The 42205-nt window shown below is 58.6% G+C and carries 37 protein-coding genes; 17 read left to right on the top strand and 20 right to left on the bottom strand.

Translation table 11 applies throughout. From position 1 onward, the window contains the following. Window positions 1-270: 270 nt before the first annotated feature. From B9Q17_RS15170 to B9Q17_RS15190, 5 genes are all read right to left on the bottom strand, one after another. Window positions 271-1449: a thiolase family protein gene (locus B9Q17_RS15170; RefSeq protein WP_094625844.1), complete on the bottom strand. Its 1179-nt coding sequence runs from the start codon at window positions 1447-1449 to the stop codon at window positions 271-273. Window positions 1450-1953: 504 nt separating this feature from the next. Then, window positions 1954-3102: an acyl-CoA dehydrogenase family protein gene (locus B9Q17_RS15175; RefSeq protein ID WP_022989428.1), complete on the bottom strand. Its 1149-nt coding sequence runs from the start codon at window positions 3100-3102 to the stop codon at window positions 1954-1956. A gap of 32 nt (window positions 3103-3134) precedes the next feature. After that, complete coding sequence (locus B9Q17_RS15180; RefSeq protein WP_094625845.1) at window positions 3135-3896, bottom strand: 3-hydroxyacyl-CoA dehydrogenase; 762 nt, start codon at window positions 3894-3896, stop codon at window positions 3135-3137. 104 nt (window positions 3897-4000) lie between these two features. Continuing rightward, on the bottom strand, window positions 4001-5188 hold the full coding sequence (gene bktB, locus B9Q17_RS15185; protein ID WP_094625846.1) for a beta-ketothiolase BktB: 1188 nt from the start codon (window positions 5186-5188) through the stop codon (window positions 4001-4003). 32 nt (window positions 5189-5220) lie between these two features. Continuing rightward, on the bottom strand, window positions 5221-6363 hold the full coding sequence (locus tag B9Q17_RS15190) for an acyl-CoA dehydrogenase family protein (RefSeq protein WP_094625847.1): 1143 nt from the start codon (window positions 6361-6363) through the stop codon (window positions 5221-5223). 91 nt (window positions 6364-6454) lie between these two features. Here B9Q17_RS15190 and B9Q17_RS15195 point away from each other — a divergent pair, with 91 nt between their 5' ends. The 7 genes from B9Q17_RS15195 (at window position 6455) to B9Q17_RS15225 (ending at window position 15069) form a co-directional block, all read left to right on the top strand. Further along, complete coding sequence (locus B9Q17_RS15195) at window positions 6455-7495, top strand: AraC family transcriptional regulator (protein ID WP_208618793.1); 1041 nt, start codon at window positions 6455-6457, stop codon at window positions 7493-7495. Between the two features lie 483 nt (window positions 7496-7978). After that, window positions 7979-8374, top strand: coding sequence for a MerR family transcriptional regulator (locus B9Q17_RS15200; protein ID WP_094625849.1), 396 nt, complete (start codon window positions 7979-7981; stop codon window positions 8372-8374). Between the two features lie 47 nt (window positions 8375-8421). Beyond that, entirely contained in the window at window positions 8422-9588 is a 1167-nt protein-coding gene (locus B9Q17_RS15205; RefSeq protein ID WP_094625850.1) for an isovaleryl-CoA dehydrogenase, read from the top strand. 162 nt (window positions 9589-9750) lie between these two features. Beyond that, complete coding sequence (locus B9Q17_RS15210; protein ID WP_094625851.1) at window positions 9751-11358, top strand: carboxyl transferase domain-containing protein; 1608 nt, start codon at window positions 9751-9753, stop codon at window positions 11356-11358. A 14-nt stretch (window positions 11359-11372) separates the two neighbouring features. Next, window positions 11373-12182, top strand: coding sequence for an enoyl-CoA hydratase-related protein (locus B9Q17_RS15215; RefSeq protein ID WP_094625852.1), 810 nt, complete (start codon window positions 11373-11375; stop codon window positions 12180-12182). Next, window positions 12182-14170, top strand: a complete 1989-nt coding sequence (locus B9Q17_RS15220) for an acetyl/propionyl/methylcrotonyl-CoA carboxylase subunit alpha (RefSeq protein ID WP_094625853.1) — start codon at window positions 12182-12184, stop codon at window positions 14168-14170. Before B9Q17_RS15215 ends, B9Q17_RS15220 begins: the two co-directional genes overlap by 1 nt. Beyond that, a complete protein-coding gene (locus tag B9Q17_RS15225; RefSeq protein WP_094625854.1) occupies window positions 14170-15069 on the top strand; it encodes a hydroxymethylglutaryl-CoA lyase in 900 nt (299 codons plus the stop codon). Before B9Q17_RS15220 ends, B9Q17_RS15225 begins: the two co-directional genes overlap by 1 nt. Before the next feature lie 37 nt (window positions 15070-15106). Here B9Q17_RS15225 and B9Q17_RS15230 read toward each other — a convergent pair whose 3' ends face one another. Continuing rightward, window positions 15107-15970, bottom strand: a complete 864-nt coding sequence (locus B9Q17_RS15230) for a PA4780 family RIO1-like protein kinase (RefSeq protein WP_094625855.1) — start codon at window positions 15968-15970, stop codon at window positions 15107-15109. A 116-nt stretch (window positions 15971-16086) separates the two neighbouring features. Between B9Q17_RS15230 and B9Q17_RS15235 the strand changes: the two genes are divergently transcribed. Continuing rightward, a complete protein-coding gene (locus tag B9Q17_RS15235) occupies window positions 16087-16827 on the top strand; it encodes an SGNH/GDSL hydrolase family protein (protein ID WP_094625856.1) in 741 nt (246 codons plus the stop codon). On the opposite strand, the gene B9Q17_RS15240 is transcribed toward B9Q17_RS15235, so the two are convergent. Genes B9Q17_RS15240 through B9Q17_RS15265 form a run of 6 tightly spaced genes read right to left on the bottom strand, consistent with a single transcriptional unit; the run spans window position 16799 to window position 22767 of the window. Then, on the bottom strand, window positions 16799-17224 hold the full coding sequence (locus B9Q17_RS15240; protein WP_094625857.1) for a PaaI family thioesterase: 426 nt from the start codon (window positions 17222-17224) through the stop codon (window positions 16799-16801). The two genes, B9Q17_RS15235 and B9Q17_RS15240, sit on opposite strands and share 29 nt — an antisense overlap. A gap of 11 nt (window positions 17225-17235) precedes the next feature. Beyond that, complete coding sequence (gene mmsB, locus B9Q17_RS15245; protein ID WP_094625858.1) at window positions 17236-18123, bottom strand: 3-hydroxyisobutyrate dehydrogenase; 888 nt, start codon at window positions 18121-18123, stop codon at window positions 17236-17238. Window positions 18124-18163: 40 nt separating this feature from the next. Continuing rightward, window positions 18164-19249, bottom strand: a complete 1086-nt coding sequence (locus B9Q17_RS15250) for an enoyl-CoA hydratase/isomerase family protein (protein ID WP_094625859.1) — start codon at window positions 19247-19249, stop codon at window positions 18164-18166. 13 nt (window positions 19250-19262) lie between these two features. Beyond that, on the bottom strand, window positions 19263-20042 hold the full coding sequence (locus tag B9Q17_RS15255; protein WP_094625860.1) for an enoyl-CoA hydratase: 780 nt from the start codon (window positions 20040-20042) through the stop codon (window positions 19263-19265). Between the two features lie 43 nt (window positions 20043-20085). After that, on the bottom strand, window positions 20086-21252 hold the full coding sequence (locus B9Q17_RS15260) for an acyl-CoA dehydrogenase family protein (protein WP_094625861.1): 1167 nt from the start codon (window positions 21250-21252) through the stop codon (window positions 20086-20088). Window positions 21253-21273: 21 nt separating this feature from the next. Beyond that, the gene (locus B9Q17_RS15265) at window positions 21274-22767 is read right to left on the bottom strand and encodes a CoA-acylating methylmalonate-semialdehyde dehydrogenase (protein ID WP_058341040.1); all 1494 of its coding nucleotides are present in this window, start codon (window positions 22765-22767) and stop codon (window positions 21274-21276) included. Window positions 22768-22894: 127 nt separating this feature from the next. On the opposite strand from B9Q17_RS15265, the gene B9Q17_RS15270 reads away from it, so the two are divergent. The 3 genes from B9Q17_RS15270 (at window position 22895) to B9Q17_RS15280 (ending at window position 25445) form a co-directional block, all read left to right on the top strand. Further along, entirely contained in the window at window positions 22895-23815 is a 921-nt protein-coding gene (locus tag B9Q17_RS15270; RefSeq protein WP_094625862.1) for an AraC family transcriptional regulator, read from the top strand. A gap of 102 nt (window positions 23816-23917) precedes the next feature. After that, entirely contained in the window at window positions 23918-24898 is a 981-nt protein-coding gene (locus tag B9Q17_RS15275; protein WP_094625863.1) for an XdhC family protein, read from the top strand. A 106-nt stretch (window positions 24899-25004) separates the two neighbouring features. Then, complete coding sequence (locus B9Q17_RS15280) at window positions 25005-25445, top strand: DUF7282 domain-containing protein (protein ID WP_094625864.1); 441 nt, start codon at window positions 25005-25007, stop codon at window positions 25443-25445. Between the two features lie 103 nt (window positions 25446-25548). Here the strand turns inward: B9Q17_RS15280 and B9Q17_RS15285 are convergent, their stop codons facing one another. Then, window positions 25549-26502 carry a hypothetical protein gene (locus B9Q17_RS15285; RefSeq protein WP_154707648.1) on the bottom strand — a complete coding sequence of 318 codons (954 nt, stop codon included), beginning with the start codon at window positions 26500-26502 and terminating at the stop codon, window positions 25549-25551. 255 nt (window positions 26503-26757) lie between these two features. Here B9Q17_RS15285 and B9Q17_RS15290 point away from each other — a divergent pair, with 255 nt between their 5' ends. From B9Q17_RS15290 to B9Q17_RS15305, 4 genes are read left to right on the top strand one after another with little or no spacing between them, the layout of a single operon-like run. Beyond that, window positions 26758-27864, top strand: coding sequence for a polyamine ABC transporter substrate-binding protein (locus B9Q17_RS15290; protein ID WP_094625866.1), 1107 nt, complete (start codon window positions 26758-26760; stop codon window positions 27862-27864). An 8-nt stretch (window positions 27865-27872) separates the two neighbouring features. Beyond that, on the top strand, window positions 27873-28985 hold the full coding sequence (gene potA, locus B9Q17_RS15295) for a polyamine ABC transporter ATP-binding protein (RefSeq protein ID WP_425268631.1): 1113 nt from the start codon (window positions 27873-27875) through the stop codon (window positions 28983-28985). A gap of 4 nt (window positions 28986-28989) precedes the next feature. Beyond that, window positions 28990-29919, top strand: coding sequence for an ABC transporter permease subunit (locus tag B9Q17_RS15300; protein WP_094625868.1), 930 nt, complete (start codon window positions 28990-28992; stop codon window positions 29917-29919). After that, window positions 29912-30733 carry an ABC transporter permease subunit gene (locus tag B9Q17_RS15305; RefSeq protein WP_094625869.1) on the top strand — a complete coding sequence of 274 codons (822 nt, stop codon included), beginning with the start codon at window positions 29912-29914 and terminating at the stop codon, window positions 30731-30733. Before B9Q17_RS15300 ends, B9Q17_RS15305 begins: the two co-directional genes overlap by 8 nt. 68 nt (window positions 30734-30801) lie before the next feature. Here B9Q17_RS15305 and B9Q17_RS15310 read toward each other — a convergent pair whose 3' ends face one another. From B9Q17_RS15310 to B9Q17_RS15320, 3 genes are all read right to left on the bottom strand, one after another. Beyond that, the gene (locus B9Q17_RS15310) at window positions 30802-31845 is read right to left on the bottom strand and encodes a proline racemase family protein (protein WP_094625870.1); all 1044 of its coding nucleotides are present in this window, start codon (window positions 31843-31845) and stop codon (window positions 30802-30804) included. Beyond that, on the bottom strand, window positions 31842-32993 hold the full coding sequence (locus tag B9Q17_RS15315; protein ID WP_094625871.1) for an alcohol dehydrogenase catalytic domain-containing protein: 1152 nt from the start codon (window positions 32991-32993) through the stop codon (window positions 31842-31844). Before B9Q17_RS15315 ends, B9Q17_RS15310 begins: the two co-directional genes overlap by 4 nt. Window positions 32994-33265: 272 nt before the next feature. Continuing rightward, on the bottom strand, window positions 33266-34369 hold the full coding sequence (locus B9Q17_RS15320) for an AI-2E family transporter (protein WP_094625872.1): 1104 nt from the start codon (window positions 34367-34369) through the stop codon (window positions 33266-33268). A gap of 174 nt (window positions 34370-34543) precedes the next feature. Here B9Q17_RS15320 and B9Q17_RS15325 point away from each other — a divergent pair, with 174 nt between their 5' ends. After that, window positions 34544-34915: a thiol-disulfide oxidoreductase DCC family protein gene (locus tag B9Q17_RS15325; protein ID WP_094625873.1), complete on the top strand. Its 372-nt coding sequence runs from the start codon at window positions 34544-34546 to the stop codon at window positions 34913-34915. 24 nt (window positions 34916-34939) lie between these two features. Here the strand turns inward: B9Q17_RS15325 and B9Q17_RS15330 are convergent, their stop codons facing one another. Further along, window positions 34940-35638, bottom strand: coding sequence for a DUF3592 domain-containing protein (locus B9Q17_RS15330; RefSeq protein WP_094625874.1), 699 nt, complete (start codon window positions 35636-35638; stop codon window positions 34940-34942). Between the two features lie 69 nt (window positions 35639-35707). On the opposite strand from B9Q17_RS15330, the gene B9Q17_RS15335 reads away from it, so the two are divergent. Then, the gene (locus tag B9Q17_RS15335; protein ID WP_244177410.1) at window positions 35708-36793 is read left to right on the top strand and encodes a formylglycine-generating enzyme family protein; all 1086 of its coding nucleotides are present in this window, start codon (window positions 35708-35710) and stop codon (window positions 36791-36793) included. On the opposite strand, the gene B9Q17_RS15340 is transcribed toward B9Q17_RS15335, so the two are convergent. The 3 genes from B9Q17_RS15340 to B9Q17_RS15350 form a co-directional block, all read right to left on the bottom strand. Then, window positions 36781-39291 carry a LysM peptidoglycan-binding domain-containing protein gene (locus B9Q17_RS15340; protein WP_094625875.1) on the bottom strand — a complete coding sequence of 837 codons (2511 nt, stop codon included), beginning with the start codon at window positions 39289-39291 and terminating at the stop codon, window positions 36781-36783. The two genes, B9Q17_RS15335 and B9Q17_RS15340, sit on opposite strands and share 13 nt — an antisense overlap. Continuing rightward, entirely contained in the window at window positions 39275-40144 is an 870-nt protein-coding gene (locus tag B9Q17_RS15345) for a DUF4123 domain-containing protein (RefSeq protein ID WP_167373035.1), read from the bottom strand. The genes B9Q17_RS15340 and B9Q17_RS15345 overlap by 17 nt, the downstream gene beginning before the upstream one ends. Continuing rightward, on the bottom strand, window positions 40113-42205 hold a 2093-nt coding region (locus tag B9Q17_RS15350), incomplete at its 5' end, for a type VI secretion system Vgr family protein (RefSeq protein WP_094625877.1). The genes B9Q17_RS15345 and B9Q17_RS15350, both read right to left, overlap by 32 nt.

Consider the following 42205-nt stretch of genomic DNA (forward strand, 5'->3'; position numbering starts at 1 on the left):
AAAGGCAAAGGCAAAGGCAAAGAGATTGTGTGGGTTAGCAGCCTGTCTCAAGATTAAGCATTGGTTCTTCACGGAAAAGTCTTTTCAACCGAGAACCCGCCAATGCCCGTCGGCGCGGGGTGGCTGTTGGATTTTTTGCCGGAAAAAGGTGTCTGAGCGAAGCGAGTTGTTTTTCCAAAAAAAATCCAACAGCCACCCCGCAAGCCCGCCCGCACAGCCGGAAGGCTGGGAGCCTCTGGGAGCCCAAGCCGAGCCCCCGGGAACTCAGACTTAAATGAGCTCCACAGCCACGGCAGTCGCCTCACCACCGCCAATGCAGAGGGACGCCACACCGCGTTTCAGGCCGCGCTGCTTCAGGGCATTGATCAGGGTGACGATGATACGGGAGCCGGAAGAGCCGATGGGGTGGCCCAGAGCGCAGGCGCCGCCGTGGACGTTGACCTTTTCAGCCGGCAACTTGAGTTCGTTGATCGCCGCCAGGGTAACCACTGCGAAGGCTTCGTTGATTTCGAACAGGTCGACATCATCCAGAGTCCAGCCGGCTTTTTTCAGTACCTTTTCGATAGAACCGATCGGGGCCAGGGTGAACTCCGCTGGCAAGCGGGCGTGGGTGGCGTGGGCTACGATTCGCGCCTGCGGGGTCAGGCCACGGTTCTGAGCTTCCTCAGCGGTGGTCAGGACCAGGGCCGAGGCGCCGTCGCTGATGGAGCTGGAGTTGGCAGCGGTTACGGAACCGTCTTTGGCGAACGCTGGTTTCAGCTGGGGGATTTTCTCCGGCTTGGCGTTGCCCGGTTGTTCGTCGATGTCGACTTGGGTATCTCCACCGCGGCCGGAGACCGTCACCGGTACGATTTCATCCCGGAACCAGCCATTCTCGATCGCCGCCAGGGCTTTTTGCAGGGAGCCAATGGCGAATTCGTCCATGGTTTCACGGGTGATGTTGAACTCATCAGCCGTACGCTGTGCGAAAACGCCCATCAGACCGCCTTCGTAGGCGTCTTCCAGGCCATCCAGGAACATGCTGTCCATCACCTGACCATGACCCATGCGCATGCCTGCGCGGGCTTTAGGCAGCAGGTACGGCGCCTGGCTCATGTTTTCCATACCACCGGCGATCATGATGCTGTTGGTGCCCGCTTTGATCTGGTCATGGGCCATGATAATGGCCTGCATGCCGGAGCCGCACATTTTGTTGATGGTGGTACACCCGGAGCTATCCGGGATCCCGGCCGCACGAGACGCCTGCCGAGCCGGCGCCTGTCCCAGACCAGCAGGCAGCACACAGCCCATGATGACTTCCTGAACGTCCGCCGGCTGCAGCCCTGCACGTTCAATGGCAGCCTTAATGGAAACCGCCCCCAGTTCAGGCGAGCGAACAGAGCTCAGCGAGCCCATCATTCCACCCATCGGAGTTCGGGCGGAGCCTGCAATGACAATGTCGTTGCTCATGTATTTCGTTCTCCTTCAACAGAATCTAATTCGTGTTCTTATGTTGCCGATCGGTCTTGTTTCGGTTTGTGGGCCGCTGGTTTGGGCTCCCAGCCTTCCGTTTGTGGGGGCAGGTACGCGGGGTGTGGGGTATTTTTCTTCGGGAAAAAACAACTCGCTTCGCTCAGACATCTTTTTCCCTGTCAGAAAAATACCCCACACCCCCCTACCGACGTACAGCACAGGGATGCTGAATGTAAAAAGCAAAAAGCAAAAAGCAACGAGAGCAACCTGAAGCACCATTGAACGTTGCATCAAACTGGTCACTACCCAAACGCTACAGCTGCTCTTATCAAGCGAAAACCCGCCAATGCCCGTCGGCGCGGGGTGGTTGTCGGATTTTTTGCCGGAAAAAGATGTCTGAGCGAAGCGAGTTGTTTTTCCAAAAAAAATCCGACAGCCACCCCGCAAGCCCGCCCGCAAAACGGTAAGGCTAGGAGCCCAAGCCAGACCAAAGCACCAAAGTCAGCGCCCCAGCACCGAACGGGCAATGATCTCCTTCATAACCTCGGAAGTGCCGCCATAAATCCGCTGAACCCGCGCATCGATGAAATTGCGGGAAATCGGATACTCGGTGGTGTAGCCGTAACCACCGAACAGCTGCAAACAGCCATCAGCCACGCGACACTGCATCTCAGTGGCACTGTACTTGGCCATGGACGCTGTCGGCGCATCCAGCTTGCCGTCTTCGTATTCGCGGATGCACTGGTCGACGAATGCCTTGTTAATGCGGTAGTCGGTTTCCATGCGGGCGATTTCGAAGCGGGTGTTCTGCAGCTGGCTCAGTTTCTGGCCGAACAGTTCCCGCTCTTGCGTGTACTGGATGGTCATGTCCAGTGAGCCACGGGCGGCGGCAACACCCAAGGCGCCGATGACCAGTCGTTCCCGGGGCAGCTCGCGCATCAGGTACACAAAGCCCTGCCCCTCTTCACCCAGCAACGCCGAGGCGGGGATGCGCATGTCGGAGAAGAACAGTTCAGAGGTGTCGCCGGAATGCTGGCCGATTTTGTCCAGGTTGCGGCCTTTGCTGAAGCCCGGCAACGAGGTGTCGACCAGGAACAGGCTGATGCCCTTGGCGCCGGCATTGGGGTCGGTCTTGGCGGCGACGATCACCATGTCGGCGTGCTGGCCGTTGGTGATGAAGGTTTTGGAGCCGTTCAGGATGTAGTCGTCACCGTCTTTCACTGCGCTGGTGCGGATGGCCTGCAGGTCGCTGCCTGCTCCCGGTTCGGTCATAGCTATTGCGCCGACGGCTTCGCCGGAGACCATTTTCGGCAGCCATTGCTGCTTCTGCGCGTCGTTACCGATGTGGCTGAGATACGGCGCTACGATGTCGGAATGCACCATCACGTTGGTGGACAACGCACCGAATCCCATCCGGGCCAGTTCTTCGCCCACCACAACCGAATACTGAAACGGCGCACCGCAGCCGCCGCAGTCTTCCGTTACGTCCACACACAGCATGCCGGCTGCGCCCAGGGTGTTCCAGAGTTCCCGGGGTACGATGCCGCTCTTTTCCCAGGCTTCATAATGGGGCGCCACTTCGGTTTCGAGGGCCTTGATGACGGCATCCCGGAACAGTGCCAGTTCTTCCTGATCAACGGTGTTGGTCATTTCGCTCACCTTTTATCCTTGTTATCCGTGCCTTACCGGGGCGCCATGCGCAGGGCGCTGTCGAGCCGGATGACTTCGCCGTTCAGAACGGGGTTGCGTACCATCTGGTCGACCATCATACCGAATTCTTCCGGCTTACCGAGGCGCTTGGGGAACGGCAAGGTGGCGGCCAGGCTGTCCTGAACTTCCTGGGGCATGCCAGCCATCATCGGGGTCATGAACAGGCCCGGAGCAATGGTGTTCACCCGGATCCCTTCGCGAGCCAGTTCCCGGGCCGATTGCAGGGTCAGTGCTACCACACCGCCTTTCGAGGCACTGTAAGCGGCCTGGCCAATCTGGCCTTCGTAGGCGGCAACCGATGCGGTGTTGATGATCACGCCCCGTTCGCCGTCGGCGTTGGGTTCGCGCTGGGCCATGTCTGCTGCCGCCAGCCGCAGGATGTTGAAGGTGCCGATGAGGTTTACCTGGATCACCTTGCTGAAACTGTCCAGCGGCATCACGCCTTCACGGCCCAGGATCTTTGATGCCGGGGCAATGCCGGCACAGTTCACCGCAATACCACAGGGGCCATGGGCTTCCCGGGCGGCTTTCAGTGCAGCTTCCGCGCTTTCTTCCGAGGCCACGTTGCATTCGATGAAAATCCCGCCCAGCTCGGCTGCCACCTGTTCGCCACGCTCTTTGTTCAGGTCCAGGATAGCCACTTTGCAGCCTGCGGCAGCCAGCGCCCGAGCGGCGCCTTCACCCAGGCCGGAGGCACCGCCGGTGACGATGGCGGGAGTGTTTTTGAAATCCATAACTTGTGTCCTGTTATTGGTATTAGCGCGGCCGAAAACTGGCCGCGCATAGTTTACGTTTACGTAAACTTAATCCAGATACCCTAGCTGAAACAACACCCGTTTCAGCCGAGGCGCTCAACAATTAGTGCAATACCCTGCCCGCCACCGATACACATGGTGATCAGGCCGTAACGGCCACCGGTACGCTCCAGTTCCGCCAGGGCTTTGATAATCAGGATGGAGCCGGTCGCACCCACCGGGTGGCCCAGAGCGACCGCGCCGCCGTTCGGGTTCACCTTGTCTTCCGGCAGGCCAAGCTCGCGGCTGACGGCCATGGCCTGGGCGGCGAAGGCTTCGTTGGATTCGATCACATCCAGGTCTGCCACAGACAAACCGGTGTTCTTCAGAACCTGGCGAACCGCCGGAATCGGGCCCACGCCCATCACTTCCGGATCTACGCCGGCAAAGGCATAGCCTACCAATCGGGCGCGGGCTTTCAGGCCACGCTTTTCGGCTTCTGCGGCACTGGTCAGTACCATGGCTGCGGCACCGTCGTTAAGGCCGGAGGCATTGCCCGGGGTCACAATGCCGTCTTTCTGGAACGCAGGTTTCAGGCCTGCCAGGCTTTCTACCGTGGTGCCCGGGCGTACGTGCTCGTCTTTATCGAACACGACTTCCTTGCGACCCTGTTTGACGGTAACCGGCACGATCTGGCCATCGAAATAACCTTTCTCGATGGCATTCGCGGCCCGGCGGTGGCTTTCAGCAGAAAACGCGTCCAGTTCTTCCCGGTTCAGGCCCTGATTGGCGGCAATACGCTCGGCGGTCATACCCATGTGACCACTGCCAAACGGATCGCTCAGAATGCCCAGGGTCAGGTCGACCGCGCGGCCATCGCCCATACGCAAGCCCTTGCGTACATTCGGCAGCAGGTAAGCGCCCTGGCTCATGGATTCCGCACCACCGGCCAGCGCCATGCGGCTGTCGCCCATGGCGATCAGCTGGGCAGCACTGATCACCGACTGCACGGCGGAACCACAAAGGCGATTCACGTTGAACGCCGCAGAGCTCTTGGGCATACCCACGTTCAGGGCAATGTGCCGGGCCAGGTAGGCATCCTCGGGGCCGGTTGTGATGATGTGCCCGAAGACCGAGTGGTCGATATCTTCGGCAGGAACACCGGCACGGCTGATGGCTTCTTTGGCCGCTGCTGTGCCCAGCTGTGCGGGGGTCAGTGAGCTCAGCGTGCCGCCGAAGCTGCCGATGGCGGTGCGCACACCGTCCAGAATGACTACGTCTGTCAGTTTCATGGTTCTCTCCTGTAAGGCAGTAATTGAAAGGCTTATTTGCCCAGCACCGAGCGGGCAATCACCTCTTTCATAATTTCCGAGGTGCCAGCGTAAATGGTCTGTACCCTGGCATCTACAAAGAATCGGGAAATCGGGTATTCCAGAGTGTAACCGTAGCCGCCGAACAACTGCAGGCACTCGTGGGCAATGTCACACTGCATTTCGGTGAGCATCAGTTTCAAAATGGCTGCGTCGGTGGCCGTCATGGCGCCTTGATGATACTTGCTGATGCACTGATTCAGGTAAGCACGGGCCATATCAATACGAGCCCGGGCTTCCGCCAGCTTGAACCGGGTGTTCTGGAAATCGGCAATGCGCTGGCCGAAGGCCTGGCGCTGCTGCACGTAATCCAGCGTCAGCGCCAATGCACCTTCGGAGGCACCGATCGCCTGGGCACCCACACCCAGCCGCTCCCGGGGCAGCTCCTGCATCAGGTAGGCGAAGCCTTTGCCTTCTTCCCCGAGCAGTGCCTCCTCAGGCACGATCAGGTCCGAGAAAAACAACTCTGCGGTGTCACTGGCGTGCTGGCCGATCTTCTTGATGCCCTTGCCCCGGCTAAAGCCCGGCAGGCTGGTATCCACCAGGAACAACGACACACCCTTGGCGCCGGCTTTCGGATCAGTCTTGGCGCAGACAATCACCATATCGGCATGCAAGCCGTTGGTGATAAACACCTTGGCGCCGTTAATGCGCCAGCCGCCCTCGGTGCGCTCCGCCGTGGTGCGCATAGCAGCAAGATCACTGCCGGCACCCGGCTCGGTCATGGCGATGGCACCCAGCACCTCGCCGGAGATCATCGCCGGTAACCAGGCCTGTTTCTGCTGTTCATTCCCCAGATGCAGGATGTACGGCATCACAATGTTGGCATGGATGTTGTACCCGGAGGCGAGGCCGCCAAAGCCCATGCGGGCGATTTCTTCGATCGCCAGCTGGCTCACCTCGAAGCTGGCAGCCGCACCGCCATACTCTTCGGGCATATCAATGCCGAGCATGCCGGCCTGACCCAGGGTGTGCCACAACTGTCGGGGAATTTCTCCAGCCTCTTCCCACTGCTCATAAAAAGGTGTGACTTCCTGCTCCAGAGCCCGGACAATCATGGCCTGGAATAATTCGGTTTCTGCCTGTTCTGCTGACATGGGCGCCCCGCGTTTAAATTCAGTGAATAAAATGGAACACTATTAGACTCCGTATGCCTCCGGGCTAGAATGACCCTTCTTGCCGAATTAATTGACCTGTTACGCGGCTGCGCTGACCACTATGGCCAAGGCTCACATTGCCAACCACTACCTTCAAGCGACCCTTCGTGGCGCGGAACGCCAGGGCCACGACGGCCCCACACTGCTTGAACAGGCAGGCATCCCTGCCGACTGGCTGAACACGCCGGAACAGCTGATCACCGAACAACAACTGACCCAACTGGTGAAATCGGTCTGGCGCGCAACCCGGGACGAATTCCTCGGCTTGTCATCGGAACCCTGCAATAACGGCACTTTTGCACTGATGTGCGACTACTGCCTGGGCTCGGCCACGCTCGGTGCCGTGCTTCGAAAAAGCGCGCACTTCTACCGGGTGATCTGCCGCAACCTGGATATCGCCCTTGAAGAGCAAGGCAGGCAGGTGTTCTTCCGGCTGCACCTGAAAGACGCCCAAAACGACACCGACCACCTGCTGCAGGAGTTCCTGATTCTGATGTGGGAGCGATTGTCCTGCTGGCTGGTAGACCAACAGATCCCCTTCGCCCGCACCCAGTTCAGCTACCCGGCTCCGGCCCACGAAGCCGAGTACCGGGCCATGTACCCGGGCGAACTGAAATTCGAGCAGCCGGTGTGCGGCTTTCTGTTCCATGAAAAATACCTGCAGCTGCCCATCGTGCGCAGCGAGGAAGAGCTCCGGCAATTCCTGCAGGCGGCTCCGGCCTACATCCTGCACCGCCCCAGCCAGGACGAAAGCCTGCGCGCCCGCATCCACGCCCTGCTCGCCCGCTACAATTACCCGGACATGCCGGGGCTCGACGCCCTGGGCCGGGAGCTGCACATGACACCCCGCAACATCGGCCGAAAACTGCAGGACGAAGGCACCTCCCTGCGCAAGATCAAAGAAACCCTGCGGCGGGAACACGCCACCCGCCTGATGACCAGCGAAAGTCTGAGCATCAGCGAAATCGCCGAACTGGTGGGCTTCTCCGAAACCGCCGCCTTCTCCCGGGCCTTCAAACGCTGGACCGGCTTATCGCCGGCCCGATGGCGTGGCAGCCAGGTTAACGGGTAGTGTGGGCCTGGCTTGGGCTCCTAGCCTGCTGGGTGCGGGGGCAGGTACGCGGGGTATGGGGTATTTTTCTTCGGGGAAAAACAACTCGCTGCGCTCAGACATCTTTTTCCCTGTCAGAAAAATACCCCATACCCCCCTACCGACGGGCAACACGGGGATAGGAGAGTTTAAAGACACAGGCAAAAGCAAAGATTGTGGAGGTTAGCAGCCGGTCAAGAGGTTAAGCTTTGGATTTTCCCAGACACGTCTTTTCAAACGAGAACCCGCCAATGCCCGTCGGCGCGGTGTGGTCTTTTCATTTTTCGCCAGAAAAAGATGTCTGAGCGCAGCGAGTTCTTTTTCAAGGAAAATGAAAAGGCCACCCCGCAAGCCCGCCCGCATAACCGGAAGTCTGGGAGCCCAAACCAGCTATAATCCGCACTTTACGTTAACGTCAACTTCAATTAACCTGAGCAGAAATAACACAACCGTTCCGGGCCGCACATGAGCGACAAGAAAACCTTCAGCATCAGCGAACTCGCCAAGGAGTTTGACGTAACCACCCGAAGCATTCGCTTCTACGAAGACGAAGGCCTGCTGCACCCTACCCGCAACGGCCAGACCCGGATTTTCAGCAGCAAAGACCGGGTGCGCCTGAAGCTGACGTTGCGTGGCAAACGCATGGGATTTTCCCTGGCGGAGACCCGGGAACTGTTCTCCCTGTGGGACGAAACCGCCACCGGCAGCGAGAAACAGTTACTCATGGCCCTGGAGGTGGTTGAACGCCGGCGCGCCCAGCTGGAGCAGCAGAAACACGACATCGCCATGATGGAAATCGAACTCGACAACCACGAAGCCCGCTGCCGGGAAGCCCTGGCAGAGCTGCGGCAAGCCAGTTAGGCAAAACACCAAAGACGAACACGCAACAAGAACAAAAGGTAAGCACCATGAAATCCCAATACAGCGAACTCAACTTCGGCCTCGGCGAAACCCTCGACAGCCTGCGTGAACAGGTCAACCGCTTCGCCGCCGATGAAATCGCCCCCCGGGCCGAGGAAATCGACCGCACCAACGAGTTCCCCATGGACCTGTGGCGCAAACTGGGCGACATGGGCCTGCTGGGCATCACCGTGAGCGAACAATACGGCGGCGCCGGCATGGGCTACCTGGCCCACGTAGTGGCCATGGAAGAAATCAGCCGGGCCTCCGCCAGCGTTGGCCTGTCCTACGGTGCCCACTCCAACCTGTGCGTCAACCAGATCAACCGCAACGGCACCGAAGAACAAAAACAGAAATACCTGCCCAAACTCATCACCGGCGAACACATCGGCGCCCTGGCCATGTCTGAGCCCAACGCCGGCTCAGACGTCATCTCCATGAAACTCCACGCCCGCGACGAAGGCGACCACTACGTCCTCAACGGCAACAAAATGTGGATCACCAACGGGCCAGACGCCAACACCTACGTCATCTACGCGAAAACTGACCCGAAAGGCGGCTCCAAAGGCGTCACCGCCTTCATCGTAGAACGCGACTACCCCGGCTTCAGCCGCCACCAGAAACTCGACAAACTCGGCATGCGCGGCTCCAACACCTGCGAACTGGTGTTCGAAGACTGCAAAGTCCCCAAAGAAAACGTCCTCGGCGGAGTTGGCAACGGCGCCAAAGTCCTCATGAGCGGCCTCGACTACGAACGCATCGTCCTCTCCGGCGGCCCCCTCGGCCTCATGCAAGCCGCCATGGACGTAGTCGTGCCCTACATCCGCGAACGCAAACAATTCGGCCAGGCCATCGGCGAATTCGAACTGGTACAGGGCAAAGTAGCCGACATGTACACCTTCATGAACACCGCCAAATCCTACGTCTACATGGTCGCCCAATCCGCCGACCGCGGTGAAACCACCCGCAAAGACGCCGCCGGCGCCATCCTGTATTCAGCCGAAATGGCCACCAAACTCGCCCTCGACGCCATCCAGCTCCTCGGCGGCAACGGCTACATCAACGACTACCCCACCGGCCGCCTGCTGCGGGACGCGAAGTTGTATGAAATCGGGGCTGGAACGTCTGAAGTCCGGCGGATGTTGATTGGCAGAGAACTGTTCCTGAACAAGTAAGCGTTGCGCGGAATCCACTGACCAAGTCAAACGAGGTCCTGCGGGTAGAGCGATTCAAAAATTTCGTAGGCCATGGATGGCCGGAGAGAAGCGCACAGGGACGTGCTTGTAGCGGTTTTTGAGTCGCTCTACCCGCAGGGCCGATGCACGGACGAATATCCAATGACGATACTCCAGAGCAAAATTAACCCGAGGTCCGACGAATTCCAGGCCAACCACCACTCCATGGCCGCCGCCGTAACCGACCTAAGGGAAAAAGTCGAAACCATCCACCAGGGCGGCGGCCCCGAATACCAGAAGCGCCACACCGAACGCGGCAAACTCCTGCCCCGCGAACGCATCAACAAACTACTCGATGAAGGCTCCCCCTTCCTCGAAATCGGCCAGTTCGCCGCCTACAACGTCTACGGCGAAGACGTCCACGCCGCAGGCGTAATCGCCGGCATCGGCCGGGTCAGCGGCACCGAATGCATGATCATCGCCAACGACGCCACCGTTAAAGGCGGCAGCTACTACCCGCTGACCGTCAAAAAACACCTGCGCGCCCAGGAAATCGCCGAAACCAACCGCCTGCCCTGCATCTACCTGGTGGATTCCGGCGGCGCCAACCTGCCAAGGCAGGACGAAGTCTTCCCGGACCGCGACCACTTCGGCCGCATCTTCTACAACCAGGCCAGAATGTCTGCCGACGACATCCCCCAGATCGCCGTCGTTATGGGCCTATGCACCGCCGGCGGTGCCTACGTACCCGCCATGGCCGACGAATCCATCATCGTGCGCAACCAGGGCACCATCTTCCTGGCCGGCCCGCCACTGGTCAAAGCCGCCACCGGCGAAGTGGTCAGCGCCGAAGACCTGGGCGGCGCAGACGTACACTGCAAAACCTCCGGCGTGGCCGACCACTACGCCGAGAACGACGCCCACGCCCTGGACATCGCCCGGCGCTGCATCGCCAACCTCAACCGCCGCAAACCCGTGCCGGTCGAACTGCGCGAACCCAGAGCACCGCTGTACAACCCGGAAGAAATCTACGGCATCGTCGGCACCGACTTGCGCAAACAGTTCGACGTACGCGACGTGATCGCCCGCATCGTCGACGGCTCCGAATTTGACGAATTCAAGCGCTACTACGGCTCCACCCTGGTGACCGGCTTCGCCCATATCCACGGCTACCCCGTGGGCATCATCGCCAACAACGGCATCCTGTTCAGCGAATCCGCCCAGAAAGGCGCGCACTTTATTGAACTGTGCTGCCAGCGCAACATCCCGCTGCTGTTCCTGCAGAACATCACCGGCTTTATGGTGGGCCAGAAATACGAAGCCGAAGGCATCGCCAAGCACGGCGCCAAGATGGTCATGGCCGTGGCCTGCGCCAACGTGCCCAAGATCACCGTACTGATTGGCGGCAGTTACGGGGCCGGCAACTACGGCATGTGCGGCCGAGCCTACAGCCCGGACTTCCTGTGGATGTGGCCCAATGCCCGCATCTCGGTAATGGGCGGCGAACAGGCCGCCAACGTACTTGCCACCGTCAAACGTGAAGGCATGGAGCGCAAAGGCCAGGACTGGAGCGCCGAAGAAGAAGCCGAATTCAAGCAACCCATCGCCGATAAATACGAGCAACAGGGCCACCCCTACTTCGCCAGCGCCCGCCTGTGGGACGACGGCGTGATCGACCCGGCCCAGACCCGGGAAGTGGTTGCCCTGAGCCTGTCTGCCACCCTGAACCGACCCGCCAGGCCGACGCGCTTTGGCGTGTTCCGCATGTAACCGGAGAGAACGCCATGACCAAACAGACCTCTGCCGTTCTGCTCAATTACCTGGAAGGTGGTGTGTCCGAAATCGTGCTGAACCGGCCAGACAAGCGCAACGCCTTTGACGACGTGATCATCCAGCAGCTGATCAAGGCACTGGAAATCACCGAACGAGATGACCAAACCCGCATCGTAATCCTGCGCTCCGAAGGCAAACACTTCTCCGCCGGTGCCGACCTTGGCTGGATGCGCCGCATGGCAGACAACGACCATGCCGAAAACCTGAACGACTCCCGGGAACTGGCCAGGCTGATGAGCACCCTCAACCACCTGTCCAAGCCGGTGATCGGCCTGGTTCAGGGCGCAGCCTACGGTGGTGCTGTCGGCCTGGCAGCCTGCTGCGACATCGTACTGGCCACTGCAAACGCCAGCTTCTGCCTGAGCGAAGTGAAACTCGGCCTGGTTCCCGCCGTTATCAGCCCCTACGTGGTGCGGGCAATCGGTGAGCGACAGGCCCGGCGCTATTTCATCTCCGCCGAAGTCTTCAACTCGCAACAGGCCAGCGAATACGGGCTGGTGCACATCGTCTGTGACGACGAAGCCGCCATGCACGCCCGCTGCAACGAGCTGCTGCAACAACTGGCCGCCAATGGCCCGCAAGCCATGAGTGCCGCCAAGGACCTGGTGTTTGCCGTCAGCCACAAGCCTATCGGTGCCGATGTCATCGAAGACACAGCCCAACGCATCGCCGACATCCGTGTGGGTGAGGAAGGCCAGGAAGGGCTCAGCGCTTTCCTGAACAAACGAAAGGCCAGCTGGGTTCCGGGAGACAACACATAATGTTCAATAAAATCCTGATTGCTAACCGGGGCGAAATCGCCTGCCGGATTATCCAGACCGCCCACCGCATGGGTATCCGCTGCGTGGCAGTCTACTCAGACGCTGACGCCAACGCTCGTCATGTTGCCATGGCAGACGAGGCCTTCAACATCGGCCCGGCCGCCAGCGCTGACAGCTACCTGAAAGCCGACACCATTATCGACATTGCCAGGCAGAGTGGCGCCCAGGCCATTCACCCCGGCTACGGCTTCCTGTCTGAAAACACCGGCTTCGCCGAAGCCTGCGAAGCCAACGGCATTGTGTTCATCGGCCCGCCCTCTTCGGCCATCGCCGCCATGGGCTCCAAATCCGCCGCCAAGGCGATTATGGAGGAAGCCGGCGTACCCCTGGTGCCGGGCTACCACGGTAAAGACCAGTCGCCGGAGCTGCTGCGGGCCGAGGCCGAGAAATGCGGCTTCCCGCTGTTGCTGAAGGCCGTTGCCGGTGGTGGTGGTAAAGGCATGCGGGTGGTAGAAAACATGGCCGACTTCGACGACGCACTGGCCGCCGCCCAGCGGGAAGCCAGGAACGCTTTCGGCAACCCGGACATGCTGATCGAGCGCTACCTGACCCAGCCGCGCCACGTGGAAATTCAGGTGTTCTGCGACCAGCAAGGCAACGGCATCTACCTGGCCGAGCGGGATTGCTCGGTGCAGCGTCGCCACCAGAAAGTACTGGAAGAAGCGCCCGCACCGGGCCTGAGCGATGCAACCCGCAAAGCCATGGGCGAGGCAGCCGTTAAAGCCGCGCAAGCCATCAACTACGTGGGCGCCGGCACCGTGGAGTTCCTGTACGACGTAGACGGCTCGTTCTTCTTCATGGAAATGAACACCCGCCTGCAGGTGGAACACCCGGTTACCGAAATGGTCACCGGGCAAGACCTGGTGGAATGGCAGCTGAAAGTGGCCTGGGGTGAGCCGTTACCGCTGGTCCAGGAACAGGTGAAAACCCGCGGCCACGCCCTGGAAGCGCGCATCTACGCCGAAGACCCGGACCAGGACTTCCTGCCTGCCACCGGCACCCTGCGTTACCTGCGCACCCCGGAAGAATCCGCCCACGTTCGAGTGGATACCGGCGTTACCGAAGGGGACGAGATCAGCATCCACTACGACCCGATGATCGCCAAGCTCATCGTGTGGGACGAAACCCGCGAACAGGCCATCAACCGCATGGTGCAGGCCCTGGAGCAGTACCGCATTGCCGGGGTAAAAACCAATATCCGCTTCCTGCACGCCCTGGCCGATGCCGAACCCTTACGCCAGGCCGAGCTGACCACCGGTTTTATTGACGACCACCGCGAGCTGCTGTTTCCCGCTTCCGGACCGGATACGGACAAGGTTCTTGTGTTAGCCGCCGGCTTTGTCCTGGAGCAGCGCAAATCCCGGGAAGCCGTCAGCACAGACCCCTGGTCGCCCTTCGGCCGGCAGAACAGCTGGCGTTTGAATTCCGACTACGCAGAACCCCTGGCCCTGCAGATTGGCGAGGAGGTGGTCGAACTAAGGGTTCTTGAGCAGGATCACGGCTATCAGATAACCCTCGGCGACAACCGCTATACTCTGCAGGCCAGCCTGCAGGACGATTACCTGCAAGCAGTCATCAACGGCCACCGCCTGTGCGTGTACGGCAACCTGCACCACGACGAACTGGTGTTGTTCCACGAAGGCAACAGCATCACCTGCAAGCTCTACCGTGAACGCTGGGAAACCGAAGACCTGGCCGGCGACGGCAGCCTCTCTGCCCCCATGAACGGTGCCATTGTGGCGGTGCAGGTACAGGCCGGCGATAAGGTCACCGCCGGCCAGACCCTCGTAATCATGGAAGCCATGAAAATGGAGCACGCCATCAAAGCCCCGGCCGATGGCACCGTCAGCGAGGTGTTTTTTGCCCAGGGTGACCAGGTATCCGAAGGGGCGGAGTTGATCGCCATCGAGATTGAGGAGACCGCGTAATGGCCTTTCCAAAACGTGTTCGACTGGTGGAAATGAGCCCCCGGGACGGTCTGCAGAACGAACCCGGCCCAGTGATTGCTACCAGCATCAAAACCGGGCTGATCGACCGGCTGGCCGACTGCGGCCTTACCCACATCGAAGCCGCCAGCTTTGTCTCCCCCAAATGGGTGCCACAAATGGGCGATGCCGCCGAGGTCATGGCCGGCATCACCCGAAAGGCCGGCGTGCGCTACTCTGCCCTCACCCCCAACCTCAAAGGCTTCGAAAATGCCCTGGCGGCCGGAGCCGACGAAGTTGCGGTGTTCGGCGCCGCCTCCGAAAGCTTCACCCAAAAGAACATCAACTGCAGCATCGCCGAAAGCCTGGACCGCTTCGCTCCCGTGGTGGAAGCGGCCCGAAAGCACGGCATTCCGGTGCGCGGCTACGTGTCGACGGTGATGGGTTGTCCCTACGAGGGCGACATTGAACCCCGGCAGGTCGCCAGCGTCGCCAAGGCCCTGTACGACATGGGCTGCCATGAGATTTCCCTGGGTGACACCATCGGCGTGGGCACGCCGCTGAAAGCCAAACGCATGCTGGAGGCCGTGGCCGCCCATATCCCCATGGATAAACTGGCGGCCCACTTCCACGACACCTACGGCCAGGCCCTGGCCAATCTGTATGCGGTACTGGAGGAAGGCATCAGCGTAATCGATGCCTCGGTGGCGGGCCTGGGCGGTTGTCCTTATGCGAAGGGCGCCTCCGGCAATGTGGCCACCGAAGACGTGCTCTATCTGTCAAATGGCCTGGGGATCGAAACCGGTGTCGACCTGGAGAAACTGGTGGCGACCGGCGGCTGGATTTGCGGCCAGCTCAACCGCCACAACGGCTCCAAAGTGGGACAGGCCATGAGTGGCTGAACTGGAAGGGCCCCGCCCACGGGGGCCTGACACAGGGTTAAAGGTCTGATCCTTCATCCGCCTCGCGCAAGCGCTCTTTGCGCTCGAGGTCTTCCTGAATCACTGCTTTGATCTCTTCCAGCACGGCATCAACATCAGAGCTGCCGCTGTCATCTTCAAATTCACCCGTCAGCACAGAGTCGGGGGTCAGTTCCCCCTCTTCGAACAGCGCCCACATCTCCCCGGCGAACCGGGTGTCCAGGATCTCAGGTGCATACTGGCCATAATAGCGGCGCATGTTATTCACATCGCGGTCGAACATTTCCTGCGCACTGTTGTTGGACGCAGCATTTACCGCCTGCGGCAAATCAATGATCACCGGGCCGTAATCGTCAACCAGCACGTTAAACTCAGACAAATCACCGTGCACGATCCCTTCGCACAGCATGAGCCTTACGTAGTGCATCATCAGCGTGTGGTCTTCAATGGCCTGCTCTGCTGACATGGACACATCAGCCAGTCGTGGTGCGACATCGCCGGTATCGTCTGTCACCAGTTCCATCAGCAACACGCCGTCAAAGCAACCGTAGGTTTCAGGCACGCGTACACCGGCTTTCGCCAGCGTGGACAGCGCATTGATTTCGGCATTCTGCCAGACTTCTTCCTGCTGCTTGCGGCCGTAGTTAGAACGCTTTTCCATGGCGCGGGCCTGGCGCCCGCTGCGAACCTTGCGACCTTCCTGATATCGCGCCGCTTTTTTAAAGCTGCGCTTTACCGCATCTTTGTACACTTTGGCGCAGCGAATCGAATCACCACACCGTACAATATAAATATCGGCCTCTTTCCCGCTCATGAGTCGGCTGATGACTTCATCAATAATGCCATCATCGGCGAGGGGCTTTAGGCGTTCAGGGATTTTCAAAGAGTTCCTGCCAAAATTGGTCGTAGAGAAGCCGCCATTGTACCGTTGGTAGAGTCTGGCGGCTAATGTCGCCCATACCAGGATTATTCCGCTCCACTAAACCCGGGATCTATGCAATGCATCTTCCATTCTGGCTGACCACGGCTGTGCTCTTTCCGGTGTTGCTGTATCAGGGTAAGCGCACCCGTCAAACCACGCCACGGCTGCCCGAGGCCTCCGGATCTCCGTGCGGGCAGTATGGTGAGGGCGAGCCCGCCCGGCGCGTTCTGGTGATTGGCGAATCCACCGCAGCCGGCGTGGGCGCCCAGACCCACGATCAGGGCCTGGCCAGCCAGCTGGCACGGGAGCTCTATGAGGGAACCGGGCAAACCATCGCCTGGCATACCTTCGGGGTGAACGGTATTCGTTTGAATGCCCTGAACCGGGCACTGGAACAAACAGACTTACCGGAAGCCGATGTAGTTATCCTGAGCATGGGGGTCAACGACACCACCGGTTTTACGACCCGGAAACGATTCCGCCGGCAACTGCTTGAACTGAGGGAGTTGCTCGAAGCACGGTATCCGGCACCCCTGATGCTGCTGAGCGTACCTCCCATGCACCTTTTCACCGCCCTGCCGGCGCCCTTGCGCTACGTGATGGGATGGCGGGCCAGGCTTCTCGACAACATCTACCGGCAACTGGCCAGCGAAGTACCGCAGCACTTCCGCTACGCCCGCTACCCAGTGATTGAAGATACCGGGCTGTTGGCCAGCGACGGCTACCACCCCGGCATCAAAGGCTACCGGTACATTGCCGAAGCCCTGGCGCCGGAGCTAAGCCGGGGCATCAGGGCCGATGTTTCTCCGGAGGAATAGAGTACGTCATGGTGGCATGGGCCACCGGCTCCTCCATACCTGTGGAATAGATCGACACCTCACCCACCGCCATCGTGCGCCCTACCTTCAGCAAGGTGGCGCGGGCCCACACCGCAGCGTGGGCGGCGGGCTTGCGCATGAAGTTGATGTTGAAGTTGGTGGTTACCGCCAGGGGTACCAGGCCGATTTTGCCCAGCAGAGCGGCGTACATGGCCACGTCTGCCAGCCCCATCATAACCGGGCCAGACACGGTTCCACCGGGGCGCAAGTGGCCGTCGTCCACCTCCAGCTTCATCTCGGCCCAGCCATCACCCAGCTCCTGCAGGGTGCCGTAGGCGGTACCCTGGGGAAAGTGATCTTCAAGGAAAGCCTTCAGCTCCCCGAATGTTACTTGCATGGCTCTACTACTCAGTCCGGTTTGTAAAGCCTCAGGATACTCGAAAAGTCCAGCTCACCGTTACCCTGCCCGGCATGCAGCTGGAACAGGTTGCGGGCCAGGGAGCCCATGGGGATGGAGGCCTGGTTGGCGACCGCGTTATCAAACGCCAGCCCCAGGTCCTTGGTCATCAGGTTCACCAGGAAACCGCCCTGGTAATCCCGGGATGCCGGCACCCCTTCCATTACCCCCGGCCACGGGTTGTACACGTTCAGGGCCCAGTTGCCGCCGGAGCTCTGCTTCATGATTTCCGACAGTACCGCAGGGTCCAGGCCGTTCTTCACACCCAGCGCCAGGGCTTCACTGGTGCCCGCCATCAGGATGGCCAGCATCATGTTGTTGCAGATTTTGGCGACCTGGCCCGCACCGTGTGGGCCAGCGTGGAAGATGTTCTTGCCCATGGCTTCCAGAACCGGCCGTGCCTTGTTGTAGGTGGCCACTTCGCCACCGCAAATGAAGGTCAACGTACCGGCCTTCGCGCCACCCACGCCGCCGGATACCGGCGCGTCGATAAAGGCCAGGTCTTTTGCCGCTGCGGCTTCTGCCACCGCCCGGGAGGTTTCCGGGGCAATGGTGGAGGAGTCAATCACCAGGGTACCTGCCGGCAGGGCTGCCAGCAGGCCGTCTTCGCCCAGGTACACCGCTTCCACATGCTTGCCCGCCGGCAGCATGGTGATCACGCATTCGGCGCCCTGGGTTGCAGCTTTCGCTGAATCCGCAGTGCTCGCCCCTTCGGCCACCAACGCTTCAACCGCCGGTTTGGACAGGTCGAAAACCGTGACCTCATGCCCCGCCTTCAGCAGGTTGGAGGCCATGGGCCCGCCCATGTTGCCCAGACCAATAAAGGTTACCTTCGCCATCTTGCTTCTCCTTGTTTTTGTTGCAGTGCGCCGGGATTTATCAGTGCCCGGGCGCCTGGCTGAAAAATTCTTCAATCCACTCATTGTCCAGTTCCGCCAGCGACGCATAACGCCAGCGGGGCTGCATGTCTTTGTCGATCAGCAATGCCCGGATGCCTTCGGCAAACTCGCCCTTCTTCAGGCAGTTCACCGACATCACCAGCTCGTTATCCAACACCTGTTTCAGGCTGTCGCGCTGGCTGCGCTGCAGATGTTTCCAGGTCAGGGCCAGCGAGGTGGGTGAGGCACTGGCCAATCCCTTCACAGCTTTGCGCAGCCAACCCTCTCGGCCGCCCAGGTCCTTAAGCTGCGCTACCACCTGCTCAAGGGAATCGCCATCGGTGGCCTGCTGGATATCATCAAAGTGATCGCGAACCGCAGACGCCGGCAGCGCCTCCCGGCTTTGCTGTTCATACTGGCGCAGTACCGAGCTGACAACACTATTTGCGCTGGAACCCTGCCAGTTGGCGGAGGCCAGGGCATCAATCACCTGCCCTTTGAGTTCGTGGCTGACGAACCGGTCTGCCATGCCCACAAACAGCGCATCGGCTGGGTTCATGCGGGTGCCGGTCAGCCCCAGAAACATTCCGGTACGCCCGGGCATGCGGTTCAGGAACCAGCCGGCGCCGATATCCGGGTACAGGCCGATGCTCACTTCCGGCATGGCCAGTTTCGAGTGCTCGGTAACTACCCGGTGGGAAGCGCCCGCCATCAGGCCGATGCCGCCGCCCATTACAATGCCATTGCCCCAGCACACAACCGGTTTGGGGAAAGTATGGATCAGGTAGTCCAGCTCGTATTCTTCGGTGAAGAACCGTTCACCTTCAGCCAGCTTTCCGGGCTCGGTCATGCTACGGTACAGGGACACGATATCGCCACCGGCGCAGAAGGCCTTGTCGCCCTCAGCTTCCAGCCAGACCGCGCATACGCTGTCATCGTCGGCCCAGCGTTGCAGCTGCGGCTTGAGCAGGCGGATCATGTCCATAGACAGCGAATTCAGGTTACGCGGGCTGTTCAGCCTGGCGACCGCAATCCGGCCACCGCCGTTTGTGGTCCACTCTTCAAATACCATCGGTTGATCGCTCATAGCAGCCCCGGGCTTATCGGTTTTTCCATTCCGGCTTGCGCTTCTCGAGGAACGCATTCACGCCTTCTTTCTGGTCTTCGGTGTGGAACAGCTCCACAAACAGTTCCCGCTCCATGCGCCAGCCATCGGTATGGCTACGGCCATCACGGGCGCTCATCACCAGCTGCTTGCAGCGGGAAATGGAAGACGGGCTCTGCTTGCAGGCGCCTTCGGCCAGTTTCAGGGCGGCTGCCAGGCCCTGTCCGGACGGCACCACTTCTTCCACCAGGCCAATCTGCAGGGCCTTGTTGGCATCTACCCGCTCGCCGCACAGAATCATGCGCTTGGCCCAGCCCTCGCCTACCAGCCAGGGCAGGTTCTGGGTGCCACCGGCGCAGGGCAGCAGGCCAACACCGGCTTCCGGCAGCGCCATCTGGGCGTGCTCTTCGGCAATGCGGATATCGCAAGACAACGCACACTCCAGGCCACCGCCCATGGCGTAGCCGTTAATGGCGGCAATCGACACACCACGGAAGGCAGTCAGCGTGGCAAAGGCCTGACCGAACTTCTGGGCCATCTCGTTGGCTCGGGCACGGTCGCCGTCGGCAAAGGTTTTCAGGTCCGCCCCGGCAGAGAAGAATTTCTCACCCTGGCCGGTGACCACCAGCGCGAAGATGTTGCGGTCTGCGTTGAGGTCTTCAATGGTGGCCTCCAGAGCCGCCAGAGAGTCTGCCGTCCAGGTATTGGCCGGCGGGTTAGCGATGGTCAGGATCGCAATGTGATCGCGCTTTTCCAGTTGAATCAGTTCGCTCATGGTAAATTCCTTTGGTTGTTCCGGTGCTGATGATTACGGCCGGTTACTGGATGGCTTCGGCAACGCCGTCTTCCAGCATGCGGCGGGCAATAATCAGGCGCATGATTTCGTTGGTGCCTTCGAGAATCTGGTGTACCCGAAGATCCCGAACGTAGCGCTCCAGCGGGTATTCCCGAATGTAGCCATAACCGCCGTGAAGCTGCAGGGCTTCGTTTACTACCTCGAAACAGGCATCGGTGGCGAAGCGCTTGGCCATGGCACAATGCAACGTGGCTTCCGGGTCGCCGGCATCCAGCTTGAAGGCGCCCAAACGCACCATCTGCCGGGCCGCCACCAGGTTGGTGGCCATATCCGCCAGTTTGAACTGCAGCGCCTGGAAGGCTGCCAGTGGCTTGCCGAACTGCTGGCGCTCGTGCAGGTAATTGCGGGCCCGCAGCAGCGCCGCCTGGGCGCCGCCAAGGGAGCAGGTGGCGATGTTCAGGCGGCCGCCGTCCAGGCCCTTCATGGCAATGGCGAAGCCATCGCCCTCATTACCGATTCGGTTACTGGCCGGAATACGCACATCTTCCAGGGTGACCAGCCGCGTAGGCTGGCTGTGCCAACCCATCTTTTCCTCGTTCTTGCCGTAGGAAACACCCTCGGCATTGGCAGGGATCACAAAGGTGGAAATCCCCTTGGCGCCACTGTCGGCATCGCCGGTACGGGCCATCAACACAAGAACATCGGTGGCGCCGGCGCCGGAGATAAACATCTTGCTGCCGTTGATCACATAGCTGTCTCCATCCCGAACCGCCCTGGTACGCAGGCTGGCGGCATCGGAGCCGGCCCCGGGTTCGGTCAGGCAGTAGGAGGCCAGCCATTCACCGCTGGCCAGCCTGGGCACAAACTCCCGCTTCAGGTCGTCCGAGGCAAAGCTGGCTACCATCCAGGTGGCCATGTTGTGAATCGTGATAAAGGCCGCCGTGGATGGGCAGGCCATGGCCAGCTCTTCCACGATCACCGAGGTGTCCATGCGGGACAGGCCCATGCCGCCCAGGGCTTCCGGGGTATAAATCCCCATAAAGCCCATCTCGCCGGCTTCTTTCATCACCTCCACCGGGAAGGTGTGGTCTACATCCCACTGGCCGGCATAGGGTGCCATGGCTTTCTCGGCAAAGGCCCGGGCCGCATCCCGGAACGCCAGCTGGTCTTCGGTCAGGTTGAAATCCATCGTTCAGCTCCCTGCTCGGCGTTACCGGAGTTGGATGGAGAAGTTGGCTTCGGTAGACGTTGCTTCACTGTTAAACCAGCGGGAGGTGACGGTCTTGGTTTCGGTGTAGAAACGCACTGCCTGCTTGCCGTAAGCGTGCTGGTCACCGTAGAAAGAACCCTTCCAGCCAGTGAAAGAGAAGAACGGCAGGGGCACCGGAATGGGAATATTCACACCCACCTGGCCAACTTCGATCTCGTGCTGGAACCGACGGGCGGCGCCACCATGGTTGGTGAAGATAGAGGTGCCGTTGCCATAAGGACTGTTGTTGATCAGCTCGATGGCTTCGCCAAGGTCGTTCGCGTTCATGCAGGTGAGCACCGGGCCGAAGATTTCTTCTTTATAGATGTCCATTTCCGGCGTGACTTCGCTGAACAGGGTGGGCCCTACCCAGTTACCGTCCGGCAGGCCATCCACGGTGCAGCCGCGACCATCCAGCATCAGCTTCGCGCCCTGGGCCTCGCCGGTGGCAATCAGGGCTTCAACCCGCTCCTTGGCCCTCGGGCTAATCACCGGGCCATAGCTGGCACCGGAGTCGTTCCAGGCACCCGGGCGTACCTTCGCCATGGCTTCCTTGAGTTCCGGAATCCACTCTTGCGCCGCTCCGACAAACACCGCCACGGAGATAGCCATGCAACGCTGGCCGGCGGCACCCACAGAGGCACCCACCAGGGCATTGATCACCTGCTGCTTGTCGGCATCCGGCATGATGACCATGTGGTTCTTGGCGCCGGCAAAGCTCTGCACGCGCTTCATGTTACGGGTGCCGGTTTCGTAGATGTAGCGGCCGACCGGTACTGAACCGACAAAGGAAATTGCCTTGATGGCGGGATCGTTCAGCAGGGTGTCCACCTGCTCCTTGGCACCGTGTACTACCTGCAGAACGCCCTTGGGCGCACCGGCTTCTTCGAACAGTTCTGCCAGGCGCATCGGGGTCAGCGGGTCCTGCTCGGACGGTTTCAGTACAAAGGTGTTACCGCAGGCGATGGCCATGGGGAACATCCACAGGGGAATCATGGCCGGGAAGTTGAACGGGGTAATACCGGCGCAAACGCCCAACGGCTGGATCCACGAGTGGGTATCCACTTCCCGCGCGACGTTTTCAACGGTCTCGCCCATCATCATGGACGCCACGTTGGCGGCATGCTCTACCACTTCGATACCGCGCCAGACATCGCCCTTGGCGTCGTCAAAGGTTTTACCGGTTTCCTGGGACAGGATTTCGGCAATCTCGTCGTGGTGTTCTTTCAGCAGTGCCTGGTAACGCAGCATGACCCGGGCACGCTCGGATACCGGGGTTTCTTTCCAGCTTTTGAACACTTCGCCGGCGTTGTCGATGGCCTTGCGCATTTCGTCCGCCGTGGCGCAGGGCACCTGGGCGATGACTTCGTTAGTGGCCGGGTTGGTCACGTCGATCCAGTTCTGGGTCTGGCTCTGAACAAATTCACCAGCAATAAACTGAGGTACTTTTTTCATGAGGATGGTCCCTGTTTGTTGTTGTCCGGGAGTGCCGTGGCCCGCTGAATAACGAAACGGACCTGGCGATGATTTTCCAAAAGACTAGCACGCTCCTTGCCGCCTTATGATTGACTAAGTTTCGCCCATGATGGATTATTTTTCGATGACCAGTCATCAAAGCACCAAGCCATCCGCGCAAACCTCCCAGTGGCCTGTTCCTGCAGACAGCGTTCGCTATGTGGTTCCGGAGCCCATCGTCCGCCAACTGGCGCACCACCCACTGACCCGGGAGCTGTACCCGCTGGCCTTCGGCCATTACCGGCGGGCGGCGGGCCATCACATGCATCGGGAACACCATCGTGACAATCTTTTGATCTATTGCACCGATGGCAAAGCTTTTCTGAACGTGGCGGGCGAACCTTACACCGTCAGCGCCGGCGACCTGTTGCTGCTGCCTGCCGGCGCCAGCCACCGCTACACGGCGGACCCGGACAATCCATGGACCATTCACTGGGTGCACTACACCGGCCCGCTGGCCGCAGAGTTTGGTGACTACATGGGATTTGATGACAACACCCGAGTGCTCCATCTGGGGCGCCAGCCCCGCCTGCTGGTAGACTTCAACGGCCTGCTGTCGGTTCGCCAGACCGGCTTCCGCACCAAGGGGCTGATCCACGCCAGCAATCGCCTTCGACAGCTGCTGAGTGCCGTCCCCATGAACGTGGATGAAACCAGCCAGGCCCGGCAAGCCGAGCTGGACACCCTTCACAACTACATGCGCGAACACCTGGAAGAGCGACTGACCTTGCAGCAACTGGCCGAACTCAGCGGGCTATCACCGGCCCATTTCGCCACCCGTTACCGGGAACAGACCGGCACCTCACCGATTCAGCATTTCCTGCACCTGAAGGTGGAGCGGGCCTGCGAACTGCTGGACACCACCAGCCACACCTTCGCTGACATCAGCCGGCAACTGGGTTACGACGATGCCTATTACTTCTCCCGGCTGTTCAAAAAGGTAATGGGCAAATCCCCCAGCGACTACCGGCATACCGCCAGGCACTGACCCATTGGCGCAGATAGCCTGGCTCCCTGGCCCGACTGCAATTGGCAAGGCGACAAAATTCCGGTATCACACAGGACTCACTTATTCATTCAGGAGGCGCAGATGCAGCCACTGGACATTCAGGTAGTTGACCAGGCCATCAGCTGGTGCGATGGCGGTCAGGATTTCTGGCTGTGTACGGTACTCAGTACCTTCGGCTCCTCTCCCCGGGCGCCGGGCTCCTGGCTAGTAGCACAGGCCAGTGGTGACCATTGCGGCTCGTTGTCAGGCGGCTGTGTGGAAGAGGACTTTCTCGAACGCCTGCAGGAAGGCGAATTTCAGGGCCGCATCAACCGAATCCGCTACGGTGCCGCCGATGGCCTGGACAACCCCAGAGTCAGCCTGCCCTGCGGCGGTGTGCTGGATGTTCTGATTGAACACTGGCCCGCCTCAGCCAGTACCCGGGAGCACTTCCTGGCACTTCGGGCCGCCTTGAGCGGCCAGGACCATGTGGCTCGAAAGGTTTGCCTGAAAACCGGCGAAGCCAGTGTCGAGCCAGACCGGGAAACGGGCCAGAAAGTGATGGAAGACGAAACAACCGCCACCCTGAAACTGCGGGTGGGGCCGGTATCCCGGTTGCTCATTGCCGGCTTGTCGCCGGTGGCCACCGCCTGCGCCAGCTTTGCCCATAGCCTGGGTTTCGAGGTGATCGTATGTGACCCGCGCCAGGAAGAAGCCTGCAACTTCAACATACCCGGCGTTACCCTGCACCAGGAGCTGCCCTCTGTGTGGATCGCCCGCGAAGGCTGCCACGGAGCAACCGCGGTAGTTGCCCTCACCCACGACCCGAAGATTGACGACACCGCCCTGATGGAAGCGGTGAAAACCGACGCTTTCTACATCGGCGTGATGGGTTCTTTGCGCACCTCGGAAAAACGCCGGGAGCGTTTACTGCGCATTGGCGGGCTGAACGAGCAGCAGGTTGAGCAAATCCGCATGCCCATCGGCCTGAATATCGGCAGCAAGACGCCGGCGGAGATTGCCCTGTCTGTGATGGCGGATATTGTTCGGGTCCGCCAGGGCATTGCGAAGGATAACCTCTGATATTTTTTCAGTATATCCTAATCTATCCCAAACAAATCTCCGTACAACTGATCACCCTGCCCAACTTATACCCGGGCGGGGGCCAATCAACTGTATGGAGAGAACCATGAACAAGCACAACAAAACCCGCTCCCTGTTCACCGCAGCCCTGCTGGCCGGCAGCCTGAGTGCCGGAACCGCCCTGGCTGACCACCACGGCAACAACAAAGTGGGCGTATGGGGCGACGACCAGTCTGTGTCTGAAGGCACGGTAACCGCCAAGAAAGTCATGACAGAAAAGAACGGCTGGCTGGTAGTGCACCGCACCGATGAAGCCATGAAACCGGGCCCGGTGGTGGGCTATGCGCCCCTGAAGAAAGGTAAGAACATGGACGTAGCCGCCATTCTGACCGAAGAAGTGGCCGCCGGTGACATGCTGATGCTGATGATTCACAGCGAAGACGGCGGCATGAAAACCGGTGTATTCGAATACACCCTGGGCGCCAAGGAAGACGGCCCCATCCGGATGGATGGCAAGCTGGTGATGGCGACGATTACGGCGCAATAATTCGTCATCTCGGCAACATGCCCGGCATGCTCCGCCGCAGCCGGGCAAAACCCGATTCCAGCTTTAGCCCATTTTCGACCCCATAAGTTTCCTCAGAGGAATACTACATCCCCACCAGTTCATGGTACTCCGCATAAAACCGCCCAAAGCTCAAATACCGGCCCCGATGATCCACCAGCTCCATCGCATCAAATGCCTCAACAAATGCTCGGGATTCACCGGTGCTGATTTCCCCTCGATAATCGCCGGTCCAGTCCATGTACTGCACCAGGTCCAGCAGCAAGGTCATCGTCAGGGCACCATTGGCCTGTTCAAGGTAGCGATATGCCAGGGCGTAGTGTTCAAAGCGGTAGCTGACGTTACCTGCCTCGCTTCGTGTAGCATCTCGCAGCGGGCTGTAGTCGTAGTGCTGGTATGCCGGGGCAACCGGATCACCGGCCACAAGGGCGGCCTGGCCTTCCGCGAACCAGTAAGGCAGCAGGGGAACCGCGGCGTTGTAGCGGCTCAGGTTTTCCTGAACGTAATGGGCCAGCTCGTGGGTGAATATCTGCCCGGCCTCATAGGGCCAGCTTCTGTGATAAGGAGCGATGGCCACCGCTGCGAGGGTACCCGATGCCAGGTTGGCATTTGTCACCCGTGAGCTCAGACACCCGGTTAGTCGTTCAGGATAGGGCGCCTCGGCACTGCGCTCATCCACAAAGTCCCGCCAGGTCATTTTGAACCGGTTTAATACACCGTCTATGCGGGTATTCAGTTCTGTGGCCGCGGCGCGGAAGGTGTTTTCGCTATAGGCGGAAGAACCGTATACCCGAACCCGGCCATCGGCTGTTTCGAAGTACAGGGTTTCACCGATGCAGACCTCGGCTTCGTGGTTCAGGCTCCAGCTTTCACTGGGGAAATAACGGCCGGTGTCCCTGGCATCCAGGAAGTAGCCCCGGCTATAGCTCGGCTCTTCGTAGTAGCGATCACCCGACGTGGCACTGACCTTACAGCCAGACAGCACAACTGCTGCCAATGCCAGCAATCCTCCCACTCTCAACCCTGGCAACTTCAGCATCTGCTTGCTCCAGATTCGATTGTTTGAATCTATAGTGACCAAGATACCCAGCCGTGTCCGTCAATCAGTGTAAAAACAAGGTAAAGGCCGCCGTCCCCGCTACGTTTCGGGGCGTACGCACAACCCCCGATCCCGCCAGTGAAATTTATGTAGCGCACACCCCCACATCGTGTTAAAAATCGCTCGGATCCCACCAGAACCGCGTGTGTCCTGCACGCTTTGTATCCATCCCTTTTCAGTGAGGGACACCATCCAATGTTGAAGTTGTGTAAGCCACAGGCGCTTGCCGCCGCTGTTGCTATGTCTCTGGGTGCCTCTTCGGTTGTTGCAGCCGAGGAAGTGCGTGTCTACAACTGGTCTGACTACATCGCCGAGGACACCCTGGCGAAGTTCACCGAAGAAACCGGCATCAAGGTTGTCTACGACGTGTACGACAGCAACGAGGTGCTGGAAGCTGCCCTGTTGTCTGGCCGTTCCGGTTATGACCTGGTGGTGCCTTCCAACCACTACGTGGCCAAGCAGATTTCTGCCAAGGCTTTCGTGGCGCTGGATCACAGCAAGCTGCCGAACATGGCCAACCTGAACCCGGATCTGATGGACGATCTGGAAAAGGTTGACCCGGGTAGCCAGTTCTCCCTGCCGTACCTGTGGGGCACCAACGGCTATGGCTACAACGAAGGCCGTACCCAGACCATCCTGGGCGACAGCGCCCCGACCGACTCCTGGGCCCTGGTGTTTGATCCCGAAGTGACCGGCAAACTCGCCGCCGGTGGATGTGGCATTGCCATGCTCGATTCCGGCGAAGAGATGGTTCGTGCCGCCATGGCCTACATTGGCCTGGACCCGAACAGCAACAACGCCGACGACATCAAGAAAGGCGGTGAAGTGATCAAGGCGGTACGCCCGAACATCACCTACTTCCATTCATCCCGTTACATTGGCGACCTGGCCAACGGTGACCTGTGCGTGGCCGCCGGTTATTCCGGTGACATCCTGCAGGCCGCTGCCCGTGCTGAAGAAGCCGAGAACGGTAACGTCATCCGCTACACCATCCCCAAAGAGGGCGCGGTGCTGTGGTTCGACATGATGACCATTCCGGCCGGCGCGCCGAACGTGGAAAATGCCCACAAGCTGATGAATTTCCTGATGCGCCCGGAGATCATCGCCGATGTGACCAACTACGTGTGGTACGCCAACCCGAACAAGGCGGCCGATGAATTTGTCGATCCGGAAATCCTGAGCGACACCAGCATCTACCCCACCGACGAGGTGATGAAGAAGCTGTACATCATGGAAGGTCGGCCTCAGGACGCCCAGCGCCTGATGACCCGTACCTGGACCAGCGTGAAATCCGGTCGCTGACGGTGGCCGTGATCAACAATACCTCCGCGCAAGCGGAGGTGCTCCTCAGCATCAAGGGTATTTCCAAGAGCTTCGACAGCACCCTGGCGGTGGACGACGTGAGCCTGGACATCCACAAGGGCGAGATCTTCGCCCTGCTGGGTGGCTCCGGCTCTGGCAAGTCCACCCTGCTGCGCATGCTGGCAGGCTTTGAAACCCCGGATTCCGGTCGCATCGTGCTGGACGGCCAGGACATCACTGCCCTGCCCCCATATCTGCGGCCCACCAACATGATGTTCCAGTCCTATGCCCTGTTCCCCCATATGACGGTGGAGCAGAACATTGCTATGGGCCTGAAGCAGGACAAGCTGCCGAAAAGCGAAATCGCCGACCGGGTGGCGGCCATGCTCAAGCTGGTGAAAATGGAAGCCTACGGCAAACGCCGGCCACAGCAATTGTCTGGCGGCCAGCAGCAACGTGTGGCCCTGGCCCGCTCCCTGGCCAAGCGGCCAAAGCTGTTGTTGCTGGACGAGCCCATGGGCGCGCTGGACAAGAAACTGCGCACGGAAATGCAGCTGGAGCTGGTGGACATTCTGGAGAAAGTGGGCGTGACCTGCCTGATGGTGACCCACGACCAGGAAGAAGCCATGACCATGGCCAGCCGCATTGCCATCATGTCTTACGGCCGGATTGCCCAGGTGGGCTCGCCCATTGATATCTATGAGAGCCCGAACAGCCGCATGACGGCGGAGTTCATCGGCTCGGTGAATATCTTCGAGGCGAACATCCTGGAAGACAACTCCGACAGCATCTCGCTGACCAGCGACCTGCTGGACGCACCGGTGTTTATCGACCGGGGTGTGACCACGCCCGCGGAAACCACAGAAACCCTGATCGCCCTGCGCCCGGAGAAGATCTACCTGACTACCGAGAAACCCGAGGGCGACACCAACTGGAGCTGCGGCACGGTAGACAACATTGCCTATCTTGGCGACATCACGTCTTACTACGTGAAGCTGGCCAGTGGTAAGCGGGTACAGGCCACCATGGCCAACGTGGAACGCCGGGGTGAGCGGCCTACCTGGGGTGACCGGGTGTATGTGTCCTGGGAAGCCTCCAGCCCTATCCTGCTCTGGAACTGACGCCATGACCAAGAAGCTTCTGGCAACCCCTCTTGCTGAGCGGGTGCGTGCGGTGGTATTCCATCGCCGGGTGGTGTTTGGCGTGCCGTTCGCCTGGCTGCTGCTGTTCTTCCTGCTGCCATTCGCGCTGGTACTGAAGATCAGCCTGACCTCGGCGGTGATGGCGATTCCGCCTTACGAGCCCGTGTTCCGGTGGGTGGATAACACCCTGTCGGTGGTGGTCAACTTTGGCAATTACCTGTTCCTGGCCTCCGACAGCCTGTATATCGCCGCCTACTGGGGCTCGGTAAAAACCGCCTTCCTGGCCACCCTGTTCTGCCTGCTGATCGGTTACCCCATGGCCTACGCCATGGCCCGGGCGCCCAAGCACTGGCAATTGGTGTTCCTGCTGATGGTGATGCTGCCGTCCTGGACCTCGTTCCTGATTCGCGTGTACGCCTGGATGGGCATTCTGGGAAACCAGGGGCTGCTGAACAGCTTTCTGATGTGGCTGGGGCTGATCGACTCACCCCTGAAGATGCTGAACACCAACTTTGCGGTGATTCTGGGCATTGTCTACGCCTACCTGCCGTTCATGATCCTGCCCATCTACACCAACCTGGTGAAGCTGGACGTGCGCCTGCTGGAAGCGGCGTCGGATCTTGGCTGCCGTAGCCTGACTACTTTCTGGGCGATCACTTTGCCCCTGTCCAAGGCCGGCATCCTGGCCGGCTCCATGCTGGTATTCATTCCGGCGGTGGGCGAGTTTGTGATTCCGGAACTGCTGGGCGGGCCGGATACCCTGATGATCGGCAAGGTGCTGTGGGAAGAGTTTTTCAACAATCGCGACTGGCCGGTGGCCTCTGCGCTGGCGATTGTCATGCTGGCGCTGCTGTTGATTCCGATTGTGCTGTTCCACCGCTTCCAGGCTCGGGAGATGGAAAAGAATGGTTAAGCTGAAAGCCCCCGGCTTCTCAAAGTCCATGCTGGCGCTGGGCATGCTGTTCCTGTACCTGCCGATGGTGGTGCTGATCGTTTACTCGTTCAACACCTCCCGGCTGGTGTCTGTGTGGGCCGGCTTCTCCACCAAGTGGTACGGCGCGCTGTTTGCCAATGAGCAGATTCTGTCTGCCGTGTGGATGAGCCTGCGCATTGCCTTCTATTCTGCCAGCATGGCGGTGTGCCTGGGCACCCTTTGTGCCTTTGTGATTACCCGGTTCAAGAAGATGCGTGGCCGCACCCTGCTGTCCAGCATGATCACGGCGCCGCTGGTGATGCCGGAAGTGATCACCGGCCTGTCGCTGTTGCTGCTGTTTGTGCAGATGGCGCAACTGATCGGCTGGCCGGTGGACCGTGGCATGGCGACGATCTGGATTGCCCACACCACTTTCTGCAGTGCTTATGTGGCGGTGGTGGTGAGTGCGCGCTTGCGGGAGGTGGATTTGTCCATTGAGGAGGCGGCCATGGATCTGGGCTGTACGCCGCTGAAGACTTTCTTTGTGATTACGCTGCCGGTGATTGCGCCGGCGTTGGTGTCGGGGTGGTTGCTGGCGTTTACTTTGTCGCTGGATGATCTGGTGATTGCCAGCTTTGTGTCCGGGCCGGGAGCGACGACGTTGCCGATGGTGGTGTTTTCGTCTGTGCGGATGGGGGTGTCGCCGGAGATTAATGCGTTGGCTACTTTGATTATTGCGGCGGTTTCGGTGATTGCCTTCATCGCCTGGTTCTGGATGCGGCGGGCGGAGAAGCGGCGGTTGCGGCCTCGGTGAGTGGCTGGCTCGGGGTCAGGCTTGGGCTCCTATCCGTTTGGTTGTGGGGGCGGGATAGGTTCTGCAGGTTAAGGCACATCTTCTGATTTGAGGATGTGAGTCAGGCCGTTGCATTCCACCATGGGGTCGTCGCAGTTCACTACGATGTCGGACTTTGCGATGACGTAGGCTTTGCCGGTTATGTTGTTTTTGACCACCTGGTATTTCCCTGCCTTTTCCACTTCGGTGAATTCTCCGATGAAGCCGGTTTCCCTCAGGGATATGGTTTCGAGTTTGTCGCCGGGTTTGATTTGGCCCTCGTGGTTCATTAACGCCAGTCTTGCGGAGGTTCCGGTGCCGGTGGTGCTTCGGCAGATGACGCCGGGGTGGACGTAGGTTGCTGAGCGGGAGCGGTAGTAGCCTTCGGCTATTTGTTCTACCGGGCCCATGAAGTGGAGGAACGGGAGGGGGCCTACGTCGCCCAGGGTGTAGTGGGAGAAGCCTCTTTCGGCCTGGATGGCTTCGACGATGGCGTGGGCGGTTTGGGCTAGTTGGTGCTCTTCGTCCAGGGTGAGGTCGAAGCCGAGGGATTTGGCGTCTACCAGGGCGTAGAAGCCGCCGCTGTAGGCGACGCTGTAGTTGACCTTGCCGATGCCGGGTACGTTGATGCTGGCGTTGTGGGTGTGGATGTAGCTGGGCAGGCCTTCGCAGGTTATGGCTTCTACTACGCCGTTGTGCACGGTGGCTTCTATGTTTACCAGGCCGGCTGGGGATTCGAGCTTGAAGTGTTGCTTGCCTTCCTGTTTGGGGACTATGCCGGTTTCCAGTACGGCGGTGGCGGTGCAGATGGTGTTGGAGCCGGAGTAGATGGGGTAGCCCATGACTTCCATGATGATGTAACCGGCGGCGGCTTCGGGGTTGGTGGCGGGTACCAGCAGGTCTACGGACATTTCGGGGATGCCATAGGGTTCTTCCAGCAGCAACCGTCGCAGGCCGTCGGCGTCGTCGCGCAGGTATTCCATCTGGGCCCTTACCGTATTTCCCGGCAAGTCGATGATGCCGCCGGTGACGATTCGGCTGACGTCACCGGCGGCATGGGTATCCATCAGTTGAATGGTGAGTTCAGGTTTCATCCGCCCGCCTCCACGGCGAAGGGTTGTCCGTGTTCCAGCCACTGAGCATCCGGGACAATGACGATCTTGCCCAGGTAGTTGCTGCCACGGTTCACGAAGTACTCTTCAGCTTTGTGCAGGTCAGACAGTTTGAACGCGCCGTGCAGGACGGGTTTGAGCTGGCCATCGCGTATCCAGGTCATCAACTGGTTTGCTTCTTCCCGGGTGCCGTGAGACACGCCGAAGATCTGCACCTGGTACAGGTAGATTCGGGTCCACAGGATTTCGCTGATGTTGCCGCCACTGGCGCCGGCGATGCTCAGGCGCGGGTAGGTGCTTCGGGCGTTCATGTCGAAGATCATGGCGTCGATGAATTTGTCGGTCATTTCGCCGCCTACCAGGTCCATCACTGCGTCCAGGGGTTTGCCATCCGTTTCGGCCTTCACCCGGTCGACGAAGGTGTCCATGTTGCTGCGATCCAGCACCGCTTCGGCGCCAAGATCGAGCAGTGCTTTTGCCTTGCCTTTCTGGCTCAGTGCGTAGGGAATGGCACCGATAATCCGGCAGAGCTGGATCAGGGCCGTGCCCACACCGCCGCTGGCACCCGTGACCAGAACCCGTTCGCCCGCCTGCACGTTGGCAGAAGTGAGCATGTGGTAGGCGGTCTGGTAGGAGCACATGCCCATGGCCGCCAGCTCGGCATCGGCCAGTTCCGGGTTGGGGATATGGTGAAACTGGTCAGACGGCAGGACGACGTATTCGGCGTAGCCGCCATCGGCGCCATGGCCGTAGTAGTCCGGGGTGAGATTGATGTCGGTGCGGTCGTTGGCGTAGATGTTGAAGTCCAGCAGGCCTCGCTCCCCGATACGTTGTTCGCTGACGCCCTCACCCAATGCGACTACACGGCCTACGATGTCGGCGCCTTGTATGCGCGGGAAGGTTAGCGTGGGTTTGCCGCCCATCTGGAATGAGGTCATTTCGCCTTTTTTGGTGGGGTATAAACCTTCACGGGCTTTGCGGTCTGTGTTGTTCTTGGCGGTGGCGGTTACCTGGACCAGGACCTGGCCGGCTGCTGGTCTGGGCACCGGAACATCCTGGTATTCAAGCTTTTCCAGGCCGCCATGGCCGGTGAGGACCATGGCTTTCATGGTGGGCGGGATGTCGGGCATTGAATTCTTCCTGCGTTGGTGAATTCTTTGATTCACTGAGCATAGGAAAGATCTGGCTTTGTGTCAGGGAACGTGATGAGTTTGGCTTGGGCTCCCATCCTTCTGGTTGTGGGGGCGGGCTGGGAGGTGGGGCGTGTTTTTCTTCTGGAAAAAATAACTCGCTTCGCTCAGACATCTTTTTTTCTGCCAGAAAAACACGCCCCACCTCCCGCCGGCAGAACCTTGTTGGAAAGGAAGCTCAGTTCGTGATCGAGCGCTGTGTTTTAGACGGCTTATCGAGCAATTACTTTGTACACCGGACGCAGTCTCGGGATTTGTTTTAGGATCACTTGAATTACTGTCATCAGGGGGACGGCCAGCAGTACGCCTACCGGGCCCCAGAGCCAGCCCCAGAAGAAGATGGATACGAAGATGATGACGGGGTTGATGGCCATGCGGAATCCGTGGATCCAGGGTTCCAGGAAGAAGCCGACGATGGTGGTGAGCAGGATGAAGCTTAGCGGTGCCAGTGCCATCATCCAGACGGTGTCCAGGGTTAGTGCCGACACTAGCGCCAGTAGCGCGATGGTGAGCATGTTGCCGAGATAGGGAATAAACCGTGCAAGGCCGGCGATCAGGCCCCATACGGCCGGGTCCGGCAGGCCGATGGCCCAGCAGGTGAGCCCGGTGATCAGGCCTACCGAGAGGTTGCTCAGGCCCAACACGGCCAGGTACTGGGCGATCTGGTGTTGGGAGTCGTGGGTAATTCTGAGCACGGTTTTGCGCTGGGATCTGGGGATTTGCCGCACGAAGTTGCGGATCAACCTGTCGCCGCTGACCAGCAGAAAGTAGGTCAACGCCAACGCCAGCGCCAGGCCGGCCAGGCCGTTGCGGGCCTTTGTCATCAGCTGGCTGCGCCAGGAATCGGTCTGCAGCACGACCGTTGTGGGCTTGTCGCTGTCACCTTCGGCCGATAATCCCTCTACAGATTTTTCCACCTGCTCTGCAGAACGGGTGACTTTGTCCAGTTGCCGCATAATCTCGCTGTCGCCCACCAACAGGCGTGACAAACCTTGCGGGGCCCGTTCGGCCCATTCCAGCGCCGGTGCCGTTACAGCAACCCCCAAGCCGACAATGCCGGCCAGCACCACAAGCACCAGTACAAGCGAGCTCACCACCCGAGGAACATGCCATTTCAACCGGGCTTTTTTCACCAGGGGCGACAACAACAAGCTGGTGAGCACGGCGAGAATGATCGGCAGAACAATCTGGTGGGCCAGGTACAAGGTGTACAGAATCCCCAGCGTGAACAGGCCGTAGATGGGAGTGGACAACTCGGCAAGCGCTGACGCTTTTTTGTCTTCCGGAGCGGTCTGGTCGGGCTTCTGGTCTTCCATGTGCAAGTCTGGCCTGGTAAGTGTTTACACAGAAGCCTGCGCTTCCGCAAAGACACCAGTGTAGCGTTTCGAACAAGTGGCTGCATTATCAGGGCATTACAAACGCCACGGCGCTGAACCATCAGCCACTCGGCTCGTATAGTTAACAAATGCCACCGGATAACCAGAACCTGCATGAACCCAAAATACGACACATTGTTCTACGACGGCAGCTGCCCGCTCTGCGCAAAGGAAATCCGCACCCTGCGCCGGCTGCAGCGTGGGCAACTCATCTTCGCAGACATTCACGAGCAACCGGAAGGCAGCCCCCAACTGCCCTCCCATGAAGACCTCCTCCGCCGCCTGCATTTGATGACCTGGACCGGCGAATGGGTAACCGGGCTGCACGCCAACGTGCGGGCCTGGAGCCATGCGCCGTTTGGGCGGCTGTTCAAACCGCTGTTGTGGCCGGTGATCTATCCCATTGCCAGGCGGGTTTATGAGAGCTGGGCTGACCGGCGGTATGAGCGGAAGTATGTTTGTGCTTTGGGGGTAAAGAAAACGTAGCCTCCGCGTGCAGCCTGACGCCTCTTAACCCGCCAGCTTTGGAAGAAAAGACGTATCAACCCAGTAGCGTTTCAGGTTGCTCTCATCCACCAGCACGGGCACCGTGTCCCGTTCGATGTGGTTACTGGGATCAAACCACAGGTTATCACTGCGAAACACGTGTAAGTCACCGGTTTGGGGATGCTGCCACTGACAGACGATTCGGAACGGGTTACGGCCGTTAACCGTGAGGCTTGTGTTCTGCTCGACCGATGAAAATTTCGCGAGTACTTCGGTGCCCTTGTCTTTCAGATAGGCAGTTGATCGGACCTTCATCCAGCTATAAACCAACATTCCGGCCCCAATGGCTCCGAAAACCAGTCCCAAGCAACCAAGGATGATCGGCAGCCCCCACAGGGAGAAGAAGGTGTTAATTCTGGCACTTTCAGGAGTTGTTGACTCATACAGCACAGACACTGTTTCACCACGACTGAAAGCTGGGGGATTGGAACCAGAACGTGACCGGAACTCTACCTCCCGACCATTCGCGTCTTCGAAGACCAGCACAGGATAAAACGTTGTCGAATCGCTTGAGCGGGACCGCTCAAGGTCGATTACCGTACCAACAGTTTCAGATGCACGCTCAATGAACTTGGAGGTGTTTATATAGCTCATCATTGCGCCGATAAGCAGCCCCGCACCAATGAGGGTGAAGACGTCTTTGAGGATTCTCAGGGTTTTCAATGTATCTCTCCTTGAACTGAATTTTCTTCCATGCGGTGTATCCCCGTCCTGTTAACTACAGGAATGGACATGCTTAGCAGCCGGCATTATATCGCGACAGGAGTGGGAGAAAGGTACGATTCCGCGAAATTGGGAAATCAGTCACCCATTCTTTTTTTCTGGCAGGCGATAGCTGGTATTATCGCTGCCAACATGGATTGTAAACCGCTGCAAGGAGCACAAATGCGCAATCTGCTCTCATCGTCCGTTATCGTTGCTTTCTTCGCTGGTTGTACTTCGGTTACCAGTGAGAGGCTCAACAATGCTCAGATTGAAGCCATTCAGGGCCGCGTTGAAGAACGCCACCCAAACCTTTCTTCCTCTCAACAAACCGCAATTACAGAACTGGTTGTACGGGCTGTAGACAATATGGTTTTTGTGGAAGGTGGAAGCTTCATGATGGGGGAGTTTGGGGTGCCCTGTGAGCCTGGATCCACGGAACTCTGCAACGCCGATTTCTCGCCAGACAACGATTATGCCCACAAGGTAACCTTAGACGACTACTATCTGTCCAAGTTCGAAACTACGCTTAGTGACTTTGACTTGTATCGCGAAATTATGGGCAGAACGCCTTACGCACCAGAGTTAAGGGCGAGAGAGGATCGACAGCACTTGTTTCAGCTGGATCTCCCGGCATGGACAAAAACTTGGCAAGAAGCCAAGGACTATTGTGTCTGGCTGGGTGAACTGGCGAACAGACCGTTCAATCTACCCTCGGAAGCGCAATGGGAGTTCGCGGCCAGAAACCGTGGAAAGAACGTGCTCTATGCCACGAATAATGGTGAGTACACACCAGGGGTAAATACTCCGCCCGACGATGGTCCAGCTAAAATGCGCCCGGTCGACAGCTTTCCCCCCAACCCTCTAGGCATCCACAACCTGACGTCCAACAGTGCGGAGTGGACGCTAGACTGGTACTCCGAGACTTACTATCAAGAAAGTCCGGAAATGAACCCGACCGGTCCCTCAACCGGAGAGACAAAAGTTATTCGCTCAGGAGGTTACAGAACTGCCAGTCCCAATAAGACCACCATACTGAGGGACCATGTAAATCCTGTAGAAGAGCACTATTACGAATCTTTGGGTTTCCGTTGCGGTCAAACTCACACAAGATGACTTGTATGAGTTTGATTAAGCATATCTAAACGAGCTACCAGTCTATTGATTTTCTGGTTGATAGGTATTGGAGACCAAGCCAATTTCAATGATTGCCTGGTCGGTTTTATAGCCAAATCTGAAAGAATCCAGTTTTGAAATTGCGACAACTGACTATCGGTGCTTCCATCATCCAGAATGGCAGTCAATTTTCTCAAACTATCCATGGGGTCGACTTTTTCACCACCCTCAGACATGTGCTCAAGCGTTTCGAAAAATTTTCGCCATGTCCGGATCTGCGAGACCAGAATAAGAAGGGCTGTTTCCTGTTTTTCTTCCCAGCTATCAATAAACGTCTCACACAGAGTCGACATCATCATACCCAGAGTTTCAGGGGGTAATTGATGATAAGGCAATCCATTAAACGCTAGGTCCTCAAGTTTTTCCTTACCTTTTGCCCCGTCTATGATGTTGTTGGCCAGCGATTCTGCAGCAACTTTTCTCTCCGATCTCGCCGCCCAAATGCGATTAAACACATAAGCCGGGCTACTCAACAGTTCAATCAAATCTGTGGCACTTTCAGAGAAGGAAAGGTAAAGCGATCGCGCCCATTGATGGAACAGCTCCGCTTGTATATTGGACAGATATTGATAGTCCACTTCCGATAACACTTCAAAAATAGTCTTAGCGAGGTTCCACACCTTATCGGCGCCGATTTCACAGCCAAAAGAACCACTGGCGCCTGGCCCAAAGACTAATCGACCTTTACAGACAAAATAGATCTTATCCGCCAAGAAACGAAGCTCAAAATCAAACCCCGCGCCGGCTCCGACTGCGAGCGTCCCGCCGATAGAGATATTGAACAAGTCTTGCCAATCTGCGTTCTTCCGATATTGCTCCTCGGGATGAACCCAGCTGAACTTGCCTGCTATCGCACCTCCAGCTTCAGCACCGGCAAAAGCGTCACCCGTGACGGCCAATCCTGCATTCGGACTTGCTTCGACCTTTTTGTTTTCCGACAACAGAAACGAGGCCGCTCCGGAAGATAACCTTACGTTAGCTTCACCACTGGCTCGACCACCAGCAAAACAATTCAGGGTAATGTCACCGGAAAAACGGAAAGCACCAAACGCCAGATCAGCTAACTCGCCGCTACGATTACGATACGTAAACCGACAATCCCACCCGGCTTCATTCGGGACAAACACCTCCGCCAGCTTTGCCTCGGCTTCAATCAATGCCAGTGACGCGCTGGCCTTGGTCCCGATATCGATTTCCCCTTCACTGAGGTTAAAAGCATTAACGCCGGCACTGGCTTGCATGGCGAAACGCATCAAGTGGGCTTCTGCGCTAACTTGGAAACTATTTTCTACAGATGTCTCTCCTTCATCCCCTGATGTCCAGGTTAACTTCGAGTGCTCTTCCCCCAACAAATAGAAATCATCACTAGCCTCAGCAAACTTCACTTCAATATTACCCAATGGGCTTTTTGCAGCGTCTGCTGATATGCCATCGCGGATCTGGCCAAACAGTGCCTTTGCGGTGCCGGTTCGATCTCGCAGCATGTTGGATATTGACTTTGTTTTGCGCACATAGCGAATAGCCCCGTATTCGGTGACCAACCTCCGGTAAGCTTCACGGCGAATGTAATACCAGCGACCCGGTCGGCTGAAAACCATAACTTCGACGATTCCGGTTTCCCGCTTGGTTCTTCTCTGGGAAACAAAGCCCCTCTCTTTACTGTTGCTTCGGGAAGTCAGAAATTCATTTGATGAGATGCCTGTTCCTTTTACACCGGTGGAGGCACTTCCCTTTTCCAGCTTCGCCACTAGTTTATTGCGCTCTTCCCGCAGCATCGCTAGTCGCTTTTCCTTTGCGGCACTCTCAATACTTTCTCGTTTCCCTGCATCCGGTCGGGCAAAGGTCAGGTAATAGTCCGGATCATAGTCGTTATACCATTGAATCTGTTCATCAATAGCGGCGATCTGTGACTGGATTGTTGACGCCTTGGTAACGTTTTCATCTTCACTCGCCTCAGGCTCAGGCTCAATTACCCCCATCTCTGCAGCTTTGTCCATCCAGCGGCGTTTAGGGCTTATTTCACCAGATTCAGGATCATGCACAGCGTCCTGAGCACTTTTGAATTCAGCCATCAGTGCGTCAACTTCATCAATTTCCTTCAGCAGAAAATCAGCCGCATTCTGCGGCAGTGCAACGCACCATTTGCCATCACCGGCTCCGGTAACATGGATGATTTCAGTGTAATCATCTGTGCACTCAGTACACGATGCCTGCCCTTTCGCTTCACTACCAGTTGAACGGGGAGCTCTTAGAACATCAGTTTTTTGAGAACTCTGGCCCATTTCATTTGCCGGAATTATCAACTCCCAACCAACCTGGATATGGTCCTTGTTCGTGACTTCAGGGTTGACTGACTGAAGTCTTCTGACAGTTGTCTGATAGTGGTTGGCGATGGCCGAGAGTGTATCCCCGGCCTGAACTTTATGAGTTGTTTGCATGAGCTTTCTCCGACATGCTTTCCATAGCAATCAGACGGTCTCTTGGCGAGAGATCGTCTCGGGATAACGCTTCCTGATACGGTTCAGAATGATGAAAATCTGCTCCCAACTGGAGCGCCAACCTCAACCAGCGCTCAAGATAGGCCGCACTCAAAAAACCAGCTTTCTGGGCTTCTTCGAGGCAGTTAAACACCCATACAGCGGGCCGCTTCGTGTGGCCTAACGCCTCATCGTAATAAGTGGCATACCCGCTTGCTTCACCCGCCAGCCAATACCGCTCCGAATTCTTGAGTTCTGTGGCGGACACCACTACCTGGCCCGAATCACGCAGTTCATCAGCGGGTTGATTACACCCCTGGCTTTCACGCCAGACATGGCCGTCATGCCAGTACCATTGGCGCCCCACAGCGAGAAAGTTCTGGCAGCTTTGTTTGCTCAAAACACACAACAGCGGAGCAAACATACGCGGCTCATAGAACCTCAGTAGTTGCTGCTTCTTCGGCAGTGACTCAAAGAGCCAACGAGTCAGGTGCTGACGAAGTTCTTCCGCAGAAGAGCCTGAGGTAATCAAGATACCCATAGAAGATGATTCCAGCTGCAATTGCAGCTGTGTGCGAAAACCAGGTGCATCTCTCAAGTCAATAAGAATGGGACCACTTGCCCAGTCAGGCTGCCAGCTTGTTCCCTCAAACAGACTCCACCATTCGATACGTTCACCCACCGTGCCAGAGTAGAGCTGTTCAAGGAGCGTCTCATCGCTAGCCAAGTCCAGGATGGCAAAATCGTAGTTTTCCGGTGCAGTTGTTCTTGGGGCTATCAGCTCAAGTGTGCTGATGTAGTTTGCAGCGTCCATGCTCATCAAACTCGCAGTTGGTTACTGACAGCGCTCCTTCACGAGCGGCTTGTTTAAGCAATGGGGAGCGGAGTTTTGCTCCAGACGCACTGAAGCGCTGGGAGGCCAGTGCCAGCTGGGCATGCTCAACTTTCGGCGAGTGATGTTCAGCAATTAACGCTGGCTTGGCCGGAGTCTGCGCCCCAACCCCACTACCACTCCCCGGCCCACCCCCGGAGTTCATCCGCACCAGCGGCCCTGACACCGTCACCCCGCTCGGGTCCACCTTCACAAAACTGCCGCCCGCATTCAGCGTTACCTCGGCTCCGGCTTCAATCACTATTTTCATACCGGCCTTGTGGTGAATCTCCGTACCGGCTTCCACCAGCTGGTTCTTGCCCTGCTTGCTGTGGTGGCTTCCGTTAACGGTGAGGCTGTAGTCGGCGCCGATGCTTTCCCGTCGTTCGCCTTCGGTGGTGTGGTGGCTATTGCCTTTGGTGTGGCTGAAGCGGTTGTTCTCCACCGTCAGGTGGCTGTCGTTCTTGATGACTTCGGTGCGGTTGTGTTCGGTCAGCAGGTCCAGGTCTTTCTGGGCGTGCACGTAGATTTGTTCTTCGTCCGCTTCGTCTTCAAACCGCAGCTCGTTGCTGCCCTCACCCTTGTGGGTTTTGGTTTTCAGGGTGGTTCTTGTTTTGTGTTCTGGCAGCGCGTACGGCGGTGTGTTGGTGGCTTGGTAGGTGCGGCCGGTAATAATGGGCTGGTCCGGGTCGCCATCCAGGAAGGAAACGATCACTTCGTGGCCGATTCTGGGCAGGGCCATAAAGCCGTATTGGCCACCGGCCCAGCCCTGAGCCACGCGCAGCCAGGCGCTGGAGTGTTCGTCATTTTTTGAGTAGCGGTCCCATGGAAACCGGACTTTGACGCGGCCGTACTGATCGCAGTGGATTTCTTCCCCTTCCGGGCCGGTGACGAGGGCCATCTGGGGGCCGTCCATCATGGGTTTGTGATTGCGGTAGTTGTATAAGGTACGCCAGGTTTTGTCGGCCGGGATAGCGCTGAAATCGTTGTGGTAGCTGGTGGGTTCGCTGCCACCCTCTTCTTCCACCGCCTGGGGCTGTTTGCCGGTGTGGGTGATGGCAGTCAGCAGCCATTCCCGGTTCAGGGTCTGGCTGTCGTGTTCCTGCAATTCCACTTTGGCGCCTGGGGTGAAGTCCGGGCGGTTGCTTTCGCCCTTGGCCAGGGAGGCGTCGTTTCTGAGGGCGTCCAGTCTGGCCTGGGTGAAGGGCTGGCCGCTGGCGTCGGCTTTGTAGCGGCCTGGGTAATCGTAGTGTTGATAATCTTCGCGGTGGTTCGGGCTGCCGGCGCTTTGTTCGTGCATCAGGGCGTAGGCCGGATTCTTGAAGGTGTAGTCCTTCGTGGCTACGGAGGAAGCACGCACCCGCTCTTCGTAGGCAAAGCTGAATACGCAGGCTTGCTGGGTGCTGCCTCCGGCTCTGGTGTTGCAGGTCACGGGTTCCAGTTTCGGGGCATCGCCGTGGTGGTCAGCAAGAATCAGTGCTGGTTGTTCTTCACCATCCACGCTGCCGTGCTGGTAGCGGTAGTGCCAGCCTTCTTCGGCGGCCAGTCGTTCCAGGAACTGCAGGTCGGTTTCCCGGTGCTGGACACAGTATTCCCGTTCTTCGGGTGGGCGTTTGAAGTCGAAGATGGAATCAACAATGCCCCGCTCTTCCAGCAAGGTTCGCACAATGGCGTCGGTAGTCTGGGCCTGGAAGATGCGGCTGTTGTGCATCAGGCCCAGACGCCATAACGGCGGCTGGATGACCACTTCATAGCGGGTGCGACGGTGGCCGGTGTTGCCACGAACAAACTCATTCACCACGCCGGTGAAACGGCGCAACGGTTGCCCATCCTGCCAAACCACCAGGTCTACCGGTTGTTCCAGAATGTCGGCAGCGGCCACGTCTGGGTCAGTACTGGCCAACTCTAACCGGCCATGAAACAAGGAAGACAGGTGTTCGGTCAGCGCGAAGCCAACTACCGAAAAGTGATCAGAGGGGAATTCGCCTACACGGGCGGTGAACT

This window comes from Marinobacter vinifirmus, from assembly GCF_002258215.1.
GTDB classification, from domain to species: domain Bacteria; phylum Pseudomonadota; class Gammaproteobacteria; order Pseudomonadales; family Oleiphilaceae; genus Marinobacter; species Marinobacter vinifirmus.

Excerpts from the sequence above, each read along its gene's own strand:
- B9Q17_RS15320 (WP_094625872.1), bottom strand. The coding sequence starts at position 34,369 with ATGGAAGACCAGAAGCCCGACCAGACCGCTCCGGAAGACAAAAAAGCG.
- B9Q17_RS15325 (WP_094625873.1), top strand. The coding sequence starts at position 34,544 with ATGAACCCAAAATACGACACATTGTTCTACGACGGCAGCTGCCCGCTC.
- mmsB (WP_094625858.1), bottom strand. The coding sequence starts at position 18,123 with ATGGCGAAGGTAACCTTTATTGGTCTGGGCAACATGGGCGGGCCCATG.
- B9Q17_RS15240 (WP_094625857.1), bottom strand. The coding sequence starts at position 17,224 with ATGCAAGTAACATTCGGGGAGCTGAAGGCTTTCCTTGAAGATCACTTT.
- B9Q17_RS15335 (WP_244177410.1), top strand. The coding sequence starts at position 35,708 with ATGCTTAGCAGCCGGCATTATATCGCGACAGGAGTGGGAGAAAGGTAC.
- B9Q17_RS15280 (WP_094625864.1), top strand. The coding sequence starts at position 25,005 with ATGAACAAGCACAACAAAACCCGCTCCCTGTTCACCGCAGCCCTGCTG.
- B9Q17_RS15200 (WP_094625849.1), top strand. The coding sequence starts at position 7,979 with ATGAGCGACAAGAAAACCTTCAGCATCAGCGAACTCGCCAAGGAGTTT.
- B9Q17_RS15265 (WP_058341040.1), bottom strand. The coding sequence starts at position 22,767 with ATGAAAAAAGTACCTCAGTTTATTGCTGGTGAATTTGTTCAGAGCCAG.
- bktB (WP_094625846.1), bottom strand. The coding sequence starts at position 5,188 with ATGAAACTGACAGACGTAGTCATTCTGGACGGTGTGCGCACCGCCATC.
- B9Q17_RS15275 (WP_094625863.1), top strand. The coding sequence starts at position 23,918 with ATGCAGCCACTGGACATTCAGGTAGTTGACCAGGCCATCAGCTGGTGC.
- B9Q17_RS15210 (WP_094625851.1), top strand. The coding sequence starts at position 9,751 with ATGACGATACTCCAGAGCAAAATTAACCCGAGGTCCGACGAATTCCAG.
- B9Q17_RS15235 (WP_094625856.1), top strand. The coding sequence starts at position 16,087 with ATGCATCTTCCATTCTGGCTGACCACGGCTGTGCTCTTTCCGGTGTTG.
- B9Q17_RS15300 (WP_094625868.1), top strand. The coding sequence starts at position 28,990 with ATGACCAAGAAGCTTCTGGCAACCCCTCTTGCTGAGCGGGTGCGTGCG.
- B9Q17_RS15260 (WP_094625861.1), bottom strand. The coding sequence starts at position 21,252 with ATGGATTTCAACCTGACCGAAGACCAGCTGGCGTTCCGGGATGCGGCC.
- B9Q17_RS15255 (WP_094625860.1), bottom strand. The coding sequence starts at position 20,042 with ATGAGCGAACTGATTCAACTGGAAAAGCGCGATCACATTGCGATCCTG.
- B9Q17_RS15250 (WP_094625859.1), bottom strand. The coding sequence starts at position 19,249 with ATGAGCGATCAACCGATGGTATTTGAAGAGTGGACCACAAACGGCGGT.
- B9Q17_RS15215 (WP_094625852.1), top strand. The coding sequence starts at position 11,373 with ATGACCAAACAGACCTCTGCCGTTCTGCTCAATTACCTGGAAGGTGGT.
- B9Q17_RS15220 (WP_094625853.1), top strand. The coding sequence starts at position 12,182 with ATGTTCAATAAAATCCTGATTGCTAACCGGGGCGAAATCGCCTGCCGG.
- B9Q17_RS15340 (WP_094625875.1), bottom strand. The coding sequence starts at position 39,291 with ATGCAAACAACTCATAAAGTTCAGGCCGGGGATACACTCTCGGCCATC.
- B9Q17_RS15190 (WP_094625847.1), bottom strand. The coding sequence starts at position 6,363 with ATGTCAGCAGAACAGGCAGAAACCGAATTATTCCAGGCCATGATTGTC.
- B9Q17_RS15345 (WP_167373035.1), bottom strand. The coding sequence starts at position 40,144 with ATGGACGCTGCAAACTACATCAGCACACTTGAGCTGATAGCCCCAAGA.
- B9Q17_RS15305 (WP_094625869.1), top strand. The coding sequence starts at position 29,912 with ATGGTTAAGCTGAAAGCCCCCGGCTTCTCAAAGTCCATGCTGGCGCTG.
- B9Q17_RS15315 (WP_094625871.1), bottom strand. The coding sequence starts at position 32,993 with ATGCCCGACATCCCGCCCACCATGAAAGCCATGGTCCTCACCGGCCAT.
- B9Q17_RS15205 (WP_094625850.1), top strand. The coding sequence starts at position 8,422 with ATGAAATCCCAATACAGCGAACTCAACTTCGGCCTCGGCGAAACCCTC.
- B9Q17_RS15270 (WP_094625862.1), top strand. The coding sequence starts at position 22,895 with ATGATGGATTATTTTTCGATGACCAGTCATCAAAGCACCAAGCCATCC.
- B9Q17_RS15170 (WP_094625844.1), bottom strand. The coding sequence starts at position 1,449 with ATGAGCAACGACATTGTCATTGCAGGCTCCGCCCGAACTCCGATGGGT.
- B9Q17_RS15285 (WP_154707648.1), bottom strand. The coding sequence starts at position 26,502 with ATGCTGAAGTTGCCAGGGTTGAGAGTGGGAGGATTGCTGGCATTGGCA.
- B9Q17_RS15290 (WP_094625866.1), top strand. The coding sequence starts at position 26,758 with ATGTTGAAGTTGTGTAAGCCACAGGCGCTTGCCGCCGCTGTTGCTATG.
- B9Q17_RS15225 (WP_094625854.1), top strand. The coding sequence starts at position 14,170 with ATGGCCTTTCCAAAACGTGTTCGACTGGTGGAAATGAGCCCCCGGGAC.
- B9Q17_RS15180 (WP_094625845.1), bottom strand. The coding sequence starts at position 3,896 with ATGGATTTCAAAAACACTCCCGCCATCGTCACCGGCGGTGCCTCCGGC.
- B9Q17_RS15175 (WP_022989428.1), bottom strand. The coding sequence starts at position 3,102 with ATGACCAACACCGTTGATCAGGAAGAACTGGCACTGTTCCGGGATGCC.
- B9Q17_RS15310 (WP_094625870.1), bottom strand. The coding sequence starts at position 31,845 with ATGAAACCTGAACTCACCATTCAACTGATGGATACCCATGCCGCCGGT.